The sequence below is a fragment of the Bradyrhizobium sp. USDA 3364 genome (assembly GCF_054056355.1).
Genome location: NZ_JBSRYG010000002.1, coordinates 2,317,699 through 2,371,174, shown reverse-complemented (window position 1 = coordinate 2,371,174; position 53,476 = coordinate 2,317,699). Strand labels below are relative to the sequence as shown.

Sequence of the window (53,476 nt, the reverse complement as noted above, 5' to 3'; positions counted from 1 at the left end):
TGCATCGCGCGATCGAAAATTGCGATCGGCTTTACTTCGGCATGACGGTGTCGGCTTCGTATCTCGAAGCGACCATCAACACCGCCGCCGTCGCGAAGCATCACAAAGTGGGCGCGTTCGTGAACATTTCTCAGATGACCGTGTCGCAGATGGGAATCAATGCGACCACGGATAGCCCGCAGCAGAAGATGCACTGGCTGGCGGAGCAGGCGCTGAATTGGTCTGGATTGCCTGTCGTGCACGTTCGCCCGACGTTATTCCTGGACACCTTCTTCCTCAGGTTGTCGGCGCATTCGATCCGCGAGCATGGGCAAATCCGGCTCCCCTTCGGTGATGGCAAGACCTCGCCGATCGCCAGCGAAGATGTCGCGCGGGTGATGGCCACGATTCTCGAAGCGCCGGCCAGGCACATTGGCAAGATCTACGAGCTGACGGGCTCGCGGTCCCAGGATATGAACGGCGTTGCCGAAGATTTCTCCAGGGCTCTTGGACGTCCGATCACTTATGTGAACGTGCCTTGGGAGCCCTGGCGAAACCAGTTGGAGGCCAGCGGTATGCTAGATCGGCATGCACTTTCCCATCTCGCAACAATGGCGCTCCTCAAGCAACAGAACCGATATGACCGCTTGACATCGGACGTGGAGAAGATCACCGGCACGCCGCCGCTCAGCGTGCACGACTTTGTCTTGCGTCACGCCGATATGTACACGTCGGAAAAATAGAAAATGCCAGCGAACGCGTACCGGCGATGACCGGTCAGCCCGGTCGGGACGGTGACCGATCCCGACAAGGCGCGCCTCGCGGGCCACGATGTCGACGCCTTTGGATGCGGCGTCGCCATTGTCGACATTGAGAGTGGGCGGCGGTGCCACTTGGTCCCGTAGCGCGAGGATCGTGAAGATTGCTTCGGCTGCGCCGGCTGCGCTGTCATCGCAGGTCGCATGTGTCAGCTTGCGAGATTGCGCGCGGTGACGATCCACGTCGCGCTGTCGATCATCACCGACCGCTCGCCGGGACGGCTCGCGAAGGCGGCACGAACCGCGGCCGAGGCGCGGGCGCGGATGTCGGCGGGCTGATCAGCGAGCGCGCGCGACAGCGGGCCGACCTCGAACGTCATCTTCACCGCGTCGTCGATCGCCGCGTCCCGCGTTGCGCCCTCGCCAAACGGGATGGAAGCATCGAAGGGCGCGATAGCGATATCGGTGAAGCCGGCCGCCGTCAGGATGCGAGCCACCCGCCCCCGGTCGCCGAACGAGAATGGGCCGGGCGCTTCGGGATCGGGCAGCGCCGTCGGCGGGACGATGCCTTTGATCGCGCCCATCGGCAGGCGCACCCAATCGTTCTCGGCCGCGCCACGCCAGCAGACGAAAGCGACCCGTCCGCCCGGCTGGAGCGCGCGGCGCATATGGGCGAACGCCCCTGTCGGATCGTCGAAGAACATCACCCCGAAGCGCGAGAACAGGATGTCGAACGCCCCCTCGGGCAGCTCGGCGCTGCTGGCGTCGGCCACCCGGAACTGGACCGGCGTATCCTGTGGCGCAAGCGCGCGCGCTTTGCCGATCAGCGGTTCGGATATGTCCACGCCCAGCACATGGCCCCCCGCGCCGACGCGGGCGGCCAGAGCCAGACTTGACGCGCCCGCGCCGCAGCCGACGTCCAGCACGCGCTCGCCCGTCGCGGGCGCGGCGGCTTCGATCGCGGCCTGGCCGAACACCGCCGCCATGGCGTCGAGCCGGGCCTGGTTAGCGACCCAGCGGTCCCCGCTCTGGCCATTCCAGTTGGCGACCTGATCGGCATTGTGCTGTGCCATGACATATCCTTGTTCTGATGCGATCTTAACTAAGCGATCCGATGCCAAAGCGCGCATCGTCTCCAGCGATCCCGCTTCCACCAGCGATAAGGCGCCAGACCTGCGTGTGATCGTCTCATGCGTCGAGATCGGTGCCGCCTAGCGCTGGACTTCGAAGGACAACCCCGCCCGCGGCAACCGGAGAAGCGAATCTGTGCGCTGATGGCGGCATCACACGAACGATCTGCGTTAGCTCACGATTGGTCCAGCCGCAGCTTCATCCAAACCGGCACGAGCTTGGATAGCGAGGCTTCGTTCTGCAGCCTGCGAGTCGAAGTATTCCTCAATCGAATAAACCTTGCCCCATCGCAACTTGAAGACGTGGACGCCCCTGTTCACATACGAGCTTTGGCCGTCAAGTAGCCTCGCGTTGGCCCGCCACTTGACGAACACTGTGGTATTCCATGGCCAACCCGTCACCTCGACCTGCTCAATATCTATGTGAAGCTTCGGGAAAACACGGCCCATGCGCTCGAACCACTGCTTCACCGATTGCTTTCCATGTCGCTCACCCCCCAACGCATGATCTCCGGCAACCCAGTGATACGCGTTTGGTGTTAGGCCCTTTGCGGCATCATCCCAACGCTGGTTGTTGACATGATCGAAGCTCCTGCGGATCTCTTTTTTGACAATTAGACTGTAGACCATTGATGCACCCTGTTGTTGGATAGCCGACGGCGTCTGCAAGACGGATGGATACTTCGAGATACTGAAAGCTGCTCCGGATAACGACGGCGATCTGTTGGGAAAGCTCGCTGACGGGCGGCCACGTAAACGGCAGCGGCGCAATAGTCAGAGCCATCGGCGAACCTCGGCCATGTAGCGGCGGTAGTCGTCGCCGAACTTCGCTTCGAGATAGCGTTCCTCGCGGGCGATCACCTGCGTCTGGATCGCGATCAGCACCAACGGGAGCAAGGCGAAGGCGATCGGCCCGTCGAAGCCGATCGCAAGGCCGGCATAGATAAGCGCCATGCCGAGATACATGGGATTGCGAGTCCACCGATAGGGACCGGTCGTTACGATGAGGGTCGTTGGCTGCGACGGTGGAGCGTTGGTGCCAAGCCGGCGGAACAGCCCGGCCGCCGCAAGCATCATCGCCGCGCCGGCGACGAACAGCAGCGCACCGGTCGCGGCCAGAAACCGCCAGTCGATGCCGAAAGAGCGCAGGGTGACGAACCGCTCCGCCGCCAGCCCCAGCAGCAGCGCTCCCAGATAGACCAAGGGCGGAGGGAAGCGCACACCCGCGCTGTCGGGTTCGACGGCCATGCTCATCCTCCAATCTGCGCTTTCAAACCAGCATCGACTGCTGGGCCGAGATACCCGTCATCGCGCCTGGCATATTTCCGGGGTCAGGCCGTGCAGAAGCCGGGGACGGCGACCTTCTGGAACAGGTGCGGGCTGGCCACGACGGATGAAGGATATGCTGGAAGTTTCGCGAGGAACTCGGGGTCACTGAAGGCGGCGCGGACCGCCTCGGTGGATTCCCACACCACATAGTTCAGGTAAGTTGGGCTATCGCCGATCGCTCGATGTAGTTGCATGGAAATGAAGCCCGGTTGCTTCGTTATGATCTCGGCAGCCGCCTTGAAAGCGTCCAGGAAGCTCGCTTCGTCGGCGGGATCGACGACCGTGAAAAAGTTGATGAGCACGAGAGGCGCGGCCGCGATACCGAGTTGGCGGTCAAACGGAAAATTTCTCGTCTAGAGGTTTGAATGGTTTTATGGCGGCCATGGTGGCGCTCCTGTCTATTGTGAAATTGAAACTGGCTTGATTGATGCTGCCTGCTCTCAAGCCAGCATCGACTGCTGAGCGGAGATGCCGGCCGTTGCGCCCTGCGATGATGCCTGGGTGACCGAGGGCATTCCGGGGGTGGCGAGATCGCCGGCGGCGTAGATGCCGGGCATGCTGGTTTCGCGGCGCTCGTCGACCTTGAGGACGATGCCGAGAGGCGTATCGACCGTGGCGAGGCCCAATGAGTCATGCAGGCTTGCGGACGGCTTGGTGGGTGGATGCGCGAACAGAATGTCGACTGCGACATCGGGGCCGGTATCGAGCTTGACGGTGGCCCTATGGCCCCCGTGACGGGCGATCCCGGTGATCCGGCCATCGACGACAGGTATGTTGCGGCGGGCCAGATCGGCCCGGATATCGGGTGCAATGTCGTGACCATCGGCAAAGACCGTCAACCTGTCGGTCCAATCCTGATACAGCTTGACCTGAATGTGCGACTGCGGGCGGAACCAGACGAGACCCCAATGCTGGCCGGCGACTTCAAAGCCGTCGCAATAGGGGCAGGGCACGATGGACGTGCCCCAGCCTTCGGCAAAGCCCGGAACAGCAGGCATCTGGTCGGCGACGCCATAGCTCAGGATCAGGCGGCGTGCCCCAAAGCTTTCGCCATCGGAAGTGAGGACGGAGAAATTGTCGATGGCGCCGGAGATGCTATCGGCCCGGGCACTGACCAGCTTGATCGTGGGATAACGCGCCAGCTGCTGCCGCGCCTCGGCCAGGATGTCCAGCGGTGGCTTGTGATCGTGACCGAGCAGCCCATGCGAGTGGCCGGCGAAGCGGTTGCGTGGCAGGCCGGTATCGAGAACGGTGACCTTGCGGCGGGCACGGCCGAGCTGCAGGGCGCCGGCGAGACCAGCAAAGCTGCCGCCGATGATGATGACGTCATCCATGGTGATGGGCTCCGTTTGGAGGACAGGTTGAAACCTACCCATTGCCTTGCACATTTCAGATACTTCATGGTATCGTAATGCAAGAATTAGGATACTGTCAAGGACCGGAATTGTCGTGACCGAAAATAGCCAGCGCCGGCGCGGCCGGCCCGCCAACGAGGCGCTTGGCCAAACGATAATCGATGCCGCGAGCGAACTCTTTGTGGAATTGGGTTTTCAAGCGACGACATTGGACAAGGTCGCCCAGCGGGCGAAGATATCCAAGCTCAGCATCTATCGGCACTTCGAGAACAAGGAGGCGCTGTTCAGCGCGGCCATCGCGGCCGGCTGCCATCAGTTTGCACAGGCCCTTTTTGAAGGAGTCGACGGTTCAGCCGAAGATCAGCTCATGGCGGTGGGATTATCCCTGCTTCGCACGCTGTTGAGGCCGGACGTCCGAAATGTCGAAGCCATGATCATGGCCGACAACACGAATCAAAAGGCGTTAAGCAAGCTCCATTACGAAGCCCGCCCCGCCCATGTCATCGCCCAAATCGAGGCCCTGTTGCGTCAGTTGCACGCGAAGGCGCTTCTGAACGTGCCCGATCCTCTCCGGTCCGCCCGCTTGTTTGCCGCTCTTTTCAAAGGATCCGATCTCCTGATGATCGCACGCTTCGATCAGGCGAGAGCAGAGGACGAAATCGAATCCTATTGCCGGTCGGCCGTCGCCATGTTCATCGCCGCGCACGGTAGCAACGACCACGCGGGCGGACATTTGCCTGCCCCAAGGTCAAAAAACAAAATTTGAATCGTGCGTGACCGATGTTATCAAAATAACCGAGGGCGGTTTCAAAATCATGCTTTCGATTGGCGACAAGATAGCGGAAAATGCGCTTGTTGAACTATCAGTTGCGATACCAGTCCACACGATGATTCCCGCGCGCCCGCTCTTGTCAGTTGGGAAAATAGCTCCGCAAATAATGCGTATGTTTCACGTCGCCCGCGTCACTCAGCGGGAATCGATCTGTCTTGCGTACAAACACGCTGGCAGCTTCGGACGCGCGTTTCGGCATTAGGTGACAGTGCACAAAACATCCCATCAAGCGGAAGCGGCGAAGCCTCGGCAGCGCATTTCCCCGAATCCAGTCCGCCTTCGCCCTGCGGGCTTCGGCCTAACAGCCTTCGTTCGCTTCGCTGGGAGTTCGTGGCACGGGCTTGCCCAGCCGGAGTTCGCGAAGCGACATTCTTCCATCCGACCCTGATCAAGCACTGCATTCGATATGGCGAATACATCGAAGCAGGCCTGCTCAACCAGATCCGGTTCCGCGAACTGGCTCTGGCGATGTGATGGACCCTGATGCTCGTTCTCACTAATTTCTACGCCATTCTACTCGGAGACTTGAGACGAGCGGGGAGCAAGGATAGGCAATTAACGGTAGCGAGGACCGTAGGTACCCACGTGCTGCGATGGAAAACCGCCTATAAATCAATGGGGATTGACTGACACTCTCTCCGCCAGTTCCTTTGCACCCCTCACATCATAGCGGACACACACCGATCGGCATAGTTCGACGAGCCGCGCGTCGTAGATCTGGATACTGGGGCGGGAAAATCGGACAGCCGTCGGATCAGTGTGGCCAAGCCATTCCGCGGCTTCCCTGTAGTCGTACTGAGGGCTGTGGCAGAACGAACGCAAGATCTACGAGCCTCGCCGATGAGGCTTAATGCCGGCTATTGCATCGACCGCGCATAAAGCGCCGGGGTCGTGCCGGTGAGCTGCTTGAAGCGCTTCGTGAAATGCGCCTGGTCGGCAAAGCCGACGTCCAGCGCGACTTGCGCCACCGGCTCTCCGAGCCGCAGGAGCTGCCGCGACTTCGCAATTCGAACCTGGGTCAGGTAGGCATATGGCGTCAAGCCGACGTGTTTCTGGAAGAGCCGTATGAGGTGAAACGAACCAACGCCAGACGCCTTCGACGCGTCCTTCAGGCTGATGTGGTCACAGGCGCGCGCCTGCAAGAATTCTACCGCACGGTCGACCGCCTTCGGACAGTCTGCTTCGGAATGGACAAGCTTGCCGGTGCCGAAACGCTCGAACAGTAGCGAAACGCCGCAGGTCATCGCTTCTTCAGTTGCCGCTGCGTCGCCGCCGGCGATGGCAAGTCTTTGCGCCGCGTCAAGGCACTGCCAAATGTCGCGATCGTCGATGACCGTCTGCCTAACGACAAACCAATCAGCACGTGAGCGGGGCACCATCGCTGCGAGGGCGCGCTCCGACACATAAAGCGCGGCGTAGACCAACTCGCGGCCATGCTTGCGTTCGCCGGTATGCATCTCGCCGGGATTGACCACCACCAGGCTGCCGGGCGCCGCATGTTCCCGTGTGCTCCCACACCGGAACGACTTCACACCGGCATGCATGACGCCGATCATCAGTTCATCATGCGAATGCGGTGCGAAGCTATGCCGCACGAATCTCGCCGACATGACATCGATGCCGCCAAACATCGGCGAGCTGCGAAACGTCGCTCTGTCGAGTGGACTTTCAAATCGAATGGCGGTCATGGGCGCAAGGTCAATATCCGACAAGAAGGATAGATCGGTTCATGCTTTGTGTAAACCAACGGGCAGGCTCCAAGGTGGATGGTGGCGGCCCCATTCGTACTGAGGAACCCGAAATGACGAGAACGACCGTTACCGCGCCAGACCTTACGCCGCCTGTCGGACCCTTCGCGCAGGGCGTATGGGCGGGCGAACTGCTCTATGCGTCGGGCCAGGTTGGTCAGGATGCCACGAGTGGGGCGATCGTCACCGGCGGTATCGAAGCTGAAACACGCCAGGCATTCGAGAACATGAAGCGGGTTCTTGCTGCAGCCGGGCTAGGATTCGAGCACGTTGTCAAGGTGCAGGTTTATCTCGTGGACATAGATGACTTCGCGGCAATGAATGCGATCTATGGCGGGATGTTCGCTGCGCCATATCCGGCGCGCACGACAGTGCAGGTCGCAAGACTGGCGCTGAATGCGCGCGTCGAGATCGACGTGGTTGCGCGACGATCTTGAGCTTGGCGAGCCGATCATGAAACTCGTTCGGTTTGGTCAACTGGGGCACGAGAAGCCGGGCGTGGTCGACCAACAAGGTCGTATTCGCGACGTCTCAAGTCGGGTCTCCGACTGGACCGGTGAGGCGCTTGATCCCGCGCGCCTCGCCGAATTGCACTTGATTGACATCACGGCTCTTCCGATCGTACCGGCCGGCGTTCGGTTGGGGTCGCCGGTGCCTACACCTGGCAAGATCGTCTGTGTCGGGCTCAACTATGCCGACCATGCGGCCGAGACCGGGTTCGAGTTGCCGAGCGAACCTCTTGTCTTCTTCAAGTCGCCGACCGCCATTTGCGGACCGACCGACCCGATCATAATTCCGAGGACGGCGAACGCTGTCGATTGGGAAGTAGAGCTCGCTTGTGTCATTGGTCGATCGACGGTCGACGTTGGCGAGGATGACGCGATGGCTGCCGTCGCTGGCTTGGCGGTCGCAAACGACGTCACCGAGCGAAAGTGGCAGTTCGAGAGAGGCGGTCAGTGGAGCAAGGCCAAAAGTGCCGACACGTTTGCGCCACTCGGTCCTTGGTTGGTCACTCCGGACGAGGTGACGGACTTGGGAGGTCGACGCATCTGGCTCCGGAAGAACGATGTGGTTCGTCAGGATACCGTTCTGGCGCAAATGATCTTCACGGTCCCGCGAATCATTGCCCACCTCAGCGAATTCATGCGCCTCATGCCGGGTGATGTGATTCTGACCGGCACGCCCAGCGGAGTGGCCTACAACAAGTCCGAGCCGGATTATCTTCGGCCGGGCGATCTACTGCGCTGCGGGATCGACGGGTTGGGCGAGCAACTCACCACAATCGTGCTTTGACGGCATGCTGGATCCGGCGCTCCGATACTTCATGGAAGTCGTGGACTGCGGATCCATACGACTGGCGGCAGATCGCCTTCAGATCGCGCCAAGCGCGATCAGCCGCCAGATTCAGGTGCTCGAGCATCGGTTTGGTGCAGCACTCCTGGTGCGAAGCCGGACAGGCATCGAAGCAACGGAGCAAGGCAAGCTTGTCGCCAACTATGTGCAGTCCGCCAAGCGCGATCTCGACAGGCTGAAATCCGCGATCGACGATCTCAGCAGCTTGCGCCGCGGCCGCGTGGTGCTCGCGACGGTGGAGGCGACGCAGGGACGTATCTTGCCTGAGTGCATCTCGGCCTTTCGCGCCAAATTTCCCGGAGTGGACCTCGAGGTGCGCATCCTCGGGACACACCAGGTGTCAGAAACGCTCCTGAAGGAGGAAGCGGACATCGGGATCGCGCTTGATCCTCCGTTGCGCAACGAGCTCCTCTTGCGGATGCGCTGGCCGCAGCCGCTTCAGGCTGTCATGAAACCGAGCCATGGGCTGGCGCAGCAGGCTGGCAGCCTCCGCTTGAAGGATGTCTTGGCGTCGGCGCACATTCTTCCCGACCGCAGCTTCGGCATCCGCTCCGTGATCGAACGCGCCGCCGCAAAAGCCGGGGTCGTCGCTCGGCCGTTTCTTGAAGCCAACTCTCTCGATGTTCTCAAAACGATGGTGACGTCGACCGACGCCTTGACGGTGTTGCCGCCCGAGGCGCTTTTCCGCGAATTGGCGGGTGGCTGTCTCGTTGCCCGCAAGATCGACGATCCGTTGCTGGTGAAGACAACCATCGACGTGATGACCCTGCGCACCCGGCCGTTGTCGAAGGCCGCAGAGACCCTGCTGGGCTTCGTTCGTCAAAGCATCGCCGACCACAAATCCTAGTCCCTCTGACGGGGTGTTCTAAATACGAGAACGCCGCCTACGCGTGTTGGCTCTACCGCCGCGACCACCCAGTTTGTGATCATCGCTCCCCAGATAACGGTTAAATCAGGGGAGGGGCTGATGCAGCGCCGAACAGTATTGATGGGGATGGCGGCCGCGATCGTGGCGCCCGCGATTGTTCGAGCACAGGGTACCGACGAACTGAGGATCGGCGCGCCTCTTCCGTTGACTGGGCCGTTGGCTCCCGAGGGTCAAAAGCAGAAGCGCGGATATGATCTTTGGGTGAAGGAGGTCGAAAAAGCCGGCGGATTCCAGGTCGGCAACCGCCGCGTTCCCGTGCGGGTCATCTATAGCGACTATCAGTCGGCGACTCCGCGTGCCGTCCAGGCCTGCGATCAGCTCGTGACGCAGCAGCGCGCGCATGCGCTGTTCAGCCCGTTTGGCTCCGGAGCGGCGAAAGCATCGAGCGCCATTTCCGAGCGCTACAAGGTGCCGATGATCGCGCCCACTGCGTCCTCTCGCGAAGTCTACGATCAGGGCTACAAATACCTCTTCGGAACGTTCACCCCCAACGAGACGCTGACCGAGCCGCTCGCCGACATCGTCATGGCGGCAGCGCCGACCATCAAGCGCGTGGCGATCTTCTCGCGTAACGACCTTTTGCCGCTCGCGATGAGCGTGGAGATGAAGAAGTCGGCCGCTAAGCGCAATCTTGAAGTTGTGTTCGACGAGAAGTTCGCGATAGGCAGCCTGGACTTTGCCTCCGCGCTGACCCAGATGCGCAGCGCCGGTCCGGAGTGGGTGTTCGTCGGCGGTTATGTGAATGACCTCGTCCAGGTTCGGACGCAGATGCGGGACCTGGGCATGAAGCCGCAGGTCCTTACCATGATCGCCGGGCCTGCCTACGAGGAGTTCACGCAGGCATTGCATGCCGCGGCAGAAAACATCTCGAGCGCGTCCTGGTGGCATCCGGCCGCGCGCTACAAGGGTGTGGATATATTCGGAAGCACGGAAAGCTTCGTTCAGAAGTTCCAAGCGATGTATTCGGCGTTGCCGGACTACATCGAAGCGTCCGCCGCGGCCGCAGGCTCAATCCTGCAATTGGCGGCGCTCAAGTCCGGGTCCCTCGAAGGCCCGGCTCTGCGCGATGCTCTGGCGGGCCTCGATGCGATGACGTTCTACGGTCCGATCTCGTTCGGTCCGACCGGGCAGATCGAAAAGCTGGTGCCGCCGGTCTTCCAGATCCAGGGCGGCAAGCCGATCGTGCTCGCGCCGTCGTCCATCGCGCAGGGCGAGTTTCGCCTTGGCATCGCCTGATCGAAGGGCGGTGCCATCGTGCAAATCACGCAGGTCGCTCTGAACGGACTTTTGCTGGGTGGCCTCTATGCGGTGATGGCGGCGGGCTTCTCGCTGGTCTGGGGCGTGCTGAACATCATCAACATCATGCAGGGGTCTGCCGTCGTCCTCGGTTCCTATACGGCGTACTTCGCCTGGAGATACGCGGGCATCAATCCCTTGCTCGCGATCGCGGTCGCGGGCCCCGTGCTGTTTGCGGCTGGTTGGCTGCTGCAGCGATTCTTGATCCAGCGCGTGGTGACAGCCCCCGTGCTGATCACGCTGGTCTTCACGTTCGGTCTGGACCTGATCCTGAATAACGCGATGATCAGCTTCTTCAGCGCGGACTACCGCAAGATCGAAGGTGCCTTTCCGACCGCGCCACTCACATTGGGTGCGCTGACGCTTCCCGTCGATCGTCTCCTGGCTGCGGTCGTGGGAGTTGGTGCAGCGCTCGCGCTGCACTTCTATCTCCACAGATCCCGTCTGGGCCGTGCGATCGTCGCGGTCAGGATGGACCGGCAGACGGCCGAGTTGATGGGCGTGCAGGTCGAACTGATCTACGCGATGACCTTCGGGCTTGGACTTGCGATGGCTGGGGTGGCGGGTTGCCTGCTGGCCGCAATTTTCCCGACTTCGCCGCTGAACAGCGCCTACTATCTCCACATCGCCTTCGTTGCCTGCGTGCTTGGCGGGCTCGGCAGCATCCTGGGTGCCATTGCCGGCGGATTGCTGCTTGGTGTCGTGGAGAGCCTCGGGTCTCTCTTTGTTGGAGCCGAATACGGCACCACCGTAGCTGCCGTGATTCTTCTCCTGATGCTGCTCACGCGACCGCAGGGCCTGCTGGGCCGGGCAGGTTACGAATGAATTCTCGTACGCTTCTCGCGCTCGCCATCGTCGTCATTGGCGCGGCCGCCTGTGCCGGGCTGCCCCTTGTCCTTGCCGGCGAGCCGTATCTCATGCGCCTCGTCACGATGTTCAGCCTTCTGCTCGTACTGGCTGCCTCCTGGAACATCGTCGGTGGCTTCACCGGCTACCCATCGTTCGCGACGGGTGCGTTCTTCGGGCTGGGAGCCTATGCCGCCGCCATCATGCAGGCAAAGGGCTTCGACTGGCGCCTGGCCCTTGTCGTCGCCGGAATTGCCGGCGGCGTTCTCGCCGCGCCATTCGGCTACGGCGTTCTCAGGCTGCGAGGCCACTACTTCGCGGTTGCGAGCCTGATGCTCGGCGCGATCCTCAAGGAACTGACGACCGGATGGGCCGACCTGACGGGCGGTGGCATGGGGCTGACCGTTGCCGGCGCCGGCGGTGACCCGGAAGTTCTGGCGGCCTTCTCCCTGCGGCTCTCTCTCGCTCTCGCAGTTCTGACCGTGCTCCTCGGCGCGGCGATCAAATGGAGCCGTCTCGGATTCGGGCTGGATTGCATCCGCATGAATGAAACTGCCGCCGCCGGTATTGGCGTCGACGCTCAGAAACTGAAAACCTGGGCTTTCGCGCTCTCGTCGGTGACGGCGGCGATGGCTGGCGGCGTCTATGCCGGCTGGATCGGTTACATCGATCCGACGGACGTCTACGACGTCATGTGGTCCGTAAAACCGATAGTTGCGGTCCTGCTCGGGGGCGTGGGCACGGTCCTCGGTCCGATCGTAGGTGCTGCAATCTTCGTCGCGCTCGAGGAAATCGTCTGGCGGAACGTCCTGAGCTTTAGTGCCGGAGGTCTCGGCGTCCTGATCGTCCTGCTGCTTTTAGTGCTCCCAGCCGGCGTGCTGCCATCCCTCGTTTCCAGAAAGAGCGGGCCATGAACGCGGCATTGCTCGATGTCAGGAACGTCAGCCGCCAGTTCGGCGGACTGAAGGCCACCGATGACGTCTCATTTACGCTGAATGAAGGCGAGATTGTCGGCCTCATCGGCTCGAACGGCGCCGGAAAGACGACGCTCGTCAATCTGGTGACCGGTCATCTCAAGCCGTCGCGCGGCACGATGTCGTTTCGTGGCGAAAACATCACCGGCCACAAGCCCCATGAGCTCGCGCGTCGCGGCCTGATGCGAACGTTCCAGATCGTGCAGCCGTTCAACGACCTGACTGCTCGCGACAACGTGGCCGCCGCTGCCATGTTCGCCGGTCATACGCGATCGTTCGCCGGCGCGCGGGAGCGAGCCGACGAGTCGTTGGACAGTCTTGGCATCGGTCATTGCCGCGACCACCTGCCCGTTCGCATGACTCTGGCCGAACGCAAGCGCCTCGAGCTCGCGAGAGCCTGGGTCGCACGGCCGAAGCTGCTGTTTCTGGACGAAGTGAACGCCGGCTTGAACTCGGGGGAGATCGAGGGCGTGCTCGGCATGATCCGGAAGATTGCCGCTGAAGGCGTCGCAATCGTCATCATCGAGCATCTGATGAAAGTCGTAAGGGGGCTTTGTCCCAGGCTCATCGTGCTGCACCGAGGCCAACTGCTCGCGAGCGGCCCGACCGACGAGGTTGCGCGTAACCCCGCCGTCATCGAGGCCTATCTCGGGACACGCGGTGCGGCCGCCATGCTCGGAGAGAAGTCGTGACGACGAGCCTTTTCATCTCGAATCTCTCCGCAGGCTATGGCGACGTCCACGTGCTGACGGACGTTTCGATGTCGATCGAAACCGGCGCGATCACGGCGGTGATCGGTTCGAACGGCGCCGGCAAGACGACATTGCTGCGCAGCCTGTCGGGGTTGCTCAAACCGCGCCAAGGCAGCATTCGTATCGGCGATGCCGAACTGGCCGGTGCCAAGCCTCTCGACTTCGTCAATGCGGGCATCGCGCATGTACCGGAAGGCCGTCGCCTGTTCGCCGGCATGACGGTCGAGGACAACCTGCTGATGGGCGCGTTCGCGCGTGCAGCGGCGCGGACGGATCTTCAGCGTGACCTCGACCGGGTCTACGCAGCTTTCCCGAAACTCGCCGAGCGTCGTCGCCAAGACGCCGTTTCCATGTCCGGAGGCGAGCAGCAGATGTGCGCGATCGGGCGCGGGCTGATGTCACGGCCGCGCGTCATGATGATCGACGAGTTGTCACTCGGCCTGGCGCCCGTCGCAGTGGATTTCCTCGTCGAGGCGCTGAAGACGATCAGCGCCGACGGTGTCGGCATCGCCGTCGTTGAACAGGATGTCGCCGTGGCGCTCGATTTGGCCAAGCACGTCGTCGTCATGGATCGCGGCCGGGTTTCGAAAGCCGGATCCAGTCAGGAAATCTCACAAGACCACGCAATTCGCGCCGCCTATCTCGGCGTCGACTGAGCTTCTTTCAACCTAAACCAGGGTCAATCTGCCATGAACGCTACACAGTTCGACATCATCCGATCACCCTATGACGGATCTCCAGTTGGTCAAATGCCGGTGTCGGATGCAGCGGCGGTCGAGAAAGCCATCAATGCCGCCGAAGCCGCCTTTCATGTCATGCGGAAGCTGCCGCGCTTCGTCCGCGCCGATATCCTCGCGCGCGCCGCGGAGATCTTGAAGGCCAGACGCACCGAATTCGCCAGCACCATCGCTGCCGAAGCGGGCAAGCCTCTTTACGACGCCCGGGGCGAGGTTGCCCGTTCGATCTTCAACCTCTCCAATGCCGCCGCGGAAGCGCGGCGTTACGGCGGTCGCGAGATTCCCCTCGACATGGATGCAGGCGTCTACGAGTACCAGACGACATCGGCCGACGGCGCTCCGCTCGATCTCGCCAACGCGGATTTCGCGCAACTGTCTTCCATTCGCCGGCGCATCGGCATCGCGAGGCGGTTTCCGATCGGGCCGATCCTTGCGATCGCGCCGTTCAACTTCCCGCTCAATCTCGTGCTACACAAGGTCGCGCCGGCGCTTGCGGTCGGAAATTCGGTCGTGCTGAAGCCTGCACCCCAGACGCCGCTGACATCGCTCCTGCTTGCGGAGATCTTGACTGAAGCCGGCCTCCCAAAGGGGGCGCTTTCGGTCGTCCATTGCAGCGTTCCCCTCGCGGAGCAGATGGTCAAGGACGATCGCTTCGCGATGGTCACGTTCACGGGGTCGGCGAAGGTCGGCTGGCACATCAAGTCGATCGCGGGCAAGAAGAAAGTCGCACTGGAACTGGGCGGGAATGCCGCCGTTGTCGTCTGTGCAGATGCTGACCTCGACCTCGCTGCCGCCAGGTGCGTCAGAGGTGGCGTCGTCTATGGCGGGCAATACTGCATCGGCGTCCAGCGCATTCTCGTCGATCACACCGTACATGACGCGTTCGTCCAGAAGCTCACCAGCAAGGTCAGTGCCTGCAAAGTCGGCGATCCCATGCAGGAGGGTGTCGACGTCGGTCCCGTCATTGACGAAGGGTCGGCGAAGCGTATCGCGGGCTGGATCGACGAAGCGGCCGCTGCAGGGGCCAAGATATTGGTCGGCGGCAGGCGCGAGCGCGCTGTCGTCCAGCCAACGGTCATGGCGGGCACGAAGAGCGGAATGATGATCGAGGACGAGGAAGTCTTCGGCCCGGTGCTGACCGTGAATCCTTTCAGGGATTTCGAGGAAGCCGTCCATCGCGCGAACGCGACCCGCTACGGCCTGCAGGGGGGCATGTTCACCAACGACCTCATGCGCGCATTCTCCGCGATCGAGGATTGGGACGTGGGCGGCCTGATGGTCAACGACGTGCCGATCTACCGGCTCGACAACATGCCGTTCGGTGGCTGGAAGGAATCGGGGCTGGGTCGCGAGGGAACGGTCTACGCGATGGACGAGATGACCGACATCAAGCATCTCGTCATCAATTATGCCTGATGGCAGGTGTTCTGACTTGAAGAACGCCGCGAGCGCATCCGCCCACTACTAGGGCTGTTGCCGTCACTGCCATATTCAGCCCGAGGACGCGAAGTCCTCGGGGGAGAGTTCAGAATGAAAACGACGTCACGGAAGTTCGCGATGGCCGCGATTGCGGCTCTGATCGCCGCGCCGGCGATCGCCCAAGACAAGTTCGTTTTTGCCTATATCGAGGAACCGCCATTCGCGGCGACCGTCAATGGACTTCCGGCAGGGTCGGACGTCGACGTCGCCAGGGTGGTGCTGGCGAGAATGGGCATCAAGGACGTCGAGTTGAAGAAGGTGGAGTTCGCTGAGCTTATCCCGGGCGTGGCCGCAAGCCGATGGAAGATGAACACCGCGCTGTTCGTCACGCCCTTGCGCTGCAAGACCGTTGCCTACTCCAATCCAATCTGGGCTCTGGTCGACGGCATGATCGTCCGCGCAGGCAATCCAAAGCATATCACCAGTTACGCCACGGCCGCGTCGTCCGGCGCCAAGCTCGGTGTCGTCAGGGGCACCGTACAGATCGCGACGGCAAAGGCGGCTGGCGTGCCGGCTGACCGGATCGTCGAATTCGGGGCGCAGGAGGGCGTCCTGGCTGCGATCAAGGACAGGCGCGTCGATGCCTATCCGAATTCAGCGCTTGGCCATCGTGCCCTGCTGGCTTCGTTGAAAGACCCGGATCTGGCGCTCGCGCAGCCCTTCGAGCCGCCGATGGAGAACGGTCGCCCGAAAGCAGGCTTCGGCGCATTCTCGTTCAATCGGACCGACGGTGCGTTCATCGCCAAATTCAACGCAGAGCTTGCACGGTTTCTGGGCTCCGACGAACACCGCGCGCTTCTAGCCAAGTACGGCTTTGGACCAGACGAGATCTCGCCGGCCTTGACGGCGAACAGCGAGGAGTTGTGCAAATGAACGCTTCGTCCGCAACAACCGGGGATCTGCAGGATCCGGAGGCCGTACTCGCCAAGCTCGGAATCGAGCTTCCGGCATCCATCCCACCCGTCGGCAACTATGCCCGGGCGAGGGCGGCCGGAAACGTCCTGTATCTGGCGGGCCATCTGCCCGACTCGGCCGGCGTTCCCCAATTCATGGGAAAGCTCGGTCGCGAAGTCTCTGTGGAAGAAGGCTATCAGGCCGCGCGCGTTGCCATGGTCAACACTCTGGGAACCATCAAGGCAAACCTCGGCAGCTTGAAGCGCGTCAAGCGCATCACCAAGCTCCTGGGGATGGTGAACTGCGTCGCCGACTTTGTCCGGCAGCCCGAGGTCATCAACGGAGCCTCCGATCTGCTCGACGAGGTGTTCGGCAGGGAGATCGCGCTGCACGCGCGTTCGGCGGTGGGCATGCATTCGTTGCCCCGCGGAAACTGCGTCGAAATCGAAACGATCCTGGAGTTCGAGTAGGGCCGGTCGACGCGACGGTAGACGCGATGCTGGCGCAGCCATGGCCAGATCGGAGCCGCCTGCCGCGAGGATCGCAACTTCCGACAAGACGTGAGCCCTGCGGCACCCACAGTCTTGCTGACCAAACGACAAGAGGTGCGATGTGAGCGACGAGGCAGATTGGCAGGGCCGCTTTCCCCGAAATGAGATCATTTCTTTGCTTGACGTCAATCGGCGATACAATCTGGCCGAGAGCACGGCCCAGGATCTGACGCTCGGCGAAATTCTCGACCTGGCCGGCGGCGCGGCCGCGCTGGGCGGCCTCAAGATGGGCTATGGCACATCGGCGGGCCTTCCGCGGCTCCGGACCGCGATCGCGGCTCTCACCGGCGTCCTGCCGGAGGAGGTCGTCACGACGCAGGGCACGGCCCTCGGTCTGTTCATGCTTGCCTTCGAGCTGTGTCGCCCCGGCGACGAGGCCGTCATCGCGATGCCGTCCTTCCCGCCGTCTCGCGACTCCCTCGTCGGGGCGGGCGTAACCTTGCGCGAGTGCCGCCTGACGTTCGACCAAGGCTTCAAGCTCACTGTCGGTGCGCTCGAGCCCCTTCTCAACGAACGCACGAAGCTCGTCAGTATCGCCAGTCCGCAGAACCCGAGCGGCGTCCGGGCGACCTTGGATGAGATAAAGGCCATCCTGGACCTGATGCGGGTCAAGTCTCCCACCGCGTGTCTTTTCGTCGACGAGACCTATCGCGACGCGACGTACGGCGACGAGACTCCCCCGCGAAGCGCCGCCGCAGTCGACGATGCTGTCATCACGGGCGGATCCGTATCCAAGGCGCATGGCGCACCGGGACTTCGTGTCGGCTGGCTCACCGTCCGGGACCCCGCATTGCGCGAGCGACTGACGGTTGCGAAGATGAACATGGTGATCTCGGGCTCTCCGCTCGATGAGACCTTGGCCTCAGTCATCCTGGAGACGCGTGAGAAAATCCTAGGCGCGCGTCGCGGTCTGCTTGCTGCGGGTCTGTCGAAGGTTGCGGCGTGGGTCGACGCCCAGGCCGGAAGAGTCCAGTGGGTGAGGCCGGATGGCGGAGCAATGTGCTGTCTCCGGCTGAGCCCGAACGTTTTCGACGACGGCGGGATTGCCCGCTTCTGGTCAACTCTACCGGCGGCCGAGCTGCAGATCGGCGACGGTGCCTGGTTCGGGGAGTCTTCCGCCGTCCTGCGCCTCGGCTTCGGGTATCTGCCGATCGACGTCCTTCCGGCGGCATTGGATGCTCTGTCCAACGCGATCGAGACGGCGGTACGGCCAGATCCAGTGGGGGACGCCCTTCGGCCGCCTAGCCGCGTGGTGGTCTAATTTGGGCAACACTGCGCTCGCAAGTGGTCTCTTTCCGCTCGGACTATCAGCCACTCTAATCGAACGGGTCAGAGGCCGTCAGAAGAAGCCAGTGGGACGACATGGTGTCAGCGGTAAGGAAGGCCATTCTCGAAGCCCTTCAAATCAGAAAGAGCTTTGGTCCTCTTTCGGTGCTCGACGACGTCTCGCTCTCGGTCGCGGAGGGCGAAATCGTCAGCCTCATTGGTCCCTCCGGATCGGGAAAGACGACCTTCCTGAGGTGCCTTGCGCTTCTAGAGGAAATCTCCGCCGGCGAGATTCGCGTCAATGGGACCACGGTGGCTGGGTCTGATGCCGCGCGGAATTCGCAGGCGGCCAAACTGATCAGACGGGACATCGGCATGGTGTTCCAGCAATTCAATTTGTGGCCGCATATGACCGTCCTTCAGAACGTCATTGAAGCGCCGATGCGGGTTCGAGGAATCTCGCGCGACGTCGCAACGGCGTCAGCCATCGAGATATTGGCCAAGGTCGGGATTGCAGCGAAGCGGGATGTGTACCCTGCACAACTCTCGGGCGGCCAGCAGCAGAGGGTGGCGATATCGCGCGCGCTGGCGATGAACCCCAAGGTGATCTTGTTCGATGAGCCGACGTCCGCGCTCGACCCGGAACTGCGACACGAGGTCTTGGCTGTCCTTCGAAAGCTCGCAGACGATGGGCAGACCATGGTGGTGGTCACGCATGAGATGGGCTTTGCCCGCAACGTAAGCACACGCATCGCTTTCCTGGACGGTGGCAAGCTCGTCGAAGAGAGCGAATCCGAGCAGTTCTTCAAGTCGCCCAGGACGGAGAGAGCGAAGCAATTCCTTGAGATGATGTTCTGACAACGAACAATGACGGGGGACCAGAATGAATAAGCTCTTGATCGTCGCCGCGAGCCTGATCGGCATTGCCTTCCATTTCGGATCGACGCCGGCGCTCGCGCAACAAAAGGTTTCGAAACTCACGTCGATCCCGCAAAAGGGCAAACTCCGCGTCTGCCAGGTCCCGAACTATTACGCCATTTCATTTCGGAATCCGAAGACCGGAGAGCTTGAAGGGATCGATGTCGATCTCTCCAAGGAGCTCGCGAAGGAACTCAACGTTCAGCTCGAGATCGTCGAGACGCAGTTCTCGACTTTCATTGCCGACCTCCAGGCCGACAAATGCGATATCGGAATGTTTGCCGTCGCCGCGACCCTCAAGCGAGCTCAGGCGGTGGAATTTTCCAACCCGTATCTCGAGTCCGGACTTTACGCCGTCGTTAAAGATGGCAGCAAGATTCAGAAGTGGGAAGATGTCGACCAGCCCGGCGTTCGGGTCGTGACCGGGCTGGGAAGCTTCATGGATGATGTCATGAAGGGATATTTGAAGAAGGCCACCCAGCGCAGTGTCGTTCCGCCCGCCGATATGTTGAGCGAGATCGCCGCCAACAAGGCCGACGTCTACATCAGCGACTATCCGGCCAGCGTCAGGATCAAGAAGGAGTTCGACTGGGCGAGGCTGATTTCGCCGTCCGAGCCGCTTGCAGTCACGCCGTATTCGTATGTGGTCGCACCGGGGGACCAGGTCTGGCTTAACTACATCAACTTGTTCGTACGAACGATCCACAACGACGGCCGGCTCAAGAAGTATGCGGAGAAGCATAATCTTGGCCCGATGGTCGCCAAGTAAACCGATCGGCGCAGCTCGGGTCGAGACATGAACACGTACGCGTTCAGATGGGATGTTGTGTGGAGCAATCTGCCCTTCCTGCTTTCGGGCCTAAAGGGGACATTGATCATCTCTGCCGCCACGCTGGTGATGGCGATGTTGGGCGGCCTGGTGCTGGTGTCGCTGGACCTCTCCAAGTGGAGAGTGGTGAGATCCATCAGCATCACGTTCGGGGAGTTGGTTCGTAACACTCCGATTCTGATCCAGCTGCTCTGGTACTACTATGTGCTGCCGATATCGTTCGGAATCGACCTTCCGGCAATGTTCGCGGCCATTCTGGGGCTTTCGATCTATTCGTCAGCCTTCATCGGAGAAGTGTATCGCGCGGGAATTCAAGGCGTCCCAAAGGGGCATGTCGAAGCGGCGAAGGTGCTTGGACTGAGCAGGCTGCAGACCTTCAGGCGAATCGTATTGCCCCAAGCGTTTTGGGCCAGTCTTCCCCCGCTGGCGTCGAATTTCGTCATGCTCATCAAGTACTCGTCGCTCGCCTCGGTCTTGTCGGTACCCGAGATCACCCGAAGGGCGACCGAGTTGTCGTCCTCGACATTCAGGCCGTTGGAAATCTTCACCGCGGTGGCGGTTGTGTATTTCATCATCTGTTGGCCTCTGACTCTGACGATCAGGTGGCTTGAGCGACGAACGATGCGACTTAGAAAATGACATTCGACAAAGGAGGAGTTCTTGATGACAAGTGAAACCGTGCGCCTGGTGGATTCTCATGCCCACGACCGGCCGTTCTCGCACGCATCAATTGTAGGCCCCTGGATATTCACCAAAGGAACGGCCGGCTACAACCCGGTCACCAGCGAATTTCCGCCGGATATTCGTGAGCAGACGGCTCAATGCATGAAGAATCTCGCCGAGATTCTCAGGGAATGCGGGGCGACGTTTGCCGACGTCGTCAAGGTCAACGTGTATCTCGTTGATGTCGGCGACTACGATGCCGTGAACGAAATCTATCTCAAGGCGATGGAAGGACATAAGCCCGCCCGGTGCTGCGTGGGCGTCCCGGCGCTACCCTCGCCAAACGAGAACATGAAGATCGAAATGATCGCGTACAAGGAGGGTAGGAGCGAGAAATAGTTCAATCACCTTTGCTCTGGGAAGCGGCTAACGGTGAGTGGAGGACATTGGATGCGAAACTCCAGTGTTCACTGTGGCTCAAGTGGTGGGTTTTGATCTAGAAGGTTCGAAAATCCTCTATCTTTCAATAGAGATTGACTGACACTCTCTCCGCCACTTCTACGCCACAGGTCTCCCCAGTATCCGCTTATTCGAATCTACCGCAAGGCCACCGAAGCACCCCGCGATTCTGCGCTGTTGCTCGCGCGGGCTGTAGTTTCGCGGCGGGACGGTCCGGATCTGGGCGGAGCAGTCGCCGTTCGAGTTGAAGGATTCGTTGAACGGCGAGGCTATCGCTGGAGCGACGGCTCTGACGGCCGCCCCAAGTCCTGGTACGTCGACGTCGGCGAGTCCGCCGTGGCCGCCGAGCTCGCGTTCCTGGAGGCGGAGATCTATCTGCGCGACGTGGAGCCGAGGCAGCAGACGCTGACTGCCTTCACGCGGTTCTCGGGGAGAATCTAGACCGCATTGAGCCCGCATCTCGCGCTTCTCGCTCCAACCGGACTGCGCGGCTTCGGAGTTCGTTCACCAAGTGATCAGCAGCGACATGCGCACTCTGGCATCGATCGCGAGATCGTAACCGTCGGAACGGCGGAAGCGATGGCCGGCCGCAGTCAAAGCTTCGCATCCTTCTCGGAGGCTCGCGCCAAAGCCTGCGTGTCGACGTACTCTCTGATCTTCGTCAGCTTGCCGTCCCGGACGGTGATGGCGAAGACCCAGTGGTCTTCGAACGTCCGCTTCGTAGACTTGATCGTACCCGTCGCGAATCCGACGACCACGACCCGATCGCCCTGCGCCACAAACTCGGGCGGCGCAGGGAAGGTCGTCTCGACCGAGAATGAAGCCTTCCGGAGCAGCTCCGTCAATCCCGCGTGACCCCGGTGCGTGCCGGCCAGCGGCCAGTTCTCGCCCGGTATGATCCATTCGATGTCTTCGGCGGTCAGCGACAGAAGATCTTCCTTGTCGCCGCGGCCCACGGCCGCGAAGAAATCCTTCACGGCCCGCACGTTCCTCTCGATGCTCATCGACGTCTCCATTGTCTCTCATTGATGAGGGGATCGGCCGTTGCCTGCGCCTATGCCCAGCGGCCGGCGTCCTCGAAGCTTAGACGAGCGTTGCGCGGGAAGACGGAGGCCGGATCGCCATGCCCGATGCTGCAGATGAAGTTCGACTTGATCCGCGTGTCGGCGAAGAACGCCTTGTCCACGCCAGCGTTGTCGAAACCGGACATTGGGCCGCAGTCCAGTCCGATGGCCCGCGCGGCGATCATGAAGTAGGCGCCCTGCAGCGTCCCGTTGCGCATCGCCGTCGCCTCGGCGATTTCCGGCGGAGCGAAGTATTTCTGCATCATCTCCGCGGCGTGCGGCATCAGCTTCGGCAGTTCGCGTGCGAAATCCAGGTCGTGGCCGATAATCACCGTGACAGGAGCCGCGAGAATCTTCGGCTTGTTCACCTCGGGGGCCAATCCGGCGAGCTTCGCCTTGCCGTCGGCGCTGCGCACCCAGACGAAGCGCGCCGGGCTGCTGTTCGCGGACGTCGGTCCCCACTTCATCAGGTCGTAGACGTCGCGCACCATCGCTTCGTCGACGGGACGGTCGAGCCAGCCGTTGGGTGTGCGGGCGGAGCAGAAGATCAGATCGAGTGAATCGTCGGACAAAAGCGCGGTCATGGGTATTTTCCTTCGAAATCTTTGAACGATGGGCGTGAAGGTGGGGACGCGTGATCAGGACTTCTTTTCGAACTGGACGAGGTCCTTGAAGATCAGCCGGCCCCACGTGCTTCCGTAGCCTTGAACGAGCATGCCGCCTTCAGAGAGCCCGCCCAGTTCGATCGGCGCGAAGCCGAGGCTTTTCGCGAGCGCGCCGATATCCTTCGCCGCGTCGTCGTCGTCGCTCGCGAGAAACACGACCCTCCTGCCGCCGTGGACGGCGGGATCCTGGCCGAGGACGGTCGCGCCCAGATGGTTGAAGCCCTTGACGAGCCTGCCGCCGGCGAAGGCCTTGGCGACGGCCTTGGCGGAGGACAGTTGTCCACCGAGCTTTTCGGGCGACATGCCGTTGCCGTTGGTCACGTCGACGACGGTCTTGCCCTTCCAGTCGGGAAGCACCTTCGCGACGTCCGGATGCTGTTCGAAGCGGACGGCCAGGAAGATGACGTCCGCCTTGATCGCTTCCGCCAGCGTCTTCGGCTTGATTCCAGTTCCGATTGCGGCCGCGTCCGACGCGAAGCTTTCGGGCGCGCGGGTGGTCGCGACGGACACCTCGATGCCGTTGCGCGCGAACGCCTTGGCGAGCGCTTGGCCGATCTTGCCGAAGCCGATGATTGCGTAGCTCATGATGTTTCTCCGATGCAGGTCGGGCACGATCGCGGAGCGATGCGCGTCGTCGCGATCGGGCGGGGGTTTCAGATGGCCGAGAAGCCGCCGTCGACGGACAGCTCCAGCCCGTTCACGAAGCTGGAATCGTCGGAGGCCAGGAACACCGCGGCTGCGGCGATCTCTTCGGGACGACCCATCGTTCCCCGCGGTATCAGAGATTCGAACATCTTCTTCGCCTCGGGGGTGAGGACCTGGTCCTGCATCGGCGTGGCGATCGGACCCGGGTGCAGCACGTTGACCCGGATGTTCCGACCCTTCAACTCGTTGAGCCAACCGCGGGCGAAGGCATGGAGCGTCGCCTTGCTCGCCGCATAGACGCTGTAGCCGGGAAAGCCTTTGAGCGAGGCGACCGAGCCTGTCATGAAGATCGATCCGCCGTCGTTGAACAGCGGCAACGCCTTCTGGACCGTGAACAAGGTACCGCGCGCGTTCAGGCCGAAGGTCGTGTCGAAAAGCTGCTCGGTGATCTGGCCGAGCGGAGCGGCGTCGCCCATGCCGGCGCTCGCGTACAGGACGTCGATCTTGCCCTTCTCGCGCTTGACCGTGTCGAACAGACGGTCGAGCTCGTCGAGCTTGGCCGAGTCGGCGCGCACGCCCGTGACGTTCCTGCCGATCGACTTGACGGCCTGGTCGAGCGTCTCCTGCTTCCGGCCCGTGATGAAGACGTACGCGCCTTCTTCGACGAACCGCTTGGCGCTTTCCAGCGCCATGCCGCTCGACCCACCCGTGATGACCGCGACCTTACCGTCCAGCTTACCCATGATCTTGTCCTTCAAAACCGTTCGGGGATATTCCCGATGAACCCGACCTAGGCCTGCGGCCGTCCGGAGGTCAGTCCGGAAAAACGCACATCGCTGGTGCGTAAATCATCCGGCTTGATGATTGAAGGCGATCTCAGAGTGCCGTTAACGTACGAGCAACCCGCTCTGGAAGGGCACTTATTATTGCTTATATCCTCGCATGCTGTGTGGAATAAAGCCTGTAAACGCGCACCCTTGTGGTGCCGGATAGCACCATGATCGATTGGGATGACATTCGCTATTTTCGCGCCGTCGCGCGCGGCGGATCGGTCCGGGCCGCCGCGGAAAAGCTCGGGGTGAACCACTCGACCGTGATCCGGCGCGTCGCGCAATTGGAGGAACGCCTCGGCGCGCAGATGTTCGAAAAGCTGCCGTCGGGCTACCGCCTGACGGACGCCGGCGAGGACGTTCTGGAGTTCGCCGACCAGATGAAGGCGTCGTCGCAACAGCTCGAGACCCGCGTCTTCGGCCGCGACCAGGGCGTGCGCGGTCTGTTGCGGGTGACACTTCCGCCGTTCCTCGCGACGCACCTGCTGATGCCGGACTTCGCCGAATTCGCGCGTCTGCATCCCGACATCGAGATGGAAGTCCTTTCGACAGGCGAGGTGGCGAACCTCACCAACCGGGAAGCCGACGTTGCGATTCGCAACGTCGGCGACCGCAAGAACCTGCCTCTCAATCTTCACGGCCTCAAGGGTCCGGAGATGTACGGCGGCGTCTACATGTCCCGCGATCGACTAGCCGCGTGGCGGATGGGCGTGACAGACGCGATCCGGTGGATCGTCGTGAACGACGACGGGCTCCCGGATTGGGTTCGCAAGGGAGAGGTCCCCACTACGGGATCGCCGTTCAAGACCCCGGACGCCGGGGCCCAGATCGTCGCGGCACGGCAAGGGATCGGGATGACGAGACTGCCGTGCTTCGTCGGAGACGCCGATCCATCATTTACCAGGGTGCCGGGCATCGGTCTGCACATGTACGGAACGCTCTGGCTTCTCACCCACGGCGAGACGCGCAAGACCAAGCGCGTGCGGCTCTTCACGGAATTCCTATCCAAAAGGCTCGCCAATCACGCTCCTCTGCTGGCTGGACTTTCCGTCGCGCGGGATCGATGAGCGGGCCGTCGCCCTAAAACATGAAGCGGGCGGCGCCGCCAAGGATTCGCGAATTAAGCCCGAAAGCCTTGAGCCGCCTCGAAATCGCCCGACACTGACGGTCGAACAGGCGTCTTGGGTGGTACACAGCGGTGGTCACAAACGTCGACCGGGCTTTTCTGGAATCCTTGTTTTTCGGCCAATTTCGCGCGTTCAGGGCAAAGGGGGTGCGAATCCCACTCTCTCGGCCACTTCTACGCCACAGGTCTCCCCAGTATCCGCTTATTCGAATCTAGCGCAAGGCCGCCGAAGCACCCCGCGATGTGCCGTCCCGCAAGCCACCGCCTTCGGTTGCCGCGAGGCTGGCGCAGAAAGCTCCCAAGAGCAGCGACGCCGTCAGCCAGAACGCGAGTTGAGCCGTCGCCTTTCGCGCCGCATCGGCATCGGCCTTGATTTGTGTAACGACATCGTTGACCCGTTTTTCGGCGTCGGCCTGGCTGAGCCCGGTTCGCGCTGCCACGACCTTCGCGACGTACTCCCGATCGTTCGGCTTCATTTCGGCCCCCGTCTGAAAACTCGACGTGAACAATCGCAGCATCTCGCCGCGCGCGTCGCTTGCTGGCGCTTGCGGCGATGGCGTATTCGGCCGCAGCAGGGTGTCGACGTAGCCATCCATGGGGCCGGATCGGCTCGCGGACGAAGCTGCGCCTGCGGCGCCGATGTCGCCTCCGATCAAGCTGGTTGCGGGAGTGGCCAGGAGGATTGCGCCGATCACGGATGCGAGCGCCCAGGCGACAAAGCCGTGAGCCGTGTCCCGGAAGTAGACCTCGTCAGCGTGGACACCGATCCAGCGGGAGCGCAATCGGCCTGCAATGTAACCACCGATCGACGATGACAACATGGCGATGACGATCAGATAGAGGCCAGTCCCGATCTTGAAGGTGGTCGTGGAGACGCCGGCATCGGCCCACGGAGAGACCACAGACAGGCCTAGCCCTACGCCGAATGCCAATAGGACCAACGTCAAGGCGCAAGCGACCACGGCTCCGGCCGTGACGGCGCCCCACGACACGCCCGAGACGGACGGTTCGCCGAGGTCGGTTGCCGGTTGGACGACAACGGTATCAATCATGATGCTCATCCCAATTTTGCGATGAGATCAGCTCATCGTGCCGCAACAATAGGCAGCTCTGACAAAGGTTCCTCGGCGAGCGACCTGCCGATTTGGCGTGCAAGGGACGCTTGGGCTCAGCGAAGTGCGGCTGGCTCGCGAGCCTGCTCAACCGCGCGGAAGGAAGGGCTGAACGATCGACGCTAGCAGGCGAAGGGCGCTGGCTATTCCAATCTGTCCTGAGGCGGCTCAGGTGCCGCCTCCGCGCGGACCTCGCGCTCCGCTTGCAGCCAGAAATCCATTTCCGAACCGTCGGTCTTGCCGCTTTGCTCCCAGAACTCGCAAGGTCGGCCCCAGCGCAGCCCAGGCACGTACATGTGCTTGATGACGAGCATGACTGAAGCTGGTCACTCTACGATTTCGACAATCCGGTGTGTACGAGGATCGACCAGCACCGTCCGGCCATTGACCACGGTGTAGCGATAGTCATGCGTGCCATATTCCGGCGGCTCGTCGTAGTAGGTTACGTCTTCGCCCGGAAGGTCGGCGCCTACCCTCACCTCGCCGTCGTAAGTGTAGGACGGATAGTGGCGCTCGGCCACATAACTGCGAAAGCGGGGCCGTTGGTCGATGCCCAGCACGCCGTTCACGCCTCCAACAACGCCACCGATTGCACCGCCAACCACGGCACCGACCGGCCCAGCGGCATTTGCGCGATGTAGCACAACCGATGCAGAGCCACAACGTTCTAAGCTGCGGGCAACTCAGATGCTTCTAAAGCTCTGATGCCCGTGCGTTCTTGGACAGGCGATGACTCCTCCCAAGCCGGTCCGGCGGAAAGCGGACGACCCGTGAGGCGCTGGCGCAAAGCAAGAGAAACAACGCGCGCTGCGCCTTGTACCTCGCCGCACTGCGACTGCATTCCGAGCCGCGCATCAGAGAACGCCCGTCGGTCGTAGAAACAGACCACTTCCACCTGCCGCGTCCACGCCGCTTCAGCACGATGTCGAACGCCGCGAAGCGGTCCTCGCTCGGCTGGCAGTTCATGCCGCGAACCTGTCCGGGAAGTCGTCGCGAAGCTCGTCCAGCAGCCGCTGCTCGCGCTCGATCCGGCTTCTGTAGAGCTCAGCTTCCTTCTCGGTCTTTGCTCGCGCCAGCAGTAGGCGATAATGGCCGATAATCTTTTCGCGGCCCTGGATAAGCAATTCTCGAATGTCGGTCATGAAACGACCCTCATGCTCGACAAGGAAGAGAATTCCTTCAAAGAAGGAAATGTCACCGGAAAGGTCTCGGCCATGAGGGCATCGAGCGTGGTCTGCTCGTCGGCCATCCGCTTCTCAATGAACTCACGGTCGAAGTCGGACAACTCCGTCCGGAGCAAGTCGCGAAAGCGGTGGATGTTGTTGCGGTGGGTACGAATGCGAGCCAAGTTCGCTTCGAACATTGTTTCCATCCTGGTTGTGATGATCCGTCCGAGTCCTGTTCCTTGCTTCACGCCGCCGCACGCCGTTCGGTCGATCGCAGCCGCATGGGCTTGCCGCCGGGAGGTGGCGCCGGGCCGCCATCCAATGCGCGAAGCGCCTCCAGGATTTCGTCGATGGTCACGGGTCCTTTCAGGCCTTCGGGAGCGCGCAACGAGGGGCAGGACGCGATCGCGGAAGCGTCGGATGCCCACGACGCCAGGATGGCGCGCTTCTCCGCGAGGGTAAGACCCGAATGAGAGACCACGTCCCTCGGATGCTCGAATCTGATGCCGGGATGAAGCAGATAGTCGAAATCGAAGACATTATGGTCGAGCGCGGTCGTCGGCCGCATGGCTGCCTCCATTCGAGACGAGTTGAGGGAAGGCCGCGTGGGAAATCCCGCGCGGCCGAGATCGAACCTGTACACCGGGTCCGGTAATCAGGCGGCCTTGGCTTCGATCTGAGCTACGTTGCTTGTAGTCGCGCCGTTGATCTCGATCCGGCGGGGCTTCATCGCCTCGGGAATCTCGCGCACCAGGTCGACGACGAGCAGGCCGTTCTCGAAGCGCGCGCCCTTGACCTCCACGTGGTCGGCGAGCGTGAACTGGCGCTTGAAGTTGCGCGCCGAGATGCCGCGATGCAGGAAGGTCTTGCCTTCCTTCTCCGATCTGCGGCTTTCGAGCGTCAGAACGTTCTGTTCGACGGTGAGTTCGACTTCATCCGGCTTGAATCCGGCCAACGCGACCGAAATCTGGAAGCGGTTCTCGTCGAGCCTTTCGATATTGTAGGGGGGATAGCTCTCCTCGCCCACGCGCTGGGCGGCTTCGGCGAGGTCGAACAGACGGTCGAATCCGATGGCCGACCGGAACAGGGGCGAAAAATCTACAGTGCGCATAGCCAGATCCTCCTGGGAGCAAAATGGTTACGAGCGGCACCGGACACGTCCGGTGCCCGTCTCAAGTGGCGGGACCCTATGGCATCCCGATCACCACGATGGTGACGCCGAAAGAATTTGGAATCCGGGGAATAGTTTCAAGGGGTCCGCGGAAATTTTTTCGGCAAGACGAGATGGTTAATCTGTCGCACCGACGACCCGTCAGTCCCGTACACAGTACAGCCGCCTCAGCCGTTTCTCTCCGTGTCTCAATCGGCATCCGAAGCGCCGCGGGCTCCTCGCCGTCGCACATGCCCTCGACAGCCTCGCTAGGTTTAGCCGATGCTTTAGCGTGGGTCGCGAGGGACGTATGTGGGGCTCCGGACGGATTGGCTGCTGACGGAGCGCCGACCGGCCGACGAGACCCACTTCGGAGTCAGATCACATTGAGGCCAGCGCCAGGGCCTTCTCGAAGAATCGGCGGGCTGATGCCAAGTGCTCTGGAACAGGCCTTCTGTTGACGGACAGTTCCCCAAAAATACAGGTCCATTACGTCGGGATGAACCACGCTCTCGGCACGCCGTGCCTCGGCCGCAACGAGAAGCATGCCTGGGCCATGGCGCGCGATCTCCAACACCGACCTCCCGTTTGCCGAACCGAGGTCACCGCCGGCGAGCGCCATTCTTCACAAATTGGATTGCGGCGAAGTTTCCGTGGTGGGATTGCGGCAAACTGAGAGTATAGTCAGTGCATGCAAGACGCCCAGGTGGTCTTCGAAGCTGAACGGGTCTCTGCCGGCAATTGGCGGCTTGTGTGTCATTGTCCTGGCGGAAAGATCGAATACATAACTGGGTTCTTGGACGAGCAATCGACCAAAAACTGGCTGGCGACCGAACACCTTGACTATTGGCTCAAGGGAAGAGGCTATGCGTCATGAGCAGCCACTCCAAGCGTGCCCGCGACGTTGATTGAAAATTCTGGCAGCGCCAATCGTGCTTGCTCTGCATCTCGTCTACGCTAACGCACGGAAGCGCCTCGGCACCTGCCTCCGTGGTGCCCAGGGGTGCCGGGGTCGTCTGCTCTGCGTGCGATCGATGAGAAGGGCTGCCGTTTCCTGATGACTATGAGCCGCCGAAAGAGGCCGCCACTGAGGCCGCCAGAAAGTGTAAACGTGCAGCCTAAAATCAAAGAGCATACCTGCCCGAATTGCAATGGGACGGGCTTCCCGGCCGTCATGCAGTCGGTAAAGCGGGGTTACAAAATCTATCCGGCCAAATGCGAAACCTGCGACGGCAAGGGAAGGGTCACGGAAGACAATTAAGCCGCCTAGACTGAGCTGCTACGCTGCCCATCTGAAAATCTTACGGGCGGTGCGGCCTTCCAGGCCGAGAGGGTACCAGCAAAATCCCGGATAGTGATCCGGCCTGCCGGGTCGAAATGAGGCAATACCGTTGGACCCCGGCGCGTGGTCTTTAGTCTGCGGCACTTCGTCGATGGAGAGGGCGACGCGTGATCGTCAAGCGAAGAGGTTGTTCCCCGCCTGCGTCTCCAAGCATTCGCGGGAGAGTGCAACGCGCGCATGTTCCAAGTTGCTATCGCAGGCCTCTTTCATTTATCGGGCTGTTCTCCTGTCCATGCTACTCTTCGCTTCGTTCGGGCTTCAGGCTCGAAACTCATCCTGCAAAGCCGGGTCACCCCTAAGATGGTCCGCGGGGATTCGCCAGTGCTTCAAACGTTGCTGTAATTTTTAGGATACTGGATGATCGTCTATTTTTCATGCGGCGGCTGCGGCGCGACCTATGCTGTCGTTCAAGAACGTCGCGCCATTTCCGTTGTCACATCGGGCGCCTTCAAGTGCGAACGCTGCGGAAAGGCCGTCCATCATTGGTCGGGAATGTATGCTTACTCAGATTGGAAATATCTCGGATCGCGCGATGACGCTGAAAGCTGACCGCCCTCGGGCAGACCGCAAGAAGGCCGCTCGCAAGCTCATGGACACGCTGGGCGCCTCCGAGCCGATTCCGAAGGACCGCAAATGGTCGCCATCAATGCTTCGTGCTCGCGTTTCGGTAGACGATGGAAACGCAGAAAAGCCGGTCAGTTGCCGTGCGTACTTCGACCGCGATGTCGGGCCGATCGACTAAAAAGACGGAATCCTTGGCCATCCCAGCCAGCGTTTGCGCCGCCTCGACTTCGGCGGCTTTTTGATTTGGCAGCCTCAGACCTTCCTCGTCTGCGAAGAACTCGCGGCCGCTTTGAATGTCAAAGAAATAGCGTTCCATGAAGCAGCTCCTGTTCCTTGCAGGCGGGAGCGCAGGAACGTTTCTCAGCCACCGGCGCCTGCGGGCCGAGCCTTGGCGAGTGATGAGCGTATAATATCTCGCATTGTTGAAGGTTGCTAATCAAAACAGGCCGCGGCCTCAATCGATCGAGGCGGCCCTACCGCATAACGTAGCTATTGCCATGACGACGAGAGGACACAGACCCAACAATGCGATGGATACGCAGCAAAAGTCGGTCATTGGCCATGACACAACCTCTGTATTGAAAATGCTCTCGGCCCAAGTCAAATGAACTAGTTATTATCGATCAGGACTTGAGGATCGAAACGCATCGATGGCGTGGGCGATGAGAACGCCAACGCTCAAAATAATCAAGCAAGACAGTATGACATTGAGCATGACGACCGAGCGACCGGGGGCTGTGGACTGAGCAGCAACATGGACGCTGGGGTCCTAGAGAAGACGCTGCGTTGAGGCATGACGCGCGCGAACTGTGTTCGAATTGCACTGCGTAGGTGTTTGAATTGAGACTACTGCAATCGGCGCTGGCCGCGGGCAACCGGCGCCAAGAGCAGCTTGCTGATCTCATCCATTGCCTATGCAAGCCGGTCCGGCGCAGTTCCATGTCATCGCGGCTGCCGTTGCCGCCTAGCAACCATCTGGCACCAACCCTGTTGTCCTCCCCATCACCGATTAAGCTTCATGCATAGGCATCGGTGGCCGAGAAGACACATAGCGCTCCCGCCCGACTCTGGGAGTGCCTGATGGCACGGTCCTATTCCGATCTCCTCGATGAAGACGGCCTGTTCATTGACGAAGAAGGCCTGGAATTCTCGGACCTTCGAGCCGTGCAAGCTGAAGCCGCAAAGTCACTGGCCGACATGGCTCGGGAGGCGGTGCATGGCTCACCAGGTCTTTCAAAGCGGCATATGATGGTTGATGTACGAGACAAAGTCGGCCCGGTGATGCAGATCCGGTTCAACTTCGAGGTCGAAAGAATGAAGCAATAGGCACTCCTTTATCTCGACGGATTTGCTTATTGCTCGGCGAGCGGTGGAACGCGGTCCGGCTTCCATTGGCCAGCAGCGGAGGGAATCCCAACTCGCGGCCGGAAACACGGCAGTGATCCTGACACTCTTCGACCGTCGAAAGCGCGCCCATGGCAGGCAGTCAGGCTACCGGCGGCTGCCTGTCAGCTCCCGCCTACTTCTTCTTCGAGGGCCCCAAATCCGGTTGCCAAGCGGCCTCTTTCCGGCTCGGTGCCGCCGCTATGACCTTGGCTTTTTCCTTTTTCGGCTTCTTGGTTTCGCGATTCCCGCGTTGCTGTCCCTTCGCCATGACGTCTATCTCCTGTTGGGGGTCGAGCTCGTGAAGTTCATCCGACTGCAGAACGCGCCCGCGCGGTGTGCATACGCGAACATCCATATAACCCTCGCGCAGCAGCTTGCGCGCGATACGCAGCGCGAGCGTCGCGCTGCCGCGGCCGAGACTGGCACTGCCATGCGCGTTGGTCCCCGTGATGAGGTAGCGCACGCGCATTGTCCTAGCCATTAAGGATGGCTGCGGCACACACCAGAAGCAAAAGAAACAGCGGAACGATCACCGGCGGGACGATCCATTCCGAGGCGCGAAAGGAAGACATAGGGCGCTCCTGCAAATCTATCGGCGGGAGCGTGCGTAACCCTCAGTCACCGGTCGATGCCGTTGAGACGTGCGGTGATGCAACACCGTACTGCGTAATCCGAAGCAAGCCGGCCACTGATTCCGACGCAACCCGGCCACCGATTCCGACGGAAGTCGGCCACCGATTCCGATCGAAGCCGGCCACCCTGTTGAGACCGGCCTGACGCTCTCGAAGACGGCGATCGAATCGCGGACCAGCCCCCCTTTGCGGCCGAGCAAGGGGAGGTCTGATGCCCGCCGAGAGAGCGCCGATGCGGAAGGTTCGAGAAGTTTTGAGACTGCGGCACGCCCTTGGCGTGAGCGAGCGGCAGATCGCCGTCACCGTCGGCATCAGCCGATCGACGGTTGGCGAGTATCTGCGGCGGGCTGCCGTGATCGGCATCACCTGGCCGGTGCCGGAAGGGATGGACGACGGCGAGCTCGAGCGCCGGCTGTTCACGCCGCCGACATTCGAGGAGAAGCCGGCGCGGCCGTTGCCCGACTGGACGGCGGTGCACCGGGAGCTGAAGCGGCGCAGCGTGACGCTGCTCTTGCTGTGGGAGGAATATCGCGCGGAGCACGCGGACGGCTATGGCTACAGCCGGTTCTGCGATCTCTACCGGAAATGGAGCGAGACGATCTCGCCGACCATGCGGCAGGCGCATGGGCCTGGAGAGAAGCTGTTCGTCGACTTCGCGGGCGACACGGTGCCGGTGTTCGACGCCGCTACCGGCGCGCAGCGGCTGGCCCATGTCTTTGTCGCCGTGCTGGGAGCATCCAACTACACCTTTGCCGAGGCGCGCTGGTCGGAGGGGTTGGCTGACTGGATTGCGGTGCACGTCAATGCTTTGCGGGCGATCGGCGGCGTGCCGAAGGCGATCGTCTGCGACAATCTGAAATCCGGCGTCACCGCCACCTGTCGCTATGAGCCGGGCATCAACCGCACCTACCAGGAGCTGGCCCAGCATTACGGCACCGCGATCCTGCCCACGCGTCCGCGCAAGCCGCGCGACAAGGCGAAGGTGGAAGTGGCGGTGCAAATCGTCCAGCGGTTTGTGCTGGCGAGGCTGCGGAACCAGCGCTTCTTCTCGCTTGACGAACTCAACGCGGCAATCCGCGAGGCGATCGCCGACCTCAACGCCAAGATCATGCGCAAGCTCGGCGTGAGCCGCAATGAGCTGTTCGCGCAGATCGACAAGCCGGCGCTCAAAGCCCTACCGCCGATGCCGTATCAGTATGCCGAGTGGAAGAAGTGCCGGGTCGCGCCCGACTATCACGTCGAGCTCGCCGGTCACTACTACTCGGTGCCCTCACGTCTGATCCGCGAAGAGCTCGAGGCGCGCATAACCGACAGGACGATCGAGATCCTGCACAAGGGCATCCGGGTGGCCAGCCACGCCCGCTCTGACGTGCCCCATCGCCACACCACGATCCCGGAGCACATGCCGAGCCGCGCACCGGCGCTATGCCGAATGGACGCCGGCGCGGATCAAACGAGAAGCCGCCAAGATCGGCCCCGCCACGATCGCTCTCGTCGAGGCGATCATGAGAGCCAAGCCACACCCCGAGCAGGGCTTCCGGGCTTGTCTCGGCATTCTGCGGCTCGCACGCAGCTACGGCTCGGCCCGCATCGAGGCCGCCTGCCAGCGCGGCAACGACATCGGCGCGACCACCTACGGCTCGATCAAGTCGATCCTGCAGCACGGGCTCGATCGCGCCTACGCGAATGAACAGCCGCCGGACGGGCCACCAATCCGACACGGCAACATCCGCGGCACCGATTACTACCACTGAAGAAAGGAGAGACGATGTTGACACATCCCACTCACGAGCGCCTCGTCGCGCTCGGGCTCAATGGCATGGCGAAGGCCCTCGACGAACAGCAACGACAGCCTGACATCGCCGCGCTGGCCTTCGAGGAGCGCCTCGCGCTGCTCGTCGACCGCGAGGCGACCGAGCGCGAGAACAAGCGCCTGGTCGCCCGGTTGCGGTTCGCAAGCCTCCGGCAAAACGCCGTCGTCGAGGATATCGACATGAAGGCGCCGCGCGGACTCGACAAGCCGCTGTTCCAAAAGCTCGTCGCCGGCGAGTGGATCGACCGGCATCAAAACCTGCTCATCATCGGCCCGACCGGCGTCGGCAAGAGCTGGATTGCTTGCGCCTTGGGCCACAAGGCCTGCCGGGACAACCGCTCCGTGCTCTATCAACGGCTGCCGCGGCTGTTTGAGGCGCTCGCCCTCGCGCGGGGCGACGGCCGCCATGCTCGCCTCCTCAGGACCCTGGCGCGCGTGGAACTCCTGATCCTTGACGACTGGGGGCTTGCCTCGATGACGGCCGAGCAACAACGCGACCTGCTGGAGATGATGGAGGATCGCCATGGCCGCGGCTCAACCGTGGTGACAAGCCAGCTCCCGGTCGAGCATTGGCATGAACTCATCGGCAACCCAACCATTGCCGACGCCATCCTCGATCGCCTCGTGCACAACGCCCACAGGCTCACCCTCAAGGGCGAGAGCCTGCGCAAAGCCGCCGCCAAGCGTCAGACGCTTGACGACGAGGCCGCCAACTGACCTGATGACGACGTCGTCGCGAGAGCCCGCCTCGGCAGGCGGCCGGGATCATCGGAATCCCCGGCCGGCTTCCATCGGTACAGGCGGCCGGCTTCGCTCGGAATCCACGGCCGACTTCATCGGAATGCGCAACCGTACCCCTCCGGCACGCCAATAGCGAGCGCTAATACGCCGCGCATGCGCGAGTTCGGCGCTGCGGCGTCAGCGCGCATGAATGGCGAATGCGCTGGCTATTGTCCTGCGATCGGCGCATGCTGGTCACTGCAGGTCGGTTGGGCCCCAGCTGCAAGAAGGCAGGCGTGCATGACCATCCGCTCACGGCGAGAGACCGTCACGTTCAGGCATCCGTTTCGAATTGGCAGTATCAAGCGGCTGCTGCCCGCCGGCGCTTACGAGGTCATCACTGACGAGGAGGCGATCGAAGGGCTCACTTTCTCGGCCTACCGCCGCATTGCCACGATGATCGTCGTACCCTCGGAGGGCGCTCACAACTCAATGGAAGTACTTTCGATCGGCTCAGTCGACCTTGCCGATGCACAAGCTGCGGACGCGAGTGCAGGCGATGACTGACCACCCAGTTGATCTCGACAAGCATCGCGGGATGGCTGCACAGAAGGCGACCGATTTGCGCCGAGCGCTGGCCGAAGTCGAGACCCATGCAAGGGAGCTACGCGAACGTGAATCCGAGCTGGAACACCGCATGATGTCGGCGCCTGCTGCCTCGTGGCCGGAGGCAGCAGTGAAAGCGCGGCATCTGCTTAATCTCTATGCTGCAAGCTTGCCTGCTGAAGATACCAGGCACCGTGCGCTGGTCACGATGCTGCTCGACGATTTCGTCAGGCTCACGGAGCTAGACCGCGGGAGCAGCTAGCAAAGCGGCGCTGTCACGGGATCATTTCGTAAAGGAGCAAGCCATGACGCTGACGAGCGGTCGCTATATCGGCCACGAGTACGACAGGATGATCGTCCTGTTTTCGATGCAAGACGGCGCTAAGGAAGTATCCTGCGCAATCTCGACTTCCGCGATGGACTATCTCGAGGGCGGCAAGCAGATCCGTTCCGAACAGCGCGAAGCCCAGTTCATTCGCCTGCGCGATCGCATCGAGGCGTGCGCGGCGAGCAAATATCGAGCGACGGAGTTCGAAGGAAATCCGAGAGGAATCGTGCTGCGAGGCATCGATTTCAGAGCATAGATGCCTGCTGTTTCCTGCTGCCCAAACAAATCGTCCGCAAAGTCTGCCAAGGCGAAGATTCGACGATGCTGTTTCGTCGATTAGACGCATGACGCTTGTGAAGCAGCGTCGAGGGTGCCAGGACGACGCCGAGGCACCCGTCCCTTAGCTATTGGTCTTCTTCGTCGAACGATCGACGCGGACGGTTCGGAATTCTGCAGGCCCTTCAACCAAGCGCCGCTTGCGTATCGCTTGATCATCGGCACTGGCACGATTATCGGCCTTATGGTCGATTGCAGCGCCAGCCAGATGAACAGCACGCTTGCGCTGGCTATGAATGCGACGAGCCGTCGTATCGTCCTTTGGTTTCGCCATCCAAACCTCCTGGGATTGAAGAACCGGCCTGACAGGTGGCACGCGCCCCGACCAACATATCTGGCTGTACCAACCAGGCCCCTGCATCCGAGACCCACCGACCAGCCTCGCTGGGAGTTGGCCGATTCATGATCCACGCTTTCCGTCGCGTCACAATCGGTAACGAGAGTTGCAATAGATCGATGACGGCAAGGTTCCGTCGATGCCCGGCGTTCTTCCGATCGCGAGACGTCTAAGCGCGCTCCTTGCTGGCGACCTGCGGCAAAGGTGGTTTGCGTTCCGGAAGCTTCTTCTTCGGGGGTGCCGGCAGCAAGCCTTCCCTGATGGCCTGTTTCCGAGCGAGCTTGCGGGCCCGGCGAATGGCCTCGGCTTTTTCGCGGGTCTTCCGCTCCGAAGGCTTCTCGTAGGACCGTCGCTGCTTCATTTCCCGGAAAACGCCCTCGCGCTGCATCTTCTTCTTCAGAACACGAAGCGCCTGGTCAACATTGTTATCGCGAACAAGTACCTGCAAATGAAACTCCCCGCTGGGCTGCGAACGCGGCAGGTCCCTGCATGCAGCCAGTTGCGCAGGAAGCTCGTTGTAATTTTGAGAATGATAAAACGGCGGCATGTCTTCGCCGACGTCGAACGCGCCGGGCTGTTCGTCACGGCATCCAGTTCGGTGTGAGTGACGGGACCACTCCCGGACAGCCATGTCAATCGATAAAGCGCTCATCTTACGATGACGAGGCCGTTCGAACCTGCTCGAACGATGACCAAGGACGCTCTTGCAAAACAAACTTGCTCGCCATCCTTGTAAAAGTGAGAAAGCTGAGTATATTGCAATTATTCGATTAGCCGCTGTGCCTTGTTGAACGCGCCCGCGGGCTCCTTTTCCAGAGACATCGACGAAGTTGAAAGATGCCGTGTGAGCGTCACGCGGAACGCGCTCGTGCGCTTTGGAGAATGAAAAATGACGACAGGCACTGTTAAGTGGTTCAACGGCCAAAAGGGCTTTGGGTTTATTCAGCCAAGCGACGGCAGCAACGACGTGTTCGTTCACATCAGCGCGGTCGAACGCGCTGGTCTTTCCGGTCTGGCCGAAGGCCAGAAGGTCAGCTACGAGGCCAAGACAGACAAGATGCGAGGCAAAGTCAGCGCTGAGAATCTCTCGCTGGCCTGATCTTGCGGAGCCGTTTCACGGATGTACTGAAACGGCCGCTCTGCCCGCTCGATCTCCGGATTGAGCGGGTTTTGTCCGTGCGAAGGTGTGATGGGAAATGAGCGCTGGGAAAACAGCTAAGCCGTCACCCGAAAGCATCGCGCGCTTCAATCGCAAAAGACTCGCGGCTGAAGAGGGCGTGCGGGCATTGTTGGATGTCGAGAAGCAGGCCACCGACCTTCGGAAGAACATGGCCCGACTTCGAGAACTCCGCGAGACCAAGGAGGCCGCTGACGCCGTTCTCTCGGCATCCTTGCCCACGCGCGCGCCGACGAAACGCAGAAGCAAGCCGGCTCGATAGCCGATTACCGCAGCGGCCGGTGCGTCTGCGAACGTGGTTTAATGGCAATGGGGCGGATTGTGCGTAGAGCCAAGTCAGACGGCAGCGGAACGATCACGTTTTCCCTTGCGCTCGGCGCAGCACGCCAGATCTGCAGGCTAACCACGACATTTCAGACCGACAAGCAAGCGTTCAGCTATCTTCACAAATATCGGACCGAGTTCGAGCAAATAGCGCGGGTGCGCCTCGCTTCAGGCGAGCTCGAAGACGGGATCGTCGTGCTCTCAATGCTCTAGTCTACGCTAGGACGAGACCGACAGCGCCTGCTGGCACTATGCTATTGCGTTCCGCCTTTCGATTTGCCTTCACGCGCCAAGCGCTCTGCTTTCAAGCGGGCGAGATTTTCGTGAAAGGGTCGTTGCGACTTCGTGTAATCGGTCATTGGTGTTGCCCCTCCAATCGTCTTGAAGGCATTGTTGGCTTGCTGCAGAAGCCGGGCATTCGCTTCACTCTCGATCATTTTTGCGTCTCTGGGTTTGTTTGCGTTCTGGCCATCCAGGCGTGCTGCTACGGCTTGTCCACTTGCGGTTTGTGGCCGGACAGGACAATTTGACCGGGGATCACGGCATCCCGAAGCGCGTCTGGCACGCATGGCTCGACCATAACACGAGCGAACTTCTGGGCAGCTAATCGTTGTCGGAGGTTCGTGTCTCATCCTACAAATTTCTTCATCGCTGCGACCACAACCTTCTCGTTGTACGGCTTTGAAAAGAACATGCTTCGTACAGGGAGATCGACTTCGGACGCGTCGACGTGGCCGGACGTCAAGATGATATCGATCGGCGGCCATCGGTTGCGGATGAGAGCCGCAAGCTTCATCCCGTCGATACCGCGCGGCATGTCGATATCGGAAAAGACGATGCGGATATCGAACCGCGCCTCCAGAATGCGCACGGCTTCGGTCGCATCGGCGGCTTCGACCGGTTCAAAGCCAGCTTCCTCGACCATATCGACAGCCGCCATTCTCAGCAGCGGTTCGTCCTCGACGACCAACACGAGAGGCCTGCATCTTCCGTCGTAGGCTGTCATTGGTTCTCTCCCGTCAAGGTTGTTGCACCTGAGAGAGAGGGGCTGAGAAGTCAGCTTCGAACCCAGTAGACAGGTAACGAAGCACAACGCCTCCCGTTCCGATGAGACCCATTTCGATCAGTCTTGATCCGAATCCTTTTACGGACGGGTTCGCCACGGTTGGACCGTCCACTTCCCGCCATTTCAGCGTCAGCTGGTCTTCATGGACACTCCAGGAAACCGAAACCCGGCCTGTCGGTCGGGACAATGCCCCATATTTGAGTGCATTGGTCGAAAGCTCGTGAAGCAGGAGTGACATCGACAGCGTCGCGCGCGCGCCGAGCTTGACCGCCGGACCGGAAATATCGAACCTATCGATAGTCTCGATAGCTCCGAGGACGCTCCTTACAACTTCGTATATTTTAGCTTCCGTCCAGCGTTGCTGGAGCAACGCCATGTGAGCGGACGACAGCGCCTGCAGGCGCGCACTGAACGCCTCAATCGGAGCTTGGTCCGGAACCGAGCGCAGCGTCTGCCTCGCAATCGCCATCACCATCGCCAGCGTATTCTTCATACGATGGCTGAGTTCGAGATTGAGGACGTGCTGCAGGGCTTCCGCGTCAAGTCGCGCGACACTCGCCGCCACACGGTCGCCGGCATTGCTGAGGAAGGCAATGTCCTCGTTGGTCCAGTCCCGGGGGTCGGCTGCGTGCACGAAGTACAGCGCAGTGGAGCCGTCGTGGTCCTCGATCGGTATCACCGCCATGGATCGGACCCCCAGCCCGGTCAACCTGTCCCGCGAACGCACTGATTGAGAAGGGGAGAGTACGTCGGAAACGATGATCGGGCGCTTGCCGCTGATGACGGCGTCGAGATTGCCGAAATCGGATAGCAGATGGCGGCCGGCCAGACTCGCGAAGCCTTCGGCGGACCAGTCCTTCTCGACAGTGACGTACTCCCTGGCTGCGTCGACGCGTCCGAATCCGGCTCGAATGGCGTTGAGGGCATTCCCGATGATCTCAGACGCGGCAGCGGTCGTATCCGGGACCTTGTCGAGCGATCGCAGCCGATCGCCGATGGACAACAGGGCGTCGCGCTGGACTTCAGCGCGTCGGCGATCCGTAACATCATTGAACAAGATGGCGACCAGATGTGCACTCGGATCGCCGACGCGGAAGGCATGGACGTCATACCAGCGGCCGCTCAGCGCCCTGGCTGGATTCTCAAAGCGAACGGATTCTCCCGTCTTGGCGACCTGCCCGTAGATGTCGAACCAGTGCTGTTCATGATCGGGCGCGAGCTCGCGCATCCACCTGCCCTCGGCCTCGGTTAGGCCGGTCTGCCGGGCGAAGGCTGGATTGATCTCGAGGAAGCGATAGTCCTTGGCAACGCCAGCTGCGTCGAACGCAAGCTCAACGATGCAAAATCCCGACTCCAGCGAGTTGAACAGCGACCGATACCTGTCGTCGGCGAGGCGACGGGCGGCCTCAGCGCTTTTCCGCTCGCGCATTTCGGCTTCGAGCAGCATGGTGTGGGCGTGCTGGAGCCCGATCACACGGCGCATTTCGAGTTGATTCATCGCGAGCTTGGCCAGCACTCCCAGCGTCAATCGTTGATGGTCGGTGATGCCTTCGGGGCGCGGCTGGCGATCGAGCACGCAGACGGTGCCGAGCGGGAGACCTTCCTCGGTTTTCAGCAGGGCGCCAGCATAAAAGCGAAGCCCGCCTGCTGCCGTGACCAAAGGATTGCGGGCGAATCGATCGTCCAAAAGAGTGTCGGGAACAACCATGGTTTCGCCCTGCAGGATGGCATGGACGCAGATCGAGACGTCGAGCGGAAGTTCACGAGCCCCGATTCCGACTTCTGCCTTGAACCACTGCCGGCCATTTGCAATCAGGTTCACGACCGCGATCGGTGCGCCAAACGTGTCCGCGGCCAGCCGTACGATATCGTTGAAATCAGGCTCCCTTGGCGTATCGAGGATTCCGTAACGCTCGAGGGCGGAGAGCCGGTCCCGTTCGTCCCACTCCCGCCCTGCGTCTGCCCGCTGAGCGGCGCTAATGTCGTTCATATTTTGGCATCTTGTCAGCCCCGCACCAGATGAGCGCCTTCAGCAATAAGTGCCGCTCGACCGACCGATGGTCAATCCGGTCTGTTGCTGCGCCACGTGATTTGGTGAGCAGCCAAGGTGGTCCCGCAAGATGAATGCGGGTCAGTTCGCGGCTTCCTTGACGAGCGCTGCGATCGAGTTTCCGGATTTCCGGATCGCCGTCATCAACTGCGCCTCCGAAAGCTTGAGGCGCTTGCGTAGCACCTTTACCTGAACCTTGTCCTTCAGATTAATGGCATTGCGGAACGAGGCAGCCTTGCGCCGGAACATCGGGGTGTCTTTCGATGGAGGGCCAAGCTGTACCCTGTAGTGGGTACCGACGTGCCGGAAGGCGATGGAGCGGCTGCCAGAGCTTTGCTAAAACCGTCGCTTACACATGAGGAACGCTTGGCGCCTGCCGATGTTCCCACCTTCCCAGGCGTTCTTGCAGTCACCGGCGGCGGGGACGTCTGGCGTCCAGCTGACCGCCCCGCGCCCGGTCCGATCCGCTTCCTCGCGGCATTCCGGAGCACCTTTGTCTTCCGCGAAACGAGCCACTCCCACGTGATGGCTCGGTCGGAGTGCTCGCGGCGGGAGCAATCGCATTCGGATGCCGGCCCTCACGTGGTCAGTGTCGTCGCCGACGACCTCCAAATGAGGTTGTTTTCCTTCAAACGTCGCCGCAACTGATATAGCTTGCGGTTGTAACGGGGTATCACGGTGTCCACGGCAAGAGAATTCGTAGAGTTTTGGCTGAAGAACAGCGTGCATGCTGACGAGCAATTCAGTGTGCGGCGCGGTCGGCCCGAGATTGAGGAACTGGTCCGACGCTTGTTGACAGCCGCCAAGGATCAAGGCTTCACACAAGAGCAGATCGAAGCGCAGCTGGGCGGCGACATCTACGATTACATCCGCAGCAGTATCGATTCACAGAACGCGCAAGAGACCTCACGATTGAAGCGGGATTCTTGACGCAGCAGACTCCGCCCTGCGGAGACGCCGGGAATTGCCGGCCATCTTCGTTCTCAGGGCAACATTCGCCCAACGGGCCTGAACCTATCTTCCCCCCGGGGAGACAGACCTATAACCGGGATTTTGTTCGTCCCCTCTCGGGGCTGGAGAAGCGCCGTCCGCATCTTTTCAAGTGGGCGGCGTAACTTTTCAGAGCCGACGCATTGAGTTTCCTCGTCGAAGAAATCGGATGCCTCGTCTGGCACCCTTGTCCGCTCACGGCGTGAACAGGTGCCATGGCCGATCCAGATGAAAGGCAGCTGCGGGCCTTCAGCGCTGTAAAAGAATCCATCGGCTGAAGTAGATCGAATGACTTTAGTGGGCCGTAGCTGGAATTGTCTCGATCACGCACATGTCCTCGCGGCGTATCGTCACAGACCGCCCCGTCTCCCTGGCAATCTTCCAAGCCACCTTCTTTGCGGCATCCTCATCAGTATACTCAAGTATAATGATGCTGCCTTTTCCGTCGAAAGCGACAGGATTCGACACGTTGATGATGATCAGCGGAGCTTTCTGCATCATTGCGATCGCGGAAGGCTGGGGGACATCAGCCACTGTGTGAGGTGAGCGGCCGTTTCATCATTCCGAGCTTTCCTCAGCAGTGCTTCTCGCACTCGCCCTGGAGGCAACTGCCTCGCCTGCTTCCTAAGCGCTTTGGCTTCTTGGCTAAGACGTTCTTCGAGTGAATGAATCTGCTTAAATCGCCGCCGCCGTTGCTTCATCGCTCCTCTCCAACGATTTTGCCAACCAAAAACGGAATGCATAACATTCATGAAGTAGCTTGGTTCCTATCCATCTGGCTTGGAGCTCGCGTTGATCTGACGATCTCCGGCAATGTTCGGACAGCTTGGCGAACCGAACAATGGCGCGTCGTTCCGTGAGTCACAATGAGGCGCGGGCTCGCTAAGCCTTGTTTTCGGATATTCCTTCCCCACCTGCCATAAGGGTCGTCGCAAAGGAGCGCATTTCGAATGAAGATCAATGTCGGATTCGAAATGCTCTACGATTTTCCGCAGCCGACCCCGATGATCATGGTGTTGGGCACTCACTTTTCTCGCGCGTCAGATGTCATCGTCCCGGATTCCCTGACAACCGAGCCTTCGGTGCCGATTACGCCGTACCGTGACCTGTTCGGAAATTGGTGCAGCCGGATCGTTGCGCCTGCCGGGCGAATACGTCTGGCAGCCGACGGTTGCGTGCGCGACAGCGGGCTGCCAGACCCGGTGTCTCCATCGGCTGGACAACACGCAGTAGAGGACCTGCCTGCTGATACCTTGGTCTATTTGCTCGGAAGCCGCTATTGCGAGACAGACCGGCTCACCGACATTGCCTGGAACTTGTTTCAAGACACGCCGCCAGGTTGGGCGAGAGTGCACGCAATCTGTGAATTCGTGCATCGTCATATCAGCTTTGGATACGAACATGCGAGATCCACCAAGACGGCATTCGAGGCATATCGAGAGGGTAAAGGCGTGTGCCGCGACTACGCGCATTTGGCCATCGCGTTCTGCCGCTGCATGAATATCCCGGCGCGTTACTGCACCGGCTATCTGGGCGACATGGGCACTCCAAAACCCTGGGCCGCAGGCGATTTCGCGGGCTGGTTTGAAGCTTATCTCGGGGGCAGGTGGCACACCTTTGATCCCCGCAATTTCGTGCCGCGGATCGGCCGCGTCTTGATTGCGCAGGGGCGTGACGCCGCCGATGTTCCGATTACCCAAACATTCGGGCCGAACTCCCTGATCAGCTTCAGAGTGTGGACGGACGAGGTCGCCGGGTAACCGACAGCCTGACCTTAAGCAGATAGTCGATATCGCCCCCGCCACATCGCTGCGGAGGCGCCCGGGATCGCAATGGAGTTCAGGTTTGCGCGAGCGCGGAGAGGTAAGTTCGGGCAGCGACTTAGCACGACTGCGTTCTTCCTGATAGCGTGAACGCCCAATTCGAGGCGCGTATGTCCTCGCTCAAGCTCGATACCCGGGTGCAGTCACCTCTGCTCGGACCCTTCCTTGGGCTGGGCCAGGCGGTCCCCGACGCGCTCACTTGGCCGTCACGCCTGCGACATCGACTGCCTCAACATCCGGGTCAACCGATGCGCCGTCGAACTCCTGGGCCGCTCCCAGGGCTGCTCGATCCGCGTCGGTACCCACTCGCATTGGATGCACGTAGCGAAGAAATGCTGACGCAAGGTCGCTCAAAAAGGGATGCTGATGCCGGGAGTCGTAGAACGAAATAATGTGCACATCCGCGGCAGCGGCGAAAAAAGCGATGATGTTTGCCCATGGCTTCGGCCGCGACCAGAATATGTGGCGGTTCGTGGCACCTGCTTTTGAGAGCAACTTCCGCACGATCCTGTTTGACCAGGTCGGAGCGGGCGGCTCGGACCTCAGCGCCTACGACAGAAACAAGTATTCGAGCCTGTCGGGCTATACGTCCTGACCGTGGCCGGACGCATCTACTACGAAACTCATATCGCTCCGCTGTTGCGAATCCAGGGCACTTTCGAAAAGTTCGCCATCGACGTTCTCAGGGCGGACGGACAGCCGCTGCAGATGATCGCCAACGCGGCCGAGCGACGCGATGCCGAAGGCAAGCCGCTCGCCATCCGCCTGGCGCTCATCAGAGCGACCGACGGACGCCGTTACGAAAAGGAGCTACTCGGAGCCCGAGAGCTCGCAAAGGTAGCGGAAAGCGTTGCGGAAGAGAACTCCGGCGCGAGCATGAAAGTTCTGAGCTGCGCGAACAATTCATCGCAGTGCTTGGTCACGATCTCCGCAACCTCGCCTCGATCAGCGCAGGCGCGCGCATTCTCGACCGTTCGGTACAAACCGACAAAGAGCATCAGGTGATCGCAATGATGCAGACGACGGTCATGCGAATGGCCGGGTTGATTGACAACGTACTCGATCTCGCCCGCGGCCGGTTGGGCGGGGGCATTGGGCTGGATCGCGATGCGGCAAAGCCCTTGGAGCCGGTTCTCATGGGCATCGTCGACGAACTGAGGCTCGCTTCACCGGGCCGCGTCATCGAGGCCGAATTCAAAATCGGCCGAACGGTGAACTGCGATCGCTCCCGGATCGGACAGCTGCTCTCAAATCTCCTCGGGAACGCTCTGACTCATGGAGCTTCCAACAAGCCTGTGGTTGTGCATGGAGAAACCAGATAAGACGAGTTCGAACTCGGGTTGCGAATTCGGGCGAGCCAATCCCGGAAAAGGCCATGGGCAAGCTGTTCGAGCCCTTTTTTCGCGGGAATGCTCACGCCAGCAGGCAAGGACTCGGACTGGGCCTTTACATCGCCTCCCAGATCGCAACGGCTCATGGAGGTGAATTGACCGTTAGCTCGACCGAAGAAGAGACAAGGTTTACGTTCAGGATGCCTCTCCGTCCCGCGACGAGCTGATTCAGCCATTCACGCGTTGGGCAAGACCACGACCTGCTGGCCGGGCCGTCCCCACAAGCGGGATGTTTCGGTCAATGCCCGCCGGCGATTTGGCAAGCATGCTGACGGTCCCGGATCACGGAATTGACACCTGGCATCTCGAACACTGGAAATTGCCGGTCGCTGGGTCAATGCAGATAAAGCCCTTTGGCACATGATCGGCGCGGGTAGCGGTGTCGCCTCTCCTGAAGTCATAGCCATTCGCCTGTGAGAGCCGAGCTACGTCGATCCTTCTGCATCTCGGGCACTGAAGGTCTATCGTCCATTCATCGCGCCCGGTCACTATGGCGTAGCCGGTTTGCCGGGCCAGTACCTCGATTTGGTCAAAATCCAGTCTTTGGCGTCTTTGTCGGATGCGAAATCCCCGACATGAGAGTCCGGCCCATACCCGGTCGTTACCGAAACGAACCAGCGGCCGCTCGTCATGACCTTGGCTTCAAATCGAGGAAATATGTCCATCGGCACAATATGCGCTCCAGGTCGGCCAATAGCTACTTCCAACTTGGCCTGAAAAGACTGAATCAACCAACGGACAAGAGGATCAACGCGGCGGCGCGACAGATAGCATCGCAAATAGAGCATGATCGCCGTCGATTTGCGCCGTTTCCCGGCTTGTCGCGTAACCGTGAGCAACCTCGAGGCTCGCTTCGGAAACGTGCCATTTCCAAAGCGTCGGCTCCAGAGGTGTGAGAGTGACCTCTAGCAAGCGGGGGGTGAAATAGCTCTTCATTCGGCGATTATGCGCTGCAAATCGACGGATTACCAGACTCCAGTTTTGCCACGATCAAATCATCGCCTCTCGGGCAATGACGCGTGCGTTGCCGTCAATCCCCTGCGGCACACAAGCGGCCGGGGCCGGTATCGCTCGTCCCGTCGCTGTTCACCGATCTCGCTTTGAAGCGCGTGAAGATTTCTCCGGAGTTGTCCTGGAGTATGTGGGGCGATGTCTGCTCCTAGGCCCAATGCTCAGGCGCTATTCAGGGCTCGTGTAATCCTCAAGACTGTCAAACCCGCCGAGCTGGACGATCTTTTCGAAGTCGCCAAGCGTGACGACCTGTCGCTTTATATCGAGGATGCCTTGAGTTCGGAACGCTTGGAGGATGCGGTTAATATGCACGACGCTCAATCCTAAAGCGTCGGCCAGCTTAGATTGAGTAATTGGAAATTTGAATTGATCGTTGGCCACCAAGCCCATTACTCCAAGTCGCTGGCGCAATTCCGCAACTAGATAGGCCAAACGCCCCGAAGCCGATCGTGTTCCCAGATTGACGATCCATTGCCGGAACAACGCGGCGTCAATAAGCGACTCGCGCCAGAGCGCCCTTGCCAAAACCGGATGCGCATCAAGGATGCGTTCGAGCGCATCGTGATCGATGAAGCCAAGCTCCACTTTCGAGAGGGTCATCAGATCATGGTCCATCCGCTTCAGTGGCAGGCCGTGAAGGTCGGGCATATCACCCGCAATGTGGAACGATAGGATCTGCCGTTTGCCCTCTTCCGAAACTTTGGATCGATACGCAAAGCCGCTCAAGATCACGCAGCATCGTGTGCTAAGGTCCCCCTCGCGAAAGATGGGCGAATCTTCCGGAAAATTCCTGGCCGGGGCGACGATGGACCGGAGCGCTTCGACATCTTCGTTGGATAAATCAGAGTGCTGCCGCAATTTGCGGATCATCATTTCGATGGGCATCTGAGGTTCCTTTCCCAACCTTTCAAAGCAGCTGTCCGGTCCGGCCCGCGAACATACGCTGGAATGGACGCAGATATGAGAGATTATCCAGATCTTCGCCCGCGCCGAAGCGGCTGTGCACGGTCTCGCCGTTGAAGATGACCGACGCCTCCACGTGTCGACGACTGTGCAGGGGCCTTGATGCCGGAATGATCGCCGACAAAGCAGCTCTCGTCTACCGGTTCGTCGCGGTTTTCAAGTGGGTCGGCTCACACTCTTTCCGCCACCACGCAGCTTCTCCTCCGTATCAGAAGCCATAGCGCGTCGCTCGCGCGCAGAACGAGAAATTGCCTCTACGATCCGGCTCAAATTTTGAACGGTAGCCTTCGGTGCGCGTTGCTTCTCCGCATGCCGAGCGCGCGGGAAGGTGTCGCTTCGCAGCGGTCCGGTGCGCCTCCCGGTTGGCGGCCAAGCCGACGATCCGCTAGTTCTGACCGAGCGCGCGATCAGGGTCTCCGTGGTCATTGCCTTTGCTGATTCAAATTAGGGCAGATTGCTTACGTGCTCGTGCCACTGTTGAGGAAGCTCAAGTGCGGCTCGCATATCTCTCTGTAAGAAAAGGAAACTTGGCGCACCCGACACGATTCGAACGTGTGACCTTTGCCTTCGGAGCAAGATAACGTGCCCATCCGAAAAATGCGATTAGGGCACGCTATTCTACGATATCCGGCTGATGCAACTGGATATTTTCAACAACACAAGCGACGTTCCTATCCGAAAACCCGCACTGATTTTCCCCTGCCTGCTTACGTGCTGCTTACGCGGGAGGTCGCGCCCGGAGTGAAGGAACGTCATGGTCAAGATTACGAAGAGGGTTGTCGAGGCAGCCGAAGCACAGGAAAAAGACTACCTGATCTGATTGCACCCTGACGCGCCAACGGATTTGCAGGGCAGGCGGATCGGAGGCCTGGAGTGGGCGAAAAGGGCACATTTCGAAATCGCTAAACGTTCCGAGTGCAGCGGTCCGGCCTCACCGTGACCTCCGATAGAGAGCAAGCTCTCGATAGAGCGCCTCCGGCACGAGGAGGCAACCAACCTCTGTTCGTCGCGCAGGCATTCAGGAGCGCTCTGAAGTGGTGCTTGCCATGCGCTTACACCCTTGGCGTTTAGTAGGTTTCCCTCCTTGGCAGTGCCCCGAATCAAGATATCTTCGACAATTGCGCAGGCTGACGACGGCGTCCAACATAGGTGGTGCCCAATAGCTATGGCGAGATCTGCGAAGCTGTTAGCGATCAAGCGAGGAAAGGTACTCTTGGTACGGCGCAAACGCGACCGACTGTGGATGTTCCCGGGCGGACGAAAGCGCGCACGCGAGAGCGATAAGGACTGCCTGCGTAGGGAGATCAGCGAGGAGCTTCCTAAGCTCAAACTCGGAAAACTTGCGCTCTGGAAAGAGATCAAGGCCAAGAATCGCTTCTCCGGAAGGAAGATGAGCGACGCAATCTTCATCGCGAAGAAGGCGTCTGGCAATCTGACAATTGGCGACAAGAAAGAGATCGATAGAGCTGCATGGCGCAAACCTCGCGGGTTGCAGCTTACGCCCACGTCGCGTTACATCAGAGACAAAATCTTTTCCAAACGCTAGCGGTAGCACTTATCGGCGTCTGGATCTCTGGATCTCAACCGCGCTCCAGACGAGGAGCCAACGTCGTCACCTAACGCGCAAGTTCGAGTTGCTAACCCGCCGAGGCGGCATCCTTGCCATCAGGTGAGCTTTCGTCCGACTCGACCACGCGGAGACGGCTCGGCTGAAGAGCACCTGCGCGCTCCAGCACCGGATAGGCGACAGAGCATATATGCGAGTGGATGCGTTTCAGGTCACGCAGCACGTCGAGATGTAACGAGCTCGATTCGATACTTTCGGGACGACGCTCGCGCAGTCGTTCCAAGTGGCTCTCGGCAGCGGCCAGCTCCGCCGTTCGCAACGTCGCCTTCTCCGCGAGCAGCTGTCGGGCGATCTTCACATCGCCGGACATGAAAACGCTGAAGGCCAGCTTGAGATTACTCATGACCTCCTGGTGAAAGGTCTCCAGCTCCGCGGCGCCTTGTTTGGAGAAGGCAAGCTTCCGTTTGATTTTCTTCTGCGCGAGTTCCATCAGATTCTTGTCGATGATGTCTCCGATGTGCTCCAGGTTGATGGAGAACGCGATGATCTCCATCGCACGATGACCGTCCCGCTCATCCAGGCTCTCGCGTGTGAGCCGGGTTACATATAGCTTCACCGCCTCATCGAGCTTGTCGACGGTGTCGTCCATCCGGCTGACTTCAGCGACAAGCCGGCGATCATCGGTCATCAGTGCCGTCATGGCTTGAAGCAACATGCTTTCGACGATGTCGCCCAGATGAAGGACCTCACGTTCTGCGCAGGCGAGCGCGACCGGCGGCGTGCCGACGGCGGCCTCATCGAGATAGAGTGGGCTCGCGGGATTGTTGGGTTTTGCCCGTTCCGGCAGGAACCGGCTCAAGAGCGAAGCCAGCCAGCCCAGTGGAAGGATGAAGACGATCGCCATGAGCAGGTTAAGTGCGGTGTGGAAGTCCGCTGTCATGCGTGACGCGTTGGGTTCGAACCGGCTGAGGGCGTCGGCAATCGGATGCAGGAACGGTAATGCGAGCGCGCACCCGACCAGGCGATTGAGGAGGTTGCCAAGCGGCAAGCGATAGCTGGCTGGGTTGCTGCTGTCGCTACCTTCGATGACGGGGTTGATGGCGCTTCCGAGATTGGCGCCAAGTGTCAAGGCGAGTGCCGCCACCGGCGTGATAAAGCCAGAGTACGCCAGTGACATGATCAGCAACACGACCGTGACACTCGAATGGGCGATCCAGGTCAGTACACCGGCCATCAGGACACAGAGCAGGGGGTCGCCAGTGACCGCGGCAAGAAGCGTTCGAGCCGCCGGCGCATCCTCCGCCGGCGCCAGCGTATCGAGTAAGATATGGAGCGACAACAGCATGAGCCCGATCCCGATCGCCACGCGACCAAGATCGCGCGTCCGCGTCTGGCTGCCACGCTTGAAGGCAATGACGCCGACCAAAAAAAGCAACGGCGCTATCGCAGTCACATTGAAGGAGAGAACCTGAACAATAAGCGTCGTGCCGACGTTCGCGCCCAGCATGATGGCAAGCGCGGGGACCAGATCGACGGCGCCGCCGGTGACGAATGAGGCGGTCATGAGCCCGGTCGCGGTGCTGCTTTGCAGGAAGGCCGTGACGGCAAGTCCAGCAAGGAAGGCCAAGAAGCGGTTGCGCAGCGCGGTCCCGAGGAGGCGCCGCAGATCAGATCCGAAGGCCCGGACGATACCGCTATGGACCATATGCAGGCCCCACAGCAGCAGCGCAACGCCTCCCAGGAGATCGAGGAGCACCATGCTGCTCAACTTTTCCTCCCTTCGTTCCACAATCCGAGTATGGGAACGGACCCAGCCTCGTGAACCGGGCATTTGGCAAGATGATATCGCGGCTGACCGCCGAATTGCACGATAAATCCGCAGCTTGGAGCTTGGTCGCGTCGATTTCGGCGTATCTGAGCTACGTCCGGTTATCCGTGACTTGGGGTTGATCGATCACTCCGGATCTGTTCGCGCACAGGTGTGTGTTCTACCCCATCATCCCAGCATCGACTTCCAGGAGTTCATGATCGTGCGCCCACGGCGCACCGAACTTTGCCGAGGCGCGCTTCGCTACGGCGCGGAGACGTTCCACGCACTCCACGACCTCCTGCACAACGCCGGATATTCGACCGCGGTCGGCGACGAGGGTGGGTGCGCGCCAAACCTGAAGTCGATCGAGGAAGCCTGTGAATTGATCGTCGCCGCGGTCCGGAAGGCGGGCGTGCGCCCCGGCGGCGACGTCGCGAGTGCGCTCGACCCGGCAGTAACCTCTTTCGCCGAAGACGGCCGGTATGTCTTTGCTAAATCGGGCAACAAGATCCTCTCGCGCGCGACGAACTGCTCACTCTCTACGCCGCCTTGTTGACGTCTATCCGATCGTTTCGATCGAGGATGGGTTTGCTGAGGACGACTGGGACGGCTTTTGCGGACAAACCGCTGCTTGCGGCGATCGGATACAGATCGTGGGCGACGATCTCTACGTGACCAATCCTCGTTTTATCCAAAGGGGGCATCGAGGGCGGTGCGACCAATGCGGTCCTCATCAAGTTAAACCAGATCGGCACCGTGACGGAAACAATCAAGGCTGTTCAGATGTGTCGGGACGCAGGCTGAGCTTACGTAATATCTCATCGGTCTGGCGAAACCGAGGACACTTTTATTGCCGATTTCGCGGTCGCGATGGGCGGCGGACAAATCAAGGCTGGATTCCTTTCGCGGAGCGAACGACTCGCAAAATACAATCGCTTGCTCGAAATTGAGCGCGAGCTGGGACCCGCGGCAATATATGAGAGTCCTTTTCTGAAGCATGGAGTCGGGCGTCATGGCGATACCCCAAGATGAGCCTCATACATCTCAATTGCAGGCTGGCCCTCCGCATTACAGTCCTTGTCCTTTGACCGGTCTCGCCACGCCGAGCTCATCATGACGGTTCGCAAGTCCGACGCCGCAGTCAGCCTCATCACGGACGGTGACGTCGCTGGCGTCATCCATACGGCCGACCGCGACAATACGGGTATCGACATCTACATGGGCATCGGCGGAGCGCCAGAGGCTGTGCTCGCCCCGGCCTCGCTGCGCTGCAGTCGGGGGCAGATGCAAGCTCGCCTTGTTCTCGATGAGGTGGAGGCCCGGGCACGCGCGGCCGATATGGGTGTCGTGGATCCCGCAAGAAACACCAGATCGAAGACATGGTCAGCGGCGACTGCCTGTTTGCGGTATCCGGGTTCTGTTTCCCAAGTGCTGAGAGTGCGCCAACTTATGACGCCAGCGGATGATCAGTCGTTGGCCGAGGCGAGGTCCTGATCAATCTGCAGTCGCTCGAACCAGGACGGCCGCTCACGCAAATCGCCGAGCCGCGCTTGAGCCCCGGAGCGGACGCGCTTCGATTCGCTGCGCAAGGCGACTCGGCACGCCAACAGCGACAGTTGGAGGTCCGAATTCGTCATGAACGAACGCAGTTGTTCGAAATCCTTTGAGTTGAGCCTAGCTTCTTCCGAGCAACAGCAACAGGCTCCAGCACTTCCGAAGTTGGGATTCTGAGGGGGATTCGTAAACTTAAAGCGAGCTATGGCGTTCAGAAGGACCGGGTGTGCCTCAGGTCCGAACGAGGCTAGCGCTACTTCCGCCGTCTGACGAACTTCATCTTCACTTAGTGCATCGATAAGGACGGATATTGTGCTGGGCTGCCGAAACGTCGCCAATGCGGCGATGAGCCCATTGAGCGGATGCATCTTGGCGAGTCCGGAAAGGAGTTCAAGCGTGTTGTTATCCTTCCTCCGTGCGATCGCCCGTGCCGCCGCACTGACCACCACGTCATCCCCCAGCCCTTCGACGGCATCGCCGTTGCGAGGCTTGCGCTTGGCCTTCTCGGCGCCTTCGATGTCCTCGAAGAGTTTCTGCAGGGGTTATCGGCCAGGAGGCTATTAAAGGCGAACTCCACCACCTGCGAAGAAAATAGGCTGCAACTCGGCACGATCAAGATATCGGGCACGAAACCGAGCAGGCCGCTCAACTTTGTCACCAAAATGGTCTATTCTGAAAGCGTATATCCGTGCGGCGGTGGAGTTCGCTTGGAACGCCCGATGGGCCAATGACTCCTGCAAGGTCAAACCTTGGTGGGAGATCAAAATGGCTGGGTACGAGAGGCGCGGCGGAGCGTTCTGCAGAAAACAACACGGAACTATCCGGGTGAAGCAATGAGCACCGCTTCGCAGC

62 protein-coding genes and 8 pseudogenes (2 of these 70 running past the window's edge) are annotated in these 53,476 nt (G+C 60.7%); 41 read left to right on the top strand and 29 right to left on the bottom strand.

Translation table 11 applies throughout. The annotated features are described in order from the left end of the window. On the top strand, positions 1-722 hold the 3' portion of the coding sequence (locus tag ACVILL_RS11130; RefSeq protein ID WP_456729079.1) for an SDR family NAD(P)-dependent oxidoreductase. 181 nt of this gene lie to the left of the window's left edge; 722 of the gene's 903 nt are visible here — the last part of the coding sequence; the start codon falls outside the window, past its left edge; it ends in the stop codon at positions 720-722. 224 nt (positions 723-946) lie between these two features. On the opposite strand, the gene ACVILL_RS11125 is transcribed toward ACVILL_RS11130, so the two are convergent. The 5 genes and pseudogenes from ACVILL_RS11125 to ACVILL_RS11105 all read right to left on the bottom strand — a co-directional run bounded on the left by ACVILL_RS11125 (position 947) and on the right by ACVILL_RS11105 (position 4,530). Beyond that, positions 947-1,810 (bottom strand): class I SAM-dependent methyltransferase, encoded by an 864-nt coding sequence (locus ACVILL_RS11125; RefSeq protein WP_456729078.1) that lies wholly within the window; start codon positions 1,808-1,810, stop codon positions 947-949. Positions 1,811-2,038: 228 nt separating this feature from the next. After that, complete coding sequence (locus ACVILL_RS11120; RefSeq protein ID WP_135170401.1) at positions 2,039-2,497, bottom strand: nuclear transport factor 2 family protein; 459 nt, start codon at positions 2,495-2,497, stop codon at positions 2,039-2,041. Positions 2,498-2,641: 144 nt separating this feature from the next. Further along, positions 2,642-3,115 carry a methyltransferase family protein gene (locus ACVILL_RS11115; RefSeq protein ID WP_456729077.1) on the bottom strand — a complete coding sequence of 158 codons (474 nt, stop codon included), beginning with the start codon at positions 3,113-3,115 and terminating at the stop codon, positions 2,642-2,644. 83 nt (positions 3,116-3,198) lie between these two features. Then, positions 3,199-3,580 (bottom strand): annotated as a pseudogene (locus tag ACVILL_RS11110) (antibiotic biosynthesis monooxygenase family protein). Between the two features lie 56 nt (positions 3,581-3,636). Continuing rightward, positions 3,637-4,530 (bottom strand): NAD(P)/FAD-dependent oxidoreductase, encoded by an 894-nt coding sequence (locus ACVILL_RS11105; RefSeq protein WP_456734242.1) that lies wholly within the window; start codon positions 4,528-4,530, stop codon positions 3,637-3,639. Positions 4,531-4,645: 115 nt separating this feature from the next. Between ACVILL_RS11105 and ACVILL_RS11100 the strand changes: the two genes are divergently transcribed. Then, on the top strand, positions 4,646-5,317 hold the full coding sequence (locus ACVILL_RS11100; protein ID WP_456729076.1) for a TetR/AcrR family transcriptional regulator: 672 nt from the start codon (positions 4,646-4,648) through the stop codon (positions 5,315-5,317). 923 nt (positions 5,318-6,240) lie between these two features. Here ACVILL_RS11100 and ACVILL_RS11095 read toward each other — a convergent pair. Further along, positions 6,241-7,071: an AraC family transcriptional regulator gene (locus ACVILL_RS11095; RefSeq protein WP_456729075.1), complete on the bottom strand. Its 831-nt coding sequence runs from the start codon at positions 7,069-7,071 to the stop codon at positions 6,241-6,243. Between the two features lie 113 nt (positions 7,072-7,184). Here ACVILL_RS11095 and ACVILL_RS11090 point away from each other — a divergent pair, with 113 nt between their 5' ends. The 17 genes and pseudogenes from ACVILL_RS11090 to ACVILL_RS11010 all read left to right on the top strand — a co-directional run. Further along, positions 7,185-7,568, top strand: a complete 384-nt coding sequence (locus ACVILL_RS11090) for a RidA family protein (RefSeq protein WP_456729074.1) — start codon at positions 7,185-7,187, stop codon at positions 7,566-7,568. Between the two features lie 16 nt (positions 7,569-7,584). Beyond that, complete coding sequence (locus ACVILL_RS11085) at positions 7,585-8,424, top strand: fumarylacetoacetate hydrolase family protein (RefSeq protein ID WP_456734241.1); 840 nt, start codon at positions 7,585-7,587, stop codon at positions 8,422-8,424. Between the two features lie 4 nt (positions 8,425-8,428). Further along, complete coding sequence (locus ACVILL_RS11080; RefSeq protein ID WP_456729073.1) at positions 8,429-9,331, top strand: LysR family transcriptional regulator; 903 nt, start codon at positions 8,429-8,431, stop codon at positions 9,329-9,331. A gap of 120 nt (positions 9,332-9,451) precedes the next feature. Then, entirely contained in the window at positions 9,452-10,648 is a 1,197-nt protein-coding gene (locus ACVILL_RS11075; protein ID WP_456729072.1) for an amino acid ABC transporter substrate-binding protein, read from the top strand. Positions 10,649-10,666: 18 nt separating this feature from the next. After that, a complete protein-coding gene (locus ACVILL_RS11070) occupies positions 10,667-11,533 on the top strand; it encodes a branched-chain amino acid ABC transporter permease (protein ID WP_456729071.1) in 867 nt (288 codons plus the stop codon). Further along, positions 11,530-12,468, top strand: a complete 939-nt coding sequence (locus ACVILL_RS11065) for a branched-chain amino acid ABC transporter permease (protein WP_456729070.1) — start codon at positions 11,530-11,532, stop codon at positions 12,466-12,468. Before ACVILL_RS11070 ends, ACVILL_RS11065 begins: the two co-directional genes overlap by 4 nt. Next, entirely contained in the window at positions 12,465-13,220 is a 756-nt protein-coding gene (locus tag ACVILL_RS11060; protein WP_456729069.1) for an ABC transporter ATP-binding protein, read from the top strand. The genes ACVILL_RS11065 and ACVILL_RS11060 overlap by 4 nt, the downstream gene beginning before the upstream one ends. Further along, positions 13,217-13,936: an ABC transporter ATP-binding protein gene (locus ACVILL_RS11055; protein ID WP_456729068.1), complete on the top strand. Its 720-nt coding sequence runs from the start codon at positions 13,217-13,219 to the stop codon at positions 13,934-13,936. The genes ACVILL_RS11060 and ACVILL_RS11055 overlap by 4 nt, the downstream gene beginning before the upstream one ends. Positions 13,937-13,969: 33 nt before the next feature. Continuing rightward, positions 13,970-15,433, top strand: a complete 1,464-nt coding sequence (locus ACVILL_RS11050) for an aldehyde dehydrogenase family protein (protein WP_456729067.1) — start codon at positions 13,970-13,972, stop codon at positions 15,431-15,433. A gap of 141 nt (positions 15,434-15,574) precedes the next feature. Next, on the top strand, positions 15,575-16,369 hold the full coding sequence (locus ACVILL_RS11045) for a transporter substrate-binding domain-containing protein (protein WP_456729066.1): 795 nt from the start codon (positions 15,575-15,577) through the stop codon (positions 16,367-16,369). Beyond that, a complete protein-coding gene (locus ACVILL_RS11040; RefSeq protein WP_137483351.1) occupies positions 16,366-16,860 on the top strand; it encodes a RidA family protein in 495 nt (164 codons plus the stop codon). Before ACVILL_RS11045 ends, ACVILL_RS11040 begins: the two co-directional genes overlap by 4 nt. Positions 16,861-17,002: 142 nt before the next feature. Beyond that, positions 17,003-18,202 carry a pyridoxal phosphate-dependent aminotransferase gene (locus tag ACVILL_RS11035; RefSeq protein ID WP_456729065.1) on the top strand — a complete coding sequence of 400 codons (1,200 nt, stop codon included), beginning with the start codon at positions 17,003-17,005 and terminating at the stop codon, positions 18,200-18,202. Positions 18,203-18,303: 101 nt separating this feature from the next. Further along, positions 18,304-19,065 carry an amino acid ABC transporter ATP-binding protein gene (locus ACVILL_RS11030; protein WP_456729064.1) on the top strand — a complete coding sequence of 254 codons (762 nt, stop codon included), beginning with the start codon at positions 18,304-18,306 and terminating at the stop codon, positions 19,063-19,065. Positions 19,066-19,090: 25 nt separating this feature from the next. Next, entirely contained in the window at positions 19,091-19,894 is an 804-nt protein-coding gene (locus ACVILL_RS11025; RefSeq protein ID WP_456729063.1) for an ABC transporter substrate-binding protein, read from the top strand. A gap of 27 nt (positions 19,895-19,921) precedes the next feature. After that, complete coding sequence (locus tag ACVILL_RS11020) at positions 19,922-20,593, top strand: amino acid ABC transporter permease (RefSeq protein ID WP_137483354.1); 672 nt, start codon at positions 19,922-19,924, stop codon at positions 20,591-20,593. 24 nt (positions 20,594-20,617) lie between these two features. Next, on the top strand, positions 20,618-21,016 hold the full coding sequence (locus ACVILL_RS11015; protein WP_456729062.1) for a RidA family protein: 399 nt from the start codon (positions 20,618-20,620) through the stop codon (positions 21,014-21,016). Positions 21,017-21,275: 259 nt separating this feature from the next. Beyond that, positions 21,276-21,517 (top strand): annotated as a pseudogene (locus ACVILL_RS11010) (3'-5' exonuclease); the annotation flags it as partial. A 152-nt stretch (positions 21,518-21,669) separates the two neighbouring features. Here the strand turns inward: ACVILL_RS11010 and ACVILL_RS11005 are convergent. The 4 genes from ACVILL_RS11005 to ACVILL_RS10990 all read right to left on the bottom strand — a co-directional run bounded on the left by ACVILL_RS11005 (position 21,670) and on the right by ACVILL_RS10990 (position 24,193). After that, positions 21,670-22,080, bottom strand: a complete 411-nt coding sequence (locus tag ACVILL_RS11005; RefSeq protein ID WP_456729061.1) for a nuclear transport factor 2 family protein — start codon at positions 22,078-22,080, stop codon at positions 21,670-21,672. A gap of 50 nt (positions 22,081-22,130) precedes the next feature. After that, positions 22,131-22,724 carry a malonic semialdehyde reductase gene (locus ACVILL_RS11000; RefSeq protein ID WP_456729060.1) on the bottom strand — a complete coding sequence of 198 codons (594 nt, stop codon included), beginning with the start codon at positions 22,722-22,724 and terminating at the stop codon, positions 22,131-22,133. Positions 22,725-22,778: 54 nt separating this feature from the next. Continuing rightward, positions 22,779-23,390 carry an NADPH-dependent F420 reductase gene (locus ACVILL_RS10995; RefSeq protein ID WP_456729059.1) on the bottom strand — a complete coding sequence of 204 codons (612 nt, stop codon included), beginning with the start codon at positions 23,388-23,390 and terminating at the stop codon, positions 22,779-22,781. Between the two features lie 68 nt (positions 23,391-23,458). Continuing rightward, positions 23,459-24,193, bottom strand: a complete 735-nt coding sequence (locus tag ACVILL_RS10990; RefSeq protein ID WP_456734240.1) for an SDR family NAD(P)-dependent oxidoreductase — start codon at positions 24,191-24,193, stop codon at positions 23,459-23,461. Between the two features lie 254 nt (positions 24,194-24,447). Between ACVILL_RS10990 and ACVILL_RS10985 the strand changes: the two genes are divergently transcribed. Further along, a complete protein-coding gene (locus tag ACVILL_RS10985; RefSeq protein WP_456729058.1) occupies positions 24,448-25,347 on the top strand; it encodes a LysR family transcriptional regulator in 900 nt (299 codons plus the stop codon). 271 nt (positions 25,348-25,618) lie between these two features. Here ACVILL_RS10985 and ACVILL_RS10980 read toward each other — a convergent pair whose 3' ends face one another. The 7 genes and pseudogenes from ACVILL_RS10980 to ACVILL_RS10950 form a co-directional block, all read right to left on the bottom strand. After that, the gene (locus ACVILL_RS10980; protein ID WP_456729057.1) at positions 25,619-26,458 is read right to left on the bottom strand and encodes a hypothetical protein; all 840 of its coding nucleotides are present in this window, start codon (positions 26,456-26,458) and stop codon (positions 25,619-25,621) included. A 203-nt stretch (positions 26,459-26,661) separates the two neighbouring features. Further along, complete coding sequence (locus ACVILL_RS10975; RefSeq protein WP_456729056.1) at positions 26,662-26,832, bottom strand: DUF2934 domain-containing protein; 171 nt, start codon at positions 26,830-26,832, stop codon at positions 26,662-26,664. A 12-nt stretch (positions 26,833-26,844) separates the two neighbouring features. Further along, positions 26,845-27,144 (bottom strand): annotated as a pseudogene (locus ACVILL_RS10970) (DUF1236 domain-containing protein); the annotation flags it as partial. A 336-nt stretch (positions 27,145-27,480) separates the two neighbouring features. Further along, positions 27,481-27,660 carry a hypothetical protein gene (locus ACVILL_RS10965; protein WP_456729055.1) on the bottom strand — a complete coding sequence of 60 codons (180 nt, stop codon included), beginning with the start codon at positions 27,658-27,660 and terminating at the stop codon, positions 27,481-27,483. Beyond that, the gene (locus ACVILL_RS10960; RefSeq protein ID WP_456729054.1) at positions 27,657-27,881 is read right to left on the bottom strand and encodes a hypothetical protein; all 225 of its coding nucleotides are present in this window, start codon (positions 27,879-27,881) and stop codon (positions 27,657-27,659) included. Before ACVILL_RS10960 ends, ACVILL_RS10965 begins: the two co-directional genes overlap by 4 nt. A 47-nt stretch (positions 27,882-27,928) precedes the next feature. Next, on the bottom strand, positions 27,929-28,252 hold the full coding sequence (locus ACVILL_RS10955; RefSeq protein ID WP_456729053.1) for a hypothetical protein: 324 nt from the start codon (positions 28,250-28,252) through the stop codon (positions 27,929-27,931). A gap of 87 nt (positions 28,253-28,339) precedes the next feature. Then, complete coding sequence (locus tag ACVILL_RS10950; protein ID WP_212023322.1) at positions 28,340-28,795, bottom strand: Hsp20 family protein; 456 nt, start codon at positions 28,793-28,795, stop codon at positions 28,340-28,342. A 1,738-nt stretch (positions 28,796-30,533) separates the two neighbouring features. On the opposite strand from ACVILL_RS10950, the gene ACVILL_RS10945 reads away from it, so the two are divergent. Continuing rightward, positions 30,534-30,725 (top strand): hypothetical protein, encoded by a 192-nt coding sequence (locus ACVILL_RS10945; RefSeq protein ID WP_456729052.1) that lies wholly within the window; start codon positions 30,534-30,536, stop codon positions 30,723-30,725. Between the two features lie 94 nt (positions 30,726-30,819). Here ACVILL_RS10945 and ACVILL_RS10940 read toward each other — a convergent pair whose 3' ends face one another. Then, a complete protein-coding gene (locus tag ACVILL_RS10940) occupies positions 30,820-31,056 on the bottom strand; it encodes a DUF6894 family protein (RefSeq protein ID WP_456729051.1) in 237 nt (78 codons plus the stop codon). A gap of 764 nt (positions 31,057-31,820) precedes the next feature. Here ACVILL_RS10940 and ACVILL_RS10935 point away from each other — a divergent pair. Next, positions 31,821-32,066, top strand: a complete 246-nt coding sequence (locus tag ACVILL_RS10935; protein WP_456729050.1) for a DUF6894 family protein — start codon at positions 31,821-31,823, stop codon at positions 32,064-32,066. Between the two features lie 193 nt (positions 32,067-32,259). On the opposite strand, the gene ACVILL_RS10930 is transcribed toward ACVILL_RS10935, so the two are convergent. Next, entirely contained in the window at positions 32,260-32,595 is a 336-nt protein-coding gene (locus tag ACVILL_RS10930) for a hypothetical protein (RefSeq protein ID WP_456729049.1), read from the bottom strand. Between the two features lie 374 nt (positions 32,596-32,969). Between ACVILL_RS10930 and istA the strand changes: the two are divergent. The 5 genes and pseudogenes from istA to ACVILL_RS10905 all read left to right on the top strand — a co-directional run bounded on the left by istA (position 32,970) and on the right by ACVILL_RS10905 (position 36,481). After that, positions 32,970-34,512: pseudogene (istA, locus tag ACVILL_RS10925) on the top strand (IS21 family transposase). A 14-nt stretch (positions 34,513-34,526) separates the two neighbouring features. Further along, the gene (gene istB, locus ACVILL_RS10920) at positions 34,527-35,288 is read left to right on the top strand and encodes an IS21-like element helper ATPase IstB (protein ID WP_456727991.1); all 762 of its coding nucleotides are present in this window, start codon (positions 34,527-34,529) and stop codon (positions 35,286-35,288) included. A gap of 303 nt (positions 35,289-35,591) precedes the next feature. Further along, positions 35,592-35,858 carry a hypothetical protein gene (locus ACVILL_RS10915; RefSeq protein ID WP_456729048.1) on the top strand — a complete coding sequence of 89 codons (267 nt, stop codon included), beginning with the start codon at positions 35,592-35,594 and terminating at the stop codon, positions 35,856-35,858. Next, a complete protein-coding gene (locus ACVILL_RS10910; protein ID WP_456729047.1) occupies positions 35,851-36,159 on the top strand; it encodes a hypothetical protein in 309 nt (102 codons plus the stop codon). The genes ACVILL_RS10915 and ACVILL_RS10910 overlap by 8 nt, the downstream gene beginning before the upstream one ends. A 43-nt stretch (positions 36,160-36,202) precedes the next feature. Beyond that, on the top strand, positions 36,203-36,481 hold the full coding sequence (locus tag ACVILL_RS10905) for a DUF1488 domain-containing protein (RefSeq protein ID WP_456729046.1): 279 nt from the start codon (positions 36,203-36,205) through the stop codon (positions 36,479-36,481). 144 nt (positions 36,482-36,625) lie between these two features. Here the strand turns inward: ACVILL_RS10905 and ACVILL_RS10900 are convergent, their stop codons facing one another. Together ACVILL_RS10900 and rpsU are read right to left on the bottom strand one after the other, a co-directional pair. Beyond that, the gene (locus ACVILL_RS10900; protein WP_212023328.1) at positions 36,626-36,835 is read right to left on the bottom strand and encodes a hypothetical protein; all 210 of its coding nucleotides are present in this window, start codon (positions 36,833-36,835) and stop codon (positions 36,626-36,628) included. Between the two features lie 232 nt (positions 36,836-37,067). Then, positions 37,068-37,346 carry a 30S ribosomal protein S21 gene (gene rpsU, locus ACVILL_RS10895; protein ID WP_212023345.1) on the bottom strand — a complete coding sequence of 93 codons (279 nt, stop codon included), beginning with the start codon at positions 37,344-37,346 and terminating at the stop codon, positions 37,068-37,070. Positions 37,347-37,787: 441 nt separating this feature from the next. Here rpsU and ACVILL_RS10890 point away from each other — a divergent pair, with 441 nt between their 5' ends. Continuing rightward, positions 37,788-37,997 (top strand): cold-shock protein, encoded by a 210-nt coding sequence (locus ACVILL_RS10890; protein WP_212023329.1) that lies wholly within the window; start codon positions 37,788-37,790, stop codon positions 37,995-37,997. Between the two features lie 387 nt (positions 37,998-38,384). Next, a complete protein-coding gene (locus ACVILL_RS10885) occupies positions 38,385-38,612 on the top strand; it encodes a hypothetical protein (RefSeq protein ID WP_456729045.1) in 228 nt (75 codons plus the stop codon). 41 nt (positions 38,613-38,653) lie between these two features. Here ACVILL_RS10885 and ACVILL_RS10880 read toward each other — a convergent pair whose 3' ends face one another. The 4 genes from ACVILL_RS10880 to ACVILL_RS10865 form a co-directional block, all read right to left on the bottom strand. Next, positions 38,654-38,836 carry a hypothetical protein gene (locus tag ACVILL_RS10880; RefSeq protein ID WP_456729044.1) on the bottom strand — a complete coding sequence of 61 codons (183 nt, stop codon included), beginning with the start codon at positions 38,834-38,836 and terminating at the stop codon, positions 38,654-38,656. Positions 38,837-39,027: 191 nt separating this feature from the next. Beyond that, positions 39,028-39,405 (bottom strand): response regulator, encoded by a 378-nt coding sequence (locus tag ACVILL_RS10875; protein ID WP_456729043.1) that lies wholly within the window; start codon positions 39,403-39,405, stop codon positions 39,028-39,030. A gap of 13 nt (positions 39,406-39,418) precedes the next feature. Further along, complete coding sequence (locus ACVILL_RS10870; RefSeq protein ID WP_456729042.1) at positions 39,419-41,455, bottom strand: GAF domain-containing protein; 2,037 nt, start codon at positions 41,453-41,455, stop codon at positions 39,419-39,421. Positions 41,456-41,596: 141 nt separating this feature from the next. Further along, entirely contained in the window at positions 41,597-41,764 is a 168-nt protein-coding gene (locus ACVILL_RS10865) for a DUF3606 domain-containing protein (protein WP_456729041.1), read from the bottom strand. Positions 41,765-42,193: 429 nt separating this feature from the next. Between ACVILL_RS10865 and ACVILL_RS10860 the strand changes: the two genes are divergently transcribed. From ACVILL_RS10860 to ACVILL_RS10835, 6 genes and pseudogenes are all read left to right on the top strand, one after another. Then, a complete protein-coding gene (locus ACVILL_RS10860; RefSeq protein WP_100951605.1) occupies positions 42,194-42,445 on the top strand; it encodes a hypothetical protein in 252 nt (83 codons plus the stop codon). Positions 42,446-43,455: 1,010 nt separating this feature from the next. After that, positions 43,456-44,265 (top strand): transglutaminase-like domain-containing protein, encoded by an 810-nt coding sequence (locus ACVILL_RS10855; protein ID WP_456729040.1) that lies wholly within the window; start codon positions 43,456-43,458, stop codon positions 44,263-44,265. 429 nt (positions 44,266-44,694) lie between these two features. Next, positions 44,695-44,914: pseudogene (locus tag ACVILL_RS10850) on the top strand (alpha/beta fold hydrolase); the annotation flags it as partial. Between the two features lie 11 nt (positions 44,915-44,925). Beyond that, positions 44,926-45,333, top strand: coding sequence for a hypothetical protein (locus tag ACVILL_RS10845; protein WP_456729039.1), 408 nt, complete (start codon positions 44,926-44,928; stop codon positions 45,331-45,333). Next, on the top strand, positions 45,240-45,650 hold the full coding sequence (locus tag ACVILL_RS10840) for a sensor histidine kinase (RefSeq protein WP_456729038.1): 411 nt from the start codon (positions 45,240-45,242) through the stop codon (positions 45,648-45,650). The genes ACVILL_RS10845 and ACVILL_RS10840 overlap by 94 nt, the downstream gene beginning before the upstream one ends. Positions 45,651-45,703: 53 nt before the next feature. Further along, positions 45,704-45,886: a sensor histidine kinase gene (locus ACVILL_RS10835; protein WP_249136424.1), complete on the top strand. Its 183-nt coding sequence runs from the start codon at positions 45,704-45,706 to the stop codon at positions 45,884-45,886. Positions 45,887-46,898: 1,012 nt separating this feature from the next. Here ACVILL_RS10835 and ACVILL_RS10830 read toward each other — a convergent pair. Together ACVILL_RS10830 and ACVILL_RS10825 are read right to left on the bottom strand one after the other, a co-directional pair. Then, positions 46,899-47,615: a Crp/Fnr family transcriptional regulator gene (locus tag ACVILL_RS10830; protein ID WP_100951609.1), complete on the bottom strand. Its 717-nt coding sequence runs from the start codon at positions 47,613-47,615 to the stop codon at positions 46,899-46,901. 22 nt (positions 47,616-47,637) lie between these two features. Then, positions 47,638-47,817, bottom strand: coding sequence for a hypothetical protein (locus ACVILL_RS10825; protein WP_456729037.1), 180 nt, complete (start codon positions 47,815-47,817; stop codon positions 47,638-47,640). Between the two features lie 1,041 nt (positions 47,818-48,858). Here ACVILL_RS10825 and ACVILL_RS10820 point away from each other — a divergent pair. Continuing rightward, a complete protein-coding gene (locus tag ACVILL_RS10820) occupies positions 48,859-49,239 on the top strand; it encodes an NUDIX hydrolase (protein ID WP_456729036.1) in 381 nt (126 codons plus the stop codon). A 91-nt stretch (positions 49,240-49,330) separates the two neighbouring features. Here the strand turns inward: ACVILL_RS10820 and ACVILL_RS10815 are convergent, their stop codons facing one another. Beyond that, positions 49,331-51,019, bottom strand: coding sequence for a Na/Pi cotransporter family protein (locus ACVILL_RS10815; RefSeq protein WP_456734239.1), 1,689 nt, complete (start codon positions 51,017-51,019; stop codon positions 49,331-49,333). A gap of 124 nt (positions 51,020-51,143) precedes the next feature. Between ACVILL_RS10815 and ACVILL_RS10810 the strand changes: the two genes are divergently transcribed. From ACVILL_RS10810 to ACVILL_RS10795, 4 genes and pseudogenes are all read left to right on the top strand, one after another. Next, the gene (locus ACVILL_RS10810; RefSeq protein WP_456729035.1) at positions 51,144-51,626 is read left to right on the top strand and encodes a hypothetical protein; all 483 of its coding nucleotides are present in this window, start codon (positions 51,144-51,146) and stop codon (positions 51,624-51,626) included. Beyond that, positions 51,553-51,711: pseudogene (locus tag ACVILL_RS10805) on the top strand (hypothetical protein); the annotation flags it as partial. The gene ACVILL_RS10810 and the pseudogene ACVILL_RS10805, both read left to right, overlap by 74 nt. Positions 51,712-51,748: 37 nt before the next feature. Further along, a pseudogene (locus ACVILL_RS10800) lies at positions 51,749-52,102 on the top strand (hypothetical protein). 27 nt (positions 52,103-52,129) lie between these two features. Continuing rightward, positions 52,130-52,485: pseudogene (locus ACVILL_RS10795) on the top strand (fructose-bisphosphatase class II); the annotation flags it as partial. 51 nt (positions 52,486-52,536) lie between these two features. Here the strand turns inward: ACVILL_RS10795 and ACVILL_RS10790 are convergent. Beyond that, positions 52,537-53,073, bottom strand: coding sequence for a hypothetical protein (locus ACVILL_RS10790; RefSeq protein ID WP_456729034.1), 537 nt, complete (start codon positions 53,071-53,073; stop codon positions 52,537-52,539). Between the two features lie 384 nt (positions 53,074-53,457). Here ACVILL_RS10790 and ACVILL_RS10785 point away from each other — a divergent pair, with 384 nt between their 5' ends. After that, positions 53,458-53,476 carry the 5' end (the start) of a hypothetical protein gene (locus tag ACVILL_RS10785; protein WP_456729033.1) on the top strand. The gene runs 665 nt beyond the window's last position, so the window shows 19 of its 684 coding nt (coding positions 1-19); the start codon lies at positions 53,458-53,460; the stop codon falls past the right edge of the window.

Bases quoted from the DNA above. Each gene is read 5' to 3' on its own strand.
- ACVILL_RS10990 (WP_456734240.1), bottom strand. From the start codon at position 24,193: ATGGGTAAGCTGGACGGTAAGGTCGCGGTCATCACGGGTGGGTCGAGC.
- ACVILL_RS11015 (WP_456729062.1), top strand. From the start codon at position 20,618: ATGACAAGTGAAACCGTGCGCCTGGTGGATTCTCATGCCCACGACCGG.
- ACVILL_RS10865 (WP_456729041.1), bottom strand. From the start codon at position 41,764: ATGTTCCGGCGCAAGGCTGCCTCGTTCCGCAATGCCATTAATCTGAAG.
- ACVILL_RS10905 (WP_456729046.1), top strand. From the start codon at position 36,203: ATGACGCTGACGAGCGGTCGCTATATCGGCCACGAGTACGACAGGATG.
- ACVILL_RS10855 (WP_456729040.1), top strand. From the start codon at position 43,456: ATGAAGATCAATGTCGGATTCGAAATGCTCTACGATTTTCCGCAGCCG.
- ACVILL_RS10875 (WP_456729043.1), bottom strand. From the start codon at position 39,405: ATGACAGCCTACGACGGAAGATGCAGGCCTCTCGTGTTGGTCGTCGAG.
- istB (WP_456727991.1), top strand. From the start codon at position 34,527: ATGTTGACACATCCCACTCACGAGCGCCTCGTCGCGCTCGGGCTCAAT.
- ACVILL_RS11095 (WP_456729075.1), bottom strand. From the start codon at position 7,071: ATGACCGCCATTCGATTTGAAAGTCCACTCGACAGAGCGACGTTTCGC.
- ACVILL_RS10935 (WP_456729050.1), top strand. From the start codon at position 31,821: ATGGCACGGTCCTATTCCGATCTCCTCGATGAAGACGGCCTGTTCATT.
- ACVILL_RS11115 (WP_456729077.1), bottom strand. From the start codon at position 3,115: ATGGCCGTCGAACCCGACAGCGCGGGTGTGCGCTTCCCTCCGCCCTTG.
- ACVILL_RS11005 (WP_456729061.1), bottom strand. From the start codon at position 22,080: ATGAGCATCGAGAGGAACGTGCGGGCCGTGAAGGATTTCTTCGCGGCC.
- ACVILL_RS11090 (WP_456729074.1), top strand. From the start codon at position 7,185: ATGACGAGAACGACCGTTACCGCGCCAGACCTTACGCCGCCTGTCGGA.
- ACVILL_RS10985 (WP_456729058.1), top strand. From the start codon at position 24,448: ATGATCGATTGGGATGACATTCGCTATTTTCGCGCCGTCGCGCGCGGC.
- ACVILL_RS11075 (WP_456729072.1), top strand. From the start codon at position 9,452: ATGCAGCGCCGAACAGTATTGATGGGGATGGCGGCCGCGATCGTGGCG.
- ACVILL_RS10880 (WP_456729044.1), bottom strand. From the start codon at position 38,836: ATGATCGAGAGTGAAGCGAATGCCCGGCTTCTGCAGCAAGCCAACAAT.
- ACVILL_RS11105 (WP_456734242.1), bottom strand. From the start codon at position 4,530: ATGGATGACGTCATCATCATCGGCGGCAGCTTTGCTGGTCTCGCCGGC.
- ACVILL_RS10870 (WP_456729042.1), bottom strand. From the start codon at position 41,455: ATGAACGACATTAGCGCCGCTCAGCGGGCAGACGCAGGGCGGGAGTGG.
- ACVILL_RS11040 (WP_137483351.1), top strand. From the start codon at position 16,366: ATGAACGCTTCGTCCGCAACAACCGGGGATCTGCAGGATCCGGAGGCC.
- ACVILL_RS10910 (WP_456729047.1), top strand. From the start codon at position 35,851: ATGACTGACCACCCAGTTGATCTCGACAAGCATCGCGGGATGGCTGCA.
- ACVILL_RS11125 (WP_456729078.1), bottom strand. From the start codon at position 1,810: ATGGCACAGCACAATGCCGATCAGGTCGCCAACTGGAATGGCCAGAGC.
- ACVILL_RS10815 (WP_456734239.1), bottom strand. From the start codon at position 51,019: ATGGTGCTCCTCGATCTCCTGGGAGGCGTTGCGCTGCTGCTGTGGGGC.
- ACVILL_RS11025 (WP_456729063.1), top strand. From the start codon at position 19,091: ATGAATAAGCTCTTGATCGTCGCCGCGAGCCTGATCGGCATTGCCTTC.
- ACVILL_RS11050 (WP_456729067.1), top strand. From the start codon at position 13,970: ATGAACGCTACACAGTTCGACATCATCCGATCACCCTATGACGGATCT.
- ACVILL_RS10835 (WP_249136424.1), top strand. From the start codon at position 45,704: ATGGGCAAGCTGTTCGAGCCCTTTTTTCGCGGGAATGCTCACGCCAGC.
- ACVILL_RS11120 (WP_135170401.1), bottom strand. From the start codon at position 2,497: ATGGTCTACAGTCTAATTGTCAAAAAAGAGATCCGCAGGAGCTTCGAT.
- ACVILL_RS10975 (WP_456729056.1), bottom strand. From the start codon at position 26,832: ATGCTCGTCATCAAGCACATGTACGTGCCTGGGCTGCGCTGGGGCCGA.
- ACVILL_RS11065 (WP_456729070.1), top strand. From the start codon at position 11,530: ATGAATTCTCGTACGCTTCTCGCGCTCGCCATCGTCGTCATTGGCGCG.
- ACVILL_RS10955 (WP_456729053.1), bottom strand. From the start codon at position 28,252: ATGCGGCCGACGACCGCGCTCGACCATAATGTCTTCGATTTCGACTAT.
- ACVILL_RS11000 (WP_456729060.1), bottom strand. From the start codon at position 22,724: ATGACCGCGCTTTTGTCCGACGATTCACTCGATCTGATCTTCTGCTCC.
- ACVILL_RS11030 (WP_456729064.1), top strand. From the start codon at position 18,304: ATGGTGTCAGCGGTAAGGAAGGCCATTCTCGAAGCCCTTCAAATCAGA.
- ACVILL_RS10960 (WP_456729054.1), bottom strand. From the start codon at position 27,881: ATGTTCGAAGCGAACTTGGCTCGCATTCGTACCCACCGCAACAACATC.
- ACVILL_RS11085 (WP_456734241.1), top strand. From the start codon at position 7,585: ATGAAACTCGTTCGGTTTGGTCAACTGGGGCACGAGAAGCCGGGCGTG.
- ACVILL_RS10820 (WP_456729036.1), top strand. From the start codon at position 48,859: ATGGCGAGATCTGCGAAGCTGTTAGCGATCAAGCGAGGAAAGGTACTC.
- ACVILL_RS10890 (WP_212023329.1), top strand. From the start codon at position 37,788: ATGACGACAGGCACTGTTAAGTGGTTCAACGGCCAAAAGGGCTTTGGG.
- ACVILL_RS10965 (WP_456729055.1), bottom strand. From the start codon at position 27,660: ATGACCGACATTCGAGAATTGCTTATCCAGGGCCGCGAAAAGATTATC.
- ACVILL_RS10995 (WP_456729059.1), bottom strand. From the start codon at position 23,390: ATGAGCTACGCAATCATCGGCTTCGGCAAGATCGGCCAAGCGCTCGCC.
- ACVILL_RS10930 (WP_456729049.1), bottom strand. From the start codon at position 32,595: ATGCGCGTGCGCTACCTCATCACGGGGACCAACGCGCATGGCAGTGCC.
- ACVILL_RS10950 (WP_212023322.1), bottom strand. From the start codon at position 28,795: ATGCGCACTGTAGATTTTTCGCCCCTGTTCCGGTCGGCCATCGGATTC.
- ACVILL_RS11020 (WP_137483354.1), top strand. From the start codon at position 19,922: ATGAACACGTACGCGTTCAGATGGGATGTTGTGTGGAGCAATCTGCCC.
- ACVILL_RS11060 (WP_456729069.1), top strand. From the start codon at position 12,465: ATGAACGCGGCATTGCTCGATGTCAGGAACGTCAGCCGCCAGTTCGGC.
- ACVILL_RS10915 (WP_456729048.1), top strand. From the start codon at position 35,592: ATGACCATCCGCTCACGGCGAGAGACCGTCACGTTCAGGCATCCGTTT.
- ACVILL_RS10885 (WP_456729045.1), top strand. From the start codon at position 38,385: ATGGGGCGGATTGTGCGTAGAGCCAAGTCAGACGGCAGCGGAACGATC.
- ACVILL_RS10945 (WP_456729052.1), top strand. From the start codon at position 30,534: ATGATCGTCTATTTTTCATGCGGCGGCTGCGGCGCGACCTATGCTGTC.
- ACVILL_RS11080 (WP_456729073.1), top strand. From the start codon at position 8,429: ATGCTGGATCCGGCGCTCCGATACTTCATGGAAGTCGTGGACTGCGGA.
- ACVILL_RS10980 (WP_456729057.1), bottom strand. From the start codon at position 26,458: ATGATTGATACCGTTGTCGTCCAACCGGCAACCGACCTCGGCGAACCG.
- ACVILL_RS10830 (WP_100951609.1), bottom strand. From the start codon at position 47,615: ATGCCCATCGAAATGATGATCCGCAAATTGCGGCAGCACTCTGATTTA.
- ACVILL_RS10940 (WP_456729051.1), bottom strand. From the start codon at position 31,056: ATGGAACGCTATTTCTTTGACATTCAAAGCGGCCGCGAGTTCTTCGCA.
- ACVILL_RS10900 (WP_212023328.1), bottom strand. From the start codon at position 36,835: ATGGCGAAACCAAAGGACGATACGACGGCTCGTCGCATTCATAGCCAG.
- ACVILL_RS11045 (WP_456729066.1), top strand. From the start codon at position 15,575: ATGGCCGCGATTGCGGCTCTGATCGCCGCGCCGGCGATCGCCCAAGAC.